The 56,557-nt window shown below is 63.2% G+C and carries 55 protein-coding genes and 2 pseudogenes (2 of these 57 cut by a window edge); 25 read left to right on the top strand and 32 right to left on the bottom strand.

The genetic code is table 11. The annotated features are described in order from the left end of the window. A protein-coding gene (locus RX328_RS14530; protein ID WP_213252255.1) for a DUF2339 domain-containing protein crosses the window boundary here: on the top strand, positions 1–1,074 show its 3' portion. The gene continues 1,626 nt to the left of window position 1, outside the view; the window shows 1,074 of its 2,700 coding nt (coding positions 1,627–2,700); the start codon falls outside the window, past its left edge; the stop codon is at positions 1,072–1,074. A gap of 8 nt (positions 1,075–1,082) precedes the next feature. Here the strand turns inward: RX328_RS14530 and RX328_RS14525 are convergent, their stop codons facing one another. The 7 genes from RX328_RS14525 to RX328_RS14495 form a co-directional block, all read right to left on the bottom strand. Beyond that, positions 1,083–1,316, bottom strand: a complete 234-nt coding sequence (locus RX328_RS14525; RefSeq protein WP_213252254.1) for a DUF6894 family protein — start codon at positions 1,314–1,316, stop codon at positions 1,083–1,085. A gap of 206 nt (positions 1,317–1,522) precedes the next feature. After that, entirely contained in the window at positions 1,523–2,137 is a 615-nt protein-coding gene (locus RX328_RS14520; RefSeq protein WP_213252253.1) for a hypothetical protein, read from the bottom strand. A 107-nt stretch (positions 2,138–2,244) separates the two neighbouring features. Beyond that, positions 2,245–3,231 carry an MDR family oxidoreductase gene (locus RX328_RS14515; RefSeq protein ID WP_213252252.1) on the bottom strand — a complete coding sequence of 329 codons (987 nt, stop codon included), beginning with the start codon at positions 3,229–3,231 and terminating at the stop codon, positions 2,245–2,247. Positions 3,232–3,274: 43 nt separating this feature from the next. Continuing rightward, entirely contained in the window at positions 3,275–4,522 is a 1,248-nt protein-coding gene (locus tag RX328_RS14510; protein ID WP_213252251.1) for an MFS transporter, read from the bottom strand. A gap of 321 nt (positions 4,523–4,843) precedes the next feature. After that, positions 4,844–6,268, bottom strand: coding sequence for a cell wall hydrolase (locus RX328_RS14505; protein WP_213252250.1), 1,425 nt, complete (start codon positions 6,266–6,268; stop codon positions 4,844–4,846). 490 nt (positions 6,269–6,758) lie between these two features. Continuing rightward, positions 6,759–9,629 (bottom strand): pyruvate, phosphate dikinase, encoded by a 2,871-nt coding sequence (ppdK, locus tag RX328_RS14500; protein ID WP_213252249.1) that lies wholly within the window; start codon positions 9,627–9,629, stop codon positions 6,759–6,761. Between the two features lie 90 nt (positions 9,630–9,719). Further along, positions 9,720–9,875: a DUF3096 domain-containing protein gene (locus RX328_RS14495; RefSeq protein WP_213252248.1), complete on the bottom strand. Its 156-nt coding sequence runs from the start codon at positions 9,873–9,875 to the stop codon at positions 9,720–9,722. Between the two features lie 242 nt (positions 9,876–10,117). Between RX328_RS14495 and RX328_RS14490 the strand changes: the two genes are divergently transcribed. Further along, on the top strand, positions 10,118–10,480 hold the full coding sequence (locus tag RX328_RS14490) for a DUF1236 domain-containing protein (protein ID WP_213252247.1): 363 nt from the start codon (positions 10,118–10,120) through the stop codon (positions 10,478–10,480). A gap of 283 nt (positions 10,481–10,763) precedes the next feature. Here the strand turns inward: RX328_RS14490 and RX328_RS14485 are convergent, their stop codons facing one another. The 7 genes from RX328_RS14485 to RX328_RS14455 form a co-directional block, all read right to left on the bottom strand. Beyond that, on the bottom strand, positions 10,764–11,366 hold the full coding sequence (locus RX328_RS14485) for a class I SAM-dependent methyltransferase (protein WP_213252246.1): 603 nt from the start codon (positions 11,364–11,366) through the stop codon (positions 10,764–10,766). A gap of 3 nt (positions 11,367–11,369) precedes the next feature. Then, a complete protein-coding gene (gene glyS / locus RX328_RS14480) occupies positions 11,370–13,565 on the bottom strand; it encodes a glycine--tRNA ligase subunit beta (protein ID WP_213252245.1) in 2,196 nt (731 codons plus the stop codon). Continuing rightward, on the bottom strand, positions 13,565–14,500 hold the full coding sequence (locus tag RX328_RS14475) for a glycine--tRNA ligase subunit alpha (RefSeq protein ID WP_213252244.1): 936 nt from the start codon (positions 14,498–14,500) through the stop codon (positions 13,565–13,567). The genes glyS and RX328_RS14475 overlap by 1 nt, the downstream gene beginning before the upstream one ends. Before the next feature lie 200 nt (positions 14,501–14,700). Beyond that, complete coding sequence (locus RX328_RS14470) at positions 14,701–14,892, bottom strand: hypothetical protein (protein ID WP_213252243.1); 192 nt, start codon at positions 14,890–14,892, stop codon at positions 14,701–14,703. A gap of 120 nt (positions 14,893–15,012) precedes the next feature. Then, complete coding sequence (locus tag RX328_RS14465) at positions 15,013–15,918, bottom strand: S49 family peptidase (protein ID WP_213252242.1); 906 nt, start codon at positions 15,916–15,918, stop codon at positions 15,013–15,015. Positions 15,919–16,167: 249 nt separating this feature from the next. Further along, positions 16,168–16,935 (bottom strand): tRNA1(Val) (adenine(37)-N6)-methyltransferase, encoded by a 768-nt coding sequence (locus RX328_RS14460; protein WP_213252241.1) that lies wholly within the window; start codon positions 16,933–16,935, stop codon positions 16,168–16,170. Then, entirely contained in the window at positions 16,928–17,155 is a 228-nt protein-coding gene (locus RX328_RS14455) for a DUF2007 domain-containing protein (protein WP_212420243.1), read from the bottom strand. Before RX328_RS14455 ends, RX328_RS14460 begins: the two co-directional genes overlap by 8 nt. Before the next feature lie 135 nt (positions 17,156–17,290). On the opposite strand from RX328_RS14455, the gene RX328_RS14450 reads away from it, so the two are divergent. Then, on the top strand, positions 17,291–18,301 hold the full coding sequence (locus tag RX328_RS14450) for a polyprenyl synthetase family protein (protein ID WP_213252240.1): 1,011 nt from the start codon (positions 17,291–17,293) through the stop codon (positions 18,299–18,301). 215 nt (positions 18,302–18,516) lie between these two features. Beyond that, positions 18,517–19,123 (top strand): annotated as a pseudogene (locus RX328_RS14445) (LysE family translocator). Here RX328_RS14445 and RX328_RS14440 read toward each other — a convergent pair. From RX328_RS14440 to RX328_RS14430, 3 genes are all read right to left on the bottom strand, one after another. Further along, complete coding sequence (locus tag RX328_RS14440; protein ID WP_213252239.1) at positions 19,120–20,004, bottom strand: 4-(cytidine 5'-diphospho)-2-C-methyl-D-erythritol kinase; 885 nt, start codon at positions 20,002–20,004, stop codon at positions 19,120–19,122. The pseudogene RX328_RS14445 and the gene RX328_RS14440 overlap by 4 nt on opposite strands. Positions 20,005–20,031: 27 nt before the next feature. Beyond that, the gene (locus RX328_RS14435; RefSeq protein ID WP_213252238.1) at positions 20,032–21,813 is read right to left on the bottom strand and encodes a tetratricopeptide repeat protein; all 1,782 of its coding nucleotides are present in this window, start codon (positions 21,811–21,813) and stop codon (positions 20,032–20,034) included. Between the two features lie 265 nt (positions 21,814–22,078). After that, positions 22,079–23,737, bottom strand: coding sequence for an electron transfer flavoprotein-ubiquinone oxidoreductase (locus RX328_RS14430; RefSeq protein ID WP_213252237.1), 1,659 nt, complete (start codon positions 23,735–23,737; stop codon positions 22,079–22,081). Positions 23,738–23,870: 133 nt separating this feature from the next. Here RX328_RS14430 and RX328_RS14425 point away from each other — a divergent pair, with 133 nt between their 5' ends. Beyond that, positions 23,871–24,695: a uracil-DNA glycosylase gene (locus RX328_RS14425; RefSeq protein WP_213252287.1), complete on the top strand. Its 825-nt coding sequence runs from the start codon at positions 23,871–23,873 to the stop codon at positions 24,693–24,695. A 137-nt stretch (positions 24,696–24,832) separates the two neighbouring features. Here RX328_RS14425 and RX328_RS14420 read toward each other — a convergent pair whose 3' ends face one another. From RX328_RS14420 to RX328_RS14405, 4 genes are all read right to left on the bottom strand, one after another. After that, positions 24,833–26,338: a glycosyltransferase family 39 protein gene (locus RX328_RS14420; RefSeq protein WP_213252236.1), complete on the bottom strand. Its 1,506-nt coding sequence runs from the start codon at positions 26,336–26,338 to the stop codon at positions 24,833–24,835. Between the two features lie 80 nt (positions 26,339–26,418). Beyond that, positions 26,419–27,210 carry a ribonuclease HII gene (locus RX328_RS14415; RefSeq protein ID WP_213252235.1) on the bottom strand — a complete coding sequence of 264 codons (792 nt, stop codon included), beginning with the start codon at positions 27,208–27,210 and terminating at the stop codon, positions 26,419–26,421. 82 nt (positions 27,211–27,292) lie between these two features. Next, complete coding sequence (locus RX328_RS14410) at positions 27,293–27,742, bottom strand: VOC family protein (protein ID WP_213252234.1); 450 nt, start codon at positions 27,740–27,742, stop codon at positions 27,293–27,295. A gap of 98 nt (positions 27,743–27,840) precedes the next feature. Beyond that, positions 27,841–29,001 carry a PA0069 family radical SAM protein gene (locus RX328_RS14405; RefSeq protein WP_213252233.1) on the bottom strand — a complete coding sequence of 387 codons (1,161 nt, stop codon included), beginning with the start codon at positions 28,999–29,001 and terminating at the stop codon, positions 27,841–27,843. 118 nt (positions 29,002–29,119) lie between these two features. Between RX328_RS14405 and RX328_RS43590 the strand changes: the two genes are divergently transcribed. The 3 genes from RX328_RS43590 to RX328_RS14395 all read left to right on the top strand — a co-directional run bounded on the left by RX328_RS43590 (position 29,120) and on the right by RX328_RS14395 (position 31,484). Next, a complete protein-coding gene (locus RX328_RS43590; protein ID WP_213252232.1) occupies positions 29,120–29,383 on the top strand; it encodes a DUF3551 domain-containing protein in 264 nt (87 codons plus the stop codon). A gap of 382 nt (positions 29,384–29,765) precedes the next feature. Continuing rightward, complete coding sequence (locus tag RX328_RS14400) at positions 29,766–30,338, top strand: glycosyl transferase (RefSeq protein ID WP_213252231.1); 573 nt, start codon at positions 29,766–29,768, stop codon at positions 30,336–30,338. A 222-nt stretch (positions 30,339–30,560) separates the two neighbouring features. Beyond that, positions 30,561–31,484 carry a helix-turn-helix domain-containing GNAT family N-acetyltransferase gene (locus RX328_RS14395; protein WP_213252230.1) on the top strand — a complete coding sequence of 308 codons (924 nt, stop codon included), beginning with the start codon at positions 30,561–30,563 and terminating at the stop codon, positions 31,482–31,484. Positions 31,485–31,601: 117 nt separating this feature from the next. Here the strand turns inward: RX328_RS14395 and moaB are convergent, their stop codons facing one another. Together moaB and RX328_RS14385 are read right to left on the bottom strand one after the other, a co-directional pair. Then, a complete protein-coding gene (gene moaB, locus RX328_RS14390) occupies positions 31,602–32,165 on the bottom strand; it encodes a molybdenum cofactor biosynthesis protein B (protein ID WP_213252229.1) in 564 nt (187 codons plus the stop codon). A 168-nt stretch (positions 32,166–32,333) separates the two neighbouring features. Next, positions 32,334–33,266, bottom strand: a complete 933-nt coding sequence (locus tag RX328_RS14385) for a neutral zinc metallopeptidase (RefSeq protein ID WP_213252228.1) — start codon at positions 33,264–33,266, stop codon at positions 32,334–32,336. Between the two features lie 275 nt (positions 33,267–33,541). On the opposite strand from RX328_RS14385, the gene RX328_RS14380 reads away from it, so the two are divergent. Next, a complete protein-coding gene (locus tag RX328_RS14380; RefSeq protein ID WP_213252227.1) occupies positions 33,542–34,675 on the top strand; it encodes a site-specific DNA-methyltransferase in 1,134 nt (377 codons plus the stop codon). Positions 34,676–34,690: 15 nt separating this feature from the next. Here RX328_RS14380 and RX328_RS14375 read toward each other — a convergent pair whose 3' ends face one another. Next, positions 34,691–36,397: an EF-hand domain-containing protein gene (locus RX328_RS14375; protein WP_317258736.1), complete on the bottom strand. Its 1,707-nt coding sequence runs from the start codon at positions 36,395–36,397 to the stop codon at positions 34,691–34,693. A gap of 449 nt (positions 36,398–36,846) precedes the next feature. On the opposite strand from RX328_RS14375, the gene RX328_RS14370 reads away from it, so the two are divergent. Together RX328_RS14370 and RX328_RS14365 are read left to right on the top strand one after the other, a co-directional pair. Then, positions 36,847–37,173, top strand: a complete 327-nt coding sequence (locus RX328_RS14370) for a hypothetical protein (protein WP_213252225.1) — start codon at positions 36,847–36,849, stop codon at positions 37,171–37,173. 145 nt (positions 37,174–37,318) lie between these two features. Then, positions 37,319–38,005 (top strand): glutathione S-transferase family protein, encoded by a 687-nt coding sequence (locus tag RX328_RS14365; protein WP_213252224.1) that lies wholly within the window; start codon positions 37,319–37,321, stop codon positions 38,003–38,005. Between the two features lie 54 nt (positions 38,006–38,059). Here RX328_RS14365 and RX328_RS43585 read toward each other — a convergent pair whose 3' ends face one another. Beyond that, on the bottom strand, positions 38,060–38,191 hold the full coding sequence (locus tag RX328_RS43585; RefSeq protein WP_213252223.1) for a DUF1127 domain-containing protein: 132 nt from the start codon (positions 38,189–38,191) through the stop codon (positions 38,060–38,062). A 97-nt stretch (positions 38,192–38,288) separates the two neighbouring features. After that, a complete protein-coding gene (locus tag RX328_RS14360) occupies positions 38,289–38,720 on the bottom strand; it encodes a nuclear transport factor 2 family protein (protein ID WP_213252222.1) in 432 nt (143 codons plus the stop codon). An 89-nt stretch (positions 38,721–38,809) separates the two neighbouring features. On the opposite strand from RX328_RS14360, the gene RX328_RS14355 reads away from it, so the two are divergent. Together RX328_RS14355 and RX328_RS14350 are read left to right on the top strand one after the other, a co-directional pair. Further along, a complete protein-coding gene (locus RX328_RS14355; protein WP_213252221.1) occupies positions 38,810–39,742 on the top strand; it encodes a LysR family transcriptional regulator in 933 nt (310 codons plus the stop codon). Positions 39,743–39,754: 12 nt separating this feature from the next. Next, entirely contained in the window at positions 39,755–40,129 is a 375-nt protein-coding gene (locus RX328_RS14350) for an immunity 8 family protein (RefSeq protein WP_213252220.1), read from the top strand. A 110-nt stretch (positions 40,130–40,239) separates the two neighbouring features. Here the strand turns inward: RX328_RS14350 and RX328_RS14345 are convergent, their stop codons facing one another. The 3 genes from RX328_RS14345 to RX328_RS14335 form a co-directional block, all read right to left on the bottom strand. After that, the gene (locus RX328_RS14345; RefSeq protein ID WP_213252219.1) at positions 40,240–40,857 is read right to left on the bottom strand and encodes a glutathione S-transferase family protein; all 618 of its coding nucleotides are present in this window, start codon (positions 40,855–40,857) and stop codon (positions 40,240–40,242) included. 84 nt (positions 40,858–40,941) lie between these two features. Further along, complete coding sequence (locus RX328_RS14340) at positions 40,942–41,418, bottom strand: nuclear transport factor 2 family protein (protein WP_213252218.1); 477 nt, start codon at positions 41,416–41,418, stop codon at positions 40,942–40,944. Further along, the gene (locus RX328_RS14335) at positions 41,399–42,259 is read right to left on the bottom strand and encodes a helix-turn-helix domain-containing protein (protein ID WP_213252217.1); all 861 of its coding nucleotides are present in this window, start codon (positions 42,257–42,259) and stop codon (positions 41,399–41,401) included. Before RX328_RS14335 ends, RX328_RS14340 begins: the two co-directional genes overlap by 20 nt. Positions 42,260–42,375: 116 nt before the next feature. Here RX328_RS14335 and RX328_RS14330 point away from each other — a divergent pair, with 116 nt between their 5' ends. Together RX328_RS14330 and RX328_RS14325 are read left to right on the top strand one after the other, a co-directional pair. Then, positions 42,376–42,750, top strand: coding sequence for a nuclear transport factor 2 family protein (locus tag RX328_RS14330; protein ID WP_213252216.1), 375 nt, complete (start codon positions 42,376–42,378; stop codon positions 42,748–42,750). Positions 42,751–42,838: 88 nt separating this feature from the next. Beyond that, the gene (locus RX328_RS14325; RefSeq protein WP_213252215.1) at positions 42,839–44,125 is read left to right on the top strand and encodes a flavin-dependent oxidoreductase; all 1,287 of its coding nucleotides are present in this window, start codon (positions 42,839–42,841) and stop codon (positions 44,123–44,125) included. On the opposite strand, the gene RX328_RS14320 is transcribed toward RX328_RS14325, so the two are convergent. Together RX328_RS14320 and mutY are read right to left on the bottom strand one after the other, a co-directional pair. Further along, positions 44,094–44,546, bottom strand: coding sequence for a PaaI family thioesterase (locus RX328_RS14320; RefSeq protein ID WP_213252214.1), 453 nt, complete (start codon positions 44,544–44,546; stop codon positions 44,094–44,096). The two genes, RX328_RS14325 and RX328_RS14320, sit on opposite strands and share 32 nt — an antisense overlap. Positions 44,547–44,621: 75 nt before the next feature. Next, positions 44,622–45,716, bottom strand: coding sequence for an A/G-specific adenine glycosylase (gene mutY / locus RX328_RS14315; protein WP_213252213.1), 1,095 nt, complete (start codon positions 45,714–45,716; stop codon positions 44,622–44,624). A gap of 72 nt (positions 45,717–45,788) precedes the next feature. Here mutY and RX328_RS14310 point away from each other — a divergent pair. The 10 genes and pseudogenes from RX328_RS14310 (at position 45,789) to RX328_RS14265 (ending at position 56,320) form a co-directional block, all read left to right on the top strand. Next, positions 45,789–46,074 (top strand): annotated as a pseudogene (locus RX328_RS14310) (type II toxin-antitoxin system RelE/ParE family toxin). Beyond that, complete coding sequence (locus RX328_RS14305; RefSeq protein ID WP_065751481.1) at positions 46,046–46,366, top strand: HigA family addiction module antitoxin; 321 nt, start codon at positions 46,046–46,048, stop codon at positions 46,364–46,366. The pseudogene RX328_RS14310 and the gene RX328_RS14305 overlap by 29 nt, the downstream one beginning before the upstream one ends. Before the next feature lie 31 nt (positions 46,367–46,397). Next, complete coding sequence (locus RX328_RS14300; protein ID WP_213252212.1) at positions 46,398–46,877, top strand: DUF721 domain-containing protein; 480 nt, start codon at positions 46,398–46,400, stop codon at positions 46,875–46,877. Between the two features lie 117 nt (positions 46,878–46,994). Next, a complete protein-coding gene (locus tag RX328_RS14295) occupies positions 46,995–47,651 on the top strand; it encodes a DsbA family protein (protein WP_213252211.1) in 657 nt (218 codons plus the stop codon). A 226-nt stretch (positions 47,652–47,877) separates the two neighbouring features. Beyond that, positions 47,878–51,342 carry a chromosome segregation protein SMC gene (smc, locus tag RX328_RS14290; protein ID WP_213252210.1) on the top strand — a complete coding sequence of 1,155 codons (3,465 nt, stop codon included), beginning with the start codon at positions 47,878–47,880 and terminating at the stop codon, positions 51,340–51,342. 133 nt (positions 51,343–51,475) lie between these two features. Continuing rightward, complete coding sequence (locus tag RX328_RS14285; protein WP_213252209.1) at positions 51,476–52,456, top strand: small ribosomal subunit Rsm22 family protein; 981 nt, start codon at positions 51,476–51,478, stop codon at positions 52,454–52,456. A gap of 288 nt (positions 52,457–52,744) precedes the next feature. After that, a complete protein-coding gene (locus tag RX328_RS14280; RefSeq protein WP_213252208.1) occupies positions 52,745–53,305 on the top strand; it encodes a LemA family protein in 561 nt (186 codons plus the stop codon). A gap of 179 nt (positions 53,306–53,484) precedes the next feature. Further along, positions 53,485–54,675: a M48 family metallopeptidase gene (locus tag RX328_RS14275; RefSeq protein WP_213252207.1), complete on the top strand. Its 1,191-nt coding sequence runs from the start codon at positions 53,485–53,487 to the stop codon at positions 54,673–54,675. A gap of 167 nt (positions 54,676–54,842) precedes the next feature. After that, positions 54,843–55,592, top strand: coding sequence for a hypothetical protein (locus tag RX328_RS14270; protein ID WP_213252206.1), 750 nt, complete (start codon positions 54,843–54,845; stop codon positions 55,590–55,592). 59 nt (positions 55,593–55,651) lie between these two features. Beyond that, the gene (locus RX328_RS14265) at positions 55,652–56,320 is read left to right on the top strand and encodes a hypothetical protein (RefSeq protein ID WP_213252205.1); all 669 of its coding nucleotides are present in this window, start codon (positions 55,652–55,654) and stop codon (positions 56,318–56,320) included. A 98-nt stretch (positions 56,321–56,418) separates the two neighbouring features. Here RX328_RS14265 and RX328_RS14260 read toward each other — a convergent pair whose 3' ends face one another. Then, positions 56,419–56,557: the 3' end of an adenine phosphoribosyltransferase gene (locus RX328_RS14260; RefSeq protein WP_057841738.1), read on the bottom strand. It continues 401 nt past the right edge of the window; 139 of the gene's 540 nt are visible here — the last part of the coding sequence; its start codon lies beyond the right edge, outside the window; its stop codon occupies positions 56,419–56,421.

The following is a 56,557-nucleotide window of genomic DNA, read 5'->3' as shown; positions in this document are numbered from 1 at the left end:
GCGCTGGCGCTGACCTTTGCGCTGGAAAAAGGCTGGCTGACGATCGCCCTGGCGCTGATGTCGGCAGGCACTGCCTGGATCTCAACGCAGCGGCCGATTCCGTTCCTGCGCACGCTCGCGGCCGTCCTCGCGGGCATCGTGGTGCTGCGCATCGGCTACGAGCCACGCATCGTCGGCCAGGCCGTCGGCACCACGCCGATCTTCAACTGGCTATTGTGGGGCTATGGCATTCCGGCGGCATCGTTCTGGGCAGGCAGCATCTTGCTTCGTCGCGGCGGCGATGACGGGCCACTGCGCACGGTGGAAGCGGCGGCGATCCTGTTCACGGTGCTGCTGGCGTTCATGGAAATCCGCCACGCCGTCAATAATGGCGATGTGTACCGGCAGAGCGCCGGTCTCACCGAAGTGGCATTGCAGGTCTGCGTCGCGCTCGCCTTGGCGATCGGGCTGGAGCGGCTACGCGTCCGCACCGGCAGCGTCATTCACAATGCCGGCGCGATCCTGCTGACGGCCTTTGCCGGCCTCGCGACATTGTTCGGGCTGTTGCTGCTCGAAAACCCGATGCTCCAATGGATCGATGTCGGCGGCATCGTCATCAACTTGCTGCTGCTCGGTTACGCCCTGCCCGCGGTGCTCGCGCTGCTATTGTCCTATGCCGTCGCGGGCCGCCGTCCGGTCGCCTACGCCAACACGATCGCAGGGGCAGCGCTCGTTCTGGCACTGGCCTATGTAACGTTCGAGATCAGGCGCATCTATCACGGCCCGGTGATTGCGGCCGGCCCGACCACCGGCGCCGAACAGTACACCTACTCGATTGCGTATCTCGCGTTCGGCGTCGTGCTGCTCGGCATCGGCATTCTCTTCAACTCGCAGCGCGCGCGGCTGGCGTCCGCGGTGGTGATCGGACTGACGATCCTGAAAGCGTTCCTGATCGACATGTCGGCACTGACCGGCGTCTATCGCGCGCTGTCCTTCATGTGCCTCGGCCTGGTGCTGGTGGCGATCGGGTGGCTTTACCAGCGGATCCTGTTCCGCAGGCAAGCGGCAGTCCCGGCCGCGCCCACGGGAAGCTAAATTGTGAGCTAACCGACGGATTCGGCGACGAGGCGAATCCTGAACACGGGCTTTTTGGCTTCGTCCAAAAGCTCCATCTGCCATTCGGCGTTCTGTTTCAGGGTACGCGAAAGGCTGCCGAGAAGATTGCCGCAGACCTTGGTCATCTCGGCCCAGGCGGCTTCGCGGCTTTCGAACTCGGATCCCTGATCGGATGCGCCTGCGTAGCGACCGTGGCTGATCCGAAAAAAATACAGCGGCATGACTGATCTCATGTGTTGGGGCCGCCTCCCGGCCTTCTCTGCCGGTCACCAGTTGGAACGAGATTCGCTACCAGGACATGAATGCGCCAGCCCGTATGACTACGGGTCGCGTTCGCCAACACGGTGGAATGGCAGGTGATCCACAGGTTGCGCGATGGTCTCCGAGGCGGCTTGTTTGCCGCCGGCCGCAGGTGCCATTGCCGCGATCAATCGGTCGAGCGGCGCAGCTCCGGGGCGCTCTCGGCCTTCGCGGGTTCGGGCTTTGCCTGCTCCGCCTTCTCGGATTTCACCGGCTCGAGTTTGGCGCTCTCGACCGCAGGCGTCTCGGCCCGCGCCGTTACTTCGGCGCGTGCATCGGTCGTCGCACGCGACGGCTCCTCCCGACGATGTAGCGAGCGCGGTCGCGCCACGGAGCGCGCCATCAGCATCTGAGAGGCGCCCTGATGGCGGAAATCGCAATAGGCAAAGCCCATACCGGAGACGGAGCCGCGGAATGAGCGATCGTCACGCTTGTCGAGATTGAAGCACGGCTCGAACGGCAGCCCTTTGATCGAAGCGCAAACGGCCTGGCCGCGAATCTGCAGCGTGTTGCCGGGCAGACGGACATGGCGGATCGGGCCCGAGCCGCTGAACTGGATGGAACCGGCTGCACCGAGATCGTCGAGAATGCGACCCGCCCCGCGGGTACCGTCAAAACAGGTGAAAGCGAAAACCTTGCCGCTCACGAACCTGCGCGCCTCGTCGGCATTCATCATCCCGGCCAGCGCAGGAACGATCATCGCACTGGCCGTGACGGCCCCCAGAACCAAACGCGCAAGCATGCAGCTACTCCAACTTAACAAGAGCGCGGGCGCCCGCCTTTACCCGCTGCTTACCATACCAACCGTGGCAACATTGGAGCAGGTTGGTTGGTAAAGTCTGAACACCGTTAGAGAATTTTTACCACGATTCGACCGCGGACCTTCCCTGCGAGGATTTCGGCGCCCGCGCCGATCACCTGGTCCAAACCTATTTCGTGAGTAATATCAGCTAGTTTTGCCTTGTCCAAATCGCTGGCGAGGCGGTTCCAGGCAAGTTTGCGCTGCTCGATCGGACACATCACCGAGTCGATGCCGAGAAGGCACACTCCGCGCAAAATAAACGGCGCGACCGAGGACGGCAGATCCATACCGGCGGCAAGGCCGCATGCGGCAATGGCTCCGCCATATTTGGTCATCGACAGCAGGTTGGCGAGCGTGGTCGATCCGACGCTGTCGACGCCGCCCGCCCAGCGTTCCTTCGCCAGGGGCTTGGCGGGACCGGCGAGTTCGGCGCGATCGATCACTTCGGCGGCGCCGAGGCCCTTGAGATAGTCGGCCTCCGACATCCGCCCGGTGGAGGCGATGACGTGGTAGCCGAGTTTCGAAAGCACGGCGGACGCGACCGAGCCGACGCCGCCGGCGGCGCCGGTCACCACGATGGGACCGCTCTTGGGCGTCAGTCCGTGTTTCTCCAGCGCCAGCACCGACAGCATCGCGGTGTAGCCGGCAGTACCGACCGCCATTGCGTCGCGTGTCGACATGCCATCGGGCAACCGCACCAGCCAGTCGCCCTTGACGCGCGCTTTTTTCGCATAGGCGCCAAGATGGGTCTCGCCCATGCCCCAGCCGTTGCAGACGACTTTGTCGCCGGTCTTCCACGCTGGATGTGAAGATTGTTCGACGGTGCCTGCGAAGTCGATGCCCGCGATCATCGGGAAACGCCGCACCACGGGAGCCTTGCCGGTGACGGCAAGACCATCCTTGTAGTTCAGCGTCGACCACTCGACCGCGACTGTGACGTCGCCTTCCATCAACTCTGCTTCGTCGAACTGCGTCAGCGCGGCGGTGGTGCCTTTGTCCGCCTTGTCGATCCTGATGGCCTTGAACGTTCCCACGGCAACCTCCCCGGACTTTTCTCTGTCGGGAGTGTTTACCGCATCAGGCGGGTTGTGCAACCGGGCGCGCGACCGGCTTCTCGACGATCGGCAGGTTGATCAGCGCCGACAATACGCCGAACAGGATCGAGAGCCACCAGATCGGCGTGTAGGAGCCGAACTGCTCGAACACGATGCCGCCGAGCCAGACGCCGAGGAAACCGCCGACCTGATGGCTGACGAAGGCAAAGCCGTACAGCGTTGCGAACCATTTTGTGCCGAACATCAGCGCCACCAGCGCCGAGGTCGGTGGCACCGTCGAGAGCCAGGTCAGGCCCGAGACCGCGCCGAACATGATCGCCGAGAACGTCGTGATCGGAAACGAGATGAACGCGACGATCGCCAGGGCACGGGTAAAATAGATCAGCGAGAGGATGTAACGTTTCGGATACTTGTTCTGCAGCCAGCCGACGCTGAGTGAGCCGATGATGTTGAACAGGCCGATCGCCGCGACGACCCACCCGCCGGTCTGCGACGAGACTCCGCGATCGGCGAGATAGGCCGGCAGATGCACGGTGATGAAGGCGAGCTGGAAGCCGCAGGTGAAGAAGCCGAGCACCAGGAGAACATAGGAGCGGTGGCCGAACGCCTCCGCCAGCGCGGTCTTGAACGATTGCTCGTCCCCGACAGGTTCCTTCGTCGACGTCGAGGGCGGCGTCGCGATCGCCAGCGACAGCGGCACGATCAGCAGCATCAGGAGCGCGAATACCGTCAGCGCCGCCTGCCAGCCGAAATTGTCGATCATCGCGACGCCGAACGGCGCGAACAGGAACTGGCCGAAGGACCCGGCCGCGGTGCCGGCGCCGAGCGCAATGCCGCGCTTCTCGACCGGCAACAGCTTGCTGAACGCCGACAGCACGAGATTGAACGAACAGCCTGAAAGACCGAAGCCGATCAGGACGCCGGCGCCGATATCGAGCGACAGCGGCGCCGTGGAATAACGCATCAGAAGCAGGCCGGCGGCATACAGCAAGGCGCCGACAATCATCACCCGCAGGATGCCGAAGCGATCGGCGATGGCACCCGCAATCGGCTGACCCAGTCCCCACAGCAGGTTCTGCAGTGCCAGCGCGAGGCCAAAAACGTCACGGCCCCAGGCGAATTCGCGGCTCATCGGCTGCACGAAGAAACCGAGGCTGGAGCGCGGGCCGAAGCTCAACAGCGCGATCGCGCAGCCGCAGATGATGATGACGAGCGGCGTGCGCCAGGTGCCGAGGCCGGAGGATGGACGAAGGTCGGTCGTTACAGCCATTTGCTTCCCCCTGGACCAGTCGGCGCCCGGGACGGCCGGACGAAACATTACGGTGAGTTAATGCAGTTGCATGAAAACCCCAAGAGGGCGGAAGAGAAAAATTTTCCGCTGCAGGGCAGCTCTGCAAAATTGTCGAGGGCAATGAGTGCAATTTCGAAGCGCGCTCGCCCACGATGGTGGAGCCGTAGCCCGGATGGAGCCAACGGGTCGCGCGAATGCGCGCCCGATGACAGGCTCCGCGCAATCCGGGGGCGATGCCACACGCGGATCATCCGGTCCCGGATTTCGCTTCGCTCCATCCAGGCTACAGGATCGACGTTGTTACCGCTTCGCGCTTGTCTGCTCGGCCGAGCTTTGCGCGGCTTCCGCGAGCTTGGCGGAGATCGCCGCGGTCTCGGCGGGAGTGCCCCAACTCGGCGCGTCGCTGCCATTGCCCCAGGCGCGTGGCCGGTAGAAGGTATGCACGCCGAACTTGTGCATCTTCTTCATTTCATTGACCCAAGACGGCCGCACCCAATAGGCGTGGTAGTGTGTCGACTTGTCGACTTCCGGCAGCCAGAGCTGGCCGTCGAGCATCGCCTTTGCGATTTTTTTTGCCCGCTCCCACATGTCGAGCTCGCGGATGACGTCCTTGTTGTTATCGCAGGCGAAGGTGAACTGGCATGCCAGATGGCGATGCTTGTTCTGGTAGACCACGCCGCACACGGTTTCGGGATATTTGCCGGAGAAGGCGCGGTTCAAAACCACCTGCGCCACGGCGATCTGGCCTCGCACTGCTTCGCCGCGGGCCTCAAAGTAGATCGCTTCAGCCAGGCACTTTTCCGACTTGACGCGCGACTTCTCGTCGAACAGGCCGAGGCGTTCGGCCGGCGTCTTGGCGCGCTGGTTGTCGGCGTTGACCTCGCCCTTCGGCGCGACGCTCTCGCCCATCTCGCCGGCGCGCACCGGGCCATCGGCATCGACGGGCAGCGAGGCCATCACCTTCATTTCGGGATCCGCATGCGCTGGTGGCATGACGATGACGGGCTCTTCGCCGGGCTGCCAGCGTTCGATGCTCTCGGGCGAGCCGAGCGAGGAGCCAAAGAAAAGATTCGAGGTCTGGAAGGAGAAGCCATCGCGCGGCGGCGTAGCGGCTTGCGGCGCGACCTTGAGATCCTCCTGCGGTTTGCTCTCCAGCGACAGCGACATATCCAGTGGCGGCGCGTTCAGCGCGGCCTGCAGCTCGGGATCGAGCGGTGCGCGCTCGGCCGACGGCGGCGTCTCAGCGGTCTTGGCGCCCTTGACCGATGCATTGGAATTTGCAGGATCCTCGATCGCCGGCGCTCGATCGGCTGGGCGCGCCGTCTCCGCTGCCGGCGGCGCGATGATAAGGCGGTCGCCCTTCAATGTGCGGTCAACCTTGGGGAAATCGGCGGCGTGATAGCGCGGCGGTGGAGCGACCACGGGATTGCGCGTCACTGAACCCGTGATGTCGATGCCCTGAGTGTCGAGGCTTGCGAGACGGTAAGTCGCGGTTTGCGGCGACGAGGTTCCGATCGGGCGGCCGAAGGAGAACGTCGCGACCTGGATGGTGCCGGCGGAAGAAAATACGCGCTTTTGCCAGCGCTCGGCGACGCCCGGCTGGCGGGCCAGCAGCGAGGCGATGTCCTGATATCCGATCTCGGTCGGCATCAATGCGAAGATGCAGAGACCGAGACCGAAGGACGCGAACCGCGCGCCCTTCGGCTGGTTACGCAACACAAACATTGTACGCTCACGCAACGCTTACACGATCGAACGTCAGTACATCCGTGCAATTCGACCTTTTTTGTTGGTATCGAATTTAGGTTGCCGGGGAGTTAATCGACGTGGCGTGCGTGCTACACGCAAGAGATCGCGCGGATTCGCCGATTGCATGAGAAGTGTTGGTAAACGGCCGCTCGCTGAAAGTGGTAAATATCCCGTCAACGAAGATGATGAAGAAAAATCGTGCCCTGCGAATATGGGAACTCGTGTACGCGGAGGGCGGGCCACTTTGGCGACTTCAAGGCAAATTCCCTCGGCGTCATTGCGAGCGAAGCGAAGCAATCCATAGCGCGGCATAAGGGATAGATGGATTGCTTCGTCCGCTTCGCTCCTCGCAATGACGGCCGAAACAGTTCTCCCGATGAATGATCACTTCCACGTACACAGAAACACAAATGCCCGGGACAAGCCCGGGCATCGGAGATCTTGATCGATGGGTAGAAGGCGAGGCCTACGCCTGGCTTGCAACCGTCTTGCCGAGCGCGGCCTGCGCGGCGGCAAGCCGTGCGATCGGCACGCGGTACGGCGAGCAGGAGACGTAGTCGAGCCCGATCTCGTGGCAGAACGCCACCGAAGCGGGATCGCCGCCGTGCTCGCCGCAAATGCCGACCTTCAGGCCGGGCCGTGTCTTGCGACCACGAGTGACGCCGATCTTCACCAGTTCGCCCACACCATCGCGATCGACCGAGATGAACGGATCGATCTCGAGAATTCCCTTGCTGACATAGGTGCCGAGGAAACTCGCGGCGTCGTCACGGCTGATGCCGTAGGTCGTCTGGGTCAGGTCGTTGGTGCCGAACGAGAAGAACTCCGCGGTCTGGGCGACATCGCCGGCCAGCAGGCACGCACGCGGCAACTCGATCATCGTACCAACTTGATAAGCGAGCTTCTTGCCGGTCTCCTTCATCACCGACTGCGCGGTGGCGTCGATCCGGGCCTTGACCAGGTCGAACTCGGCCTTGGTCGCGATCAGCGGCACCATCACCTCGAGGCCGACGGCTTCGTCAGTGCGCTTCTCGGCTTCTACCGCCGCTTCAAAGATCGCGCGCGCCTGCATTTCGGCGATCTCGGGATAGGCGATCGCAAGACGGCAGCCGCGGAAGCCCAGCATCGGGTTGAACTCGGCGAGATCGCGGGCGCGATCGGCGAGCTTGCGCGGATCGGTGTTCATCGCGCGTGCGACTTCCTCGATCTCGGCCTGGGTGTGCGGCAGGAATTCATGCAGCGGCGGATCGAGCAGGCGGATCGTGACGGGCAGGCCCTTCATGATCTCGAACAGCTCGACGAAATCGGCGCGCTGCATCGGCAACAGTTTTGACAGCGCCGCACGTCGCGACTGTTCGTCTTCGGAAAGGATCATCTCGCGCACCGTGCGGATACGGGTTTCCTCGAAGAACATGTGCTCGGTGCGGCACAGCCCGATGCCTTCGGCGCCGAACTTCACGGCCGTGCGCGCATCGTCCGGCGTGTCGCCGTTGACGCGAACGCCGAGCTTGCGGACGGCATCGGCCCAGCCCATCAGCGTGCCGAATTCACCGGACAGCTTCGGCTCAATCATCGGCATCTTGCCGGCCAGCACCTGGCCGAGCGAGCCGTCGATAGTGATGACGTCGCCGGTCTTGAAGGTGCGGGAGCCCACACTCATCGTGCCGCGGCCATAGTCGACGCGAATGGCGCCGCAGCCGGAGACGCAGGGCTTGCCCATGCCGCGCGCGACCACCGCGGCGTGCGAAGTCATGCCGCCACGGGTGGTCAAAATACCTTCGGCGGCGTGCATGCCGTGAATGTCTTCCGGACTGGTCTCGACGCGCACCAGAATGACGCTGCGGCCATCGGCCTGAAGTTTTGCGGCTTCATCTGATGAGAACACAATCTCGCCGGATGCGGCGCCCGGCGAGGCCGGCAGGCCGGTCGCGATCACGTCGCGCTTGGCCTGGGGATCGATGGTCGGATGCAGCAATTGATCCAGCGAAGCCGGATCGATCCGCATCACCGCGTCCTTCTTCGAGATCAGGCCTTCATTGGCGAGCTCGACCGCGATGCGCAGCGCAGCCTTCGCGGTGCGCTTGCCGCTGCGGGTCTGCAGCATCCACAACTTACCCTGCTCGACCGTGAACTCCATGTCCTGCATGTCGCGATAATGCTTTTCGAGCAGCGTGTAGAACCGCGTCAGTTCCTTAAAGGCGTCCGGCATCGCGCTTTCCATTGACGGCTTGTCGGAACCGGATTCCTGGCGGGCTTCCTCGGTGATGTCCTGCGGCGTGCGGATGCCCGCCACAACGTCCTCCCCCTGCGCGTTGATCAGGAATTCGCCGTACAGCTTGCTCTCGCCGGTAGAGGGATTGCGCGTGAACGCAACACCGGTCGCAGACGTTTCGCCCATATTGCCGAACACCATGGCCTGCACGTTGACCGCGGTGCCCCAGGATTCCGGAATGTCGTGCAGACGGCGATAGGTCACCGCGCGCGCGTTCATCCAGGATGAGAACACCGCGCCGATCGCGCCCCACAATTGCTCGTGCGGGTCCTGCGGGAAATCCTTGCCGGTCTCGCGCGCCACCGCTTCCTTGTACTTGCCGACCAGTTCGACCCAGTCGTCGCCGGTGAGATCGGTGTCGAGCGTGTAGCCCTGGCTGTCCTTGAAGGTGTCGAGAATGTCCTCGAAGTGATGATGCTCAAAGCCAAGCACCACGTCCGAATACATCGTGATGAAGCGGCGATAGCTGTCATAGGCAAAGCGGCGATCGCCGGAGAGCTCGGCGAGCGCTTCGACCGTTTTGTCGTTGAGGCCGAGATTGAGCACGGTGTCCATCATGCCTGGCATCGAGGCGCGACCGCCGGAGCGGACCGACACCAGCAGCGGATTTTTCGAGTCGCCGAATGCCTTGCCGGTCAGCTTGCCGACATACTCGAGCGCCTTCTCGACTTGCCCCTGAAGTGCGGGCGGATAGGTTTTGTCATGCGCGTAGAAATAGGTGCAGACCGAGGTCGGAATGGTGAAGCCCGGGGGCACCGGCAGGCCGAGATTGGCCATCTCGGCGAGGTTGGCGCCCTTGCCGCCGAGCAGATCGCGCAGGCCCGCTTTGCCCTCCGCCTTGCCGTCCCCGAAGGTATAGACCCACTTGCCGGACTTTACCGCCTCGGCGGCAGGCTTGCGGACGGCAGCCTTCTTGGCCGCGACCTTGGCGACCGGCTTGGCCGGTGCCTTCTTCAGCGCTTTGCGGGCCGAAGCCTGCGGCGCGGCCTTGGGCCGGGCAGATGGCTTTGATTTCGCTACAGATTTCACTGCAGCCTTCTTGGACTTCGCGACGGCTTTGGCCATGGATTCCAACTATCCGAAAAAGGGAAGAAGATTGCGCGCCTTACACCATTTTGAGGGGTTCCGCGCAAGCCGCGAAACCCGCTTCCAGCGCTAGAACTTGAACATCTTGAACACGCCGAGGCCGGCCAGACCGACCACGATCAAGTAGATAGCAACGATGAAATTCAGGAACCGCGGCATAATCAGAATCAAGATTCCCGCGATCAGAGCGACGATCGGGGAAATGTGCGCAGCGGTGATGGTCATTGAAATCTCCGGGGGTGACGAGATGCGGGGAATCGAATCGAGGCTGGCAACCTAACCGCTGGCGCGGTTTGGGAATAGCAAGACGCCTAACCACTTCAAAGGGTTCCAGCCTCCGCAACAATTCCCCAGAAATGCCGCGGATGAGGCCGCGCTTTTTCCGGAACAATGCCGCGTGCGATGAATTGGCCCCGCATTGTGCGTGCTGGCGGATGCCGGCGCCTCTTCTCGCGAAGGAGTTGACCATGCGGAACAGACTAATTGCCATTGCGGCGATCGCGGGCGCGATCGCCGTCCCGATCGCGGCTCAGGCGCAGACCTCGATCACCACCGGCACAGCCGGCGGCAGCACCGTCGTCATCGGTGAACATGAGGGCATCGCGGCTGACGTGCGTCCGGCCTTCCGCGAATACATCGTGCGTGAACGCGTGCCCAACTATACGATCTCCGAGCGTGTAACGGTTGGCACCGTGCTGCCGGAAACCGGCGTGACCTACTACGACGTGCCGCAATCGTTCGGGGTGACGCCCTATCGTTACACCGTGGTGAACGGCCAGACGATCTTGGTCGAACCGCGTTCGCGTCGCATCGTTCAGGTGGTCGATTGACCTTCAGTAGCCTGAACGAGTGGTCCGGGCGCCGCGCAAGCGGATGTGCGCGAGATACGACCGGACAAAAGCCCCGCCCGGCGTCCCCTCCGGGCGGGGTCTTTTGCGCAGGTGGCTGACGTGTGCAGTCCGACTGCGTAGAACCCCTCACTCATGGTGAGGAGGCGCTTTAGCGCCGTCTCGAACTACGAGGCCGCGCTGGTGCCATTCATTCTTCGAGACGCGCGAAGACGCGCTCCTCAGGATGAGGTCCGGCAGGAGTGGGCATCGCAGATGCCGACCATTATTCCCTGATTTCCAATCCAGGCTTCTTCACCACCAGCCGGTGAATCTTCTTTCCCGATGAGGCGCTGACGATCTCTTCGTCGAGCAATACAGTCGCGGCCTTCAGCTCCGCCTGCACGACGGCCGGATCGAACGCGGCGTAAAGCCGTCCCTGCGCGTCGCGCTGATCGGCGCCCTCGGTGACGCGCCAGCTCAGATAGAGAATGCCGCTGGGCTTGACGATATCGAGCAGACGGCGGACCGACGCCGCGATCTCCTTGCGGTCGAGATGCATGATCACGGTTTCGCACAGCACGTTATCGAACGTGCCGATGCCGCGCAGATCGGGCAATTCGGCATGTGCGAACTTACACGATGGATAGCGCCGGCGCGCTTCGTTGAGCAGGCCCTCCGAGGCATCGAAGCCCACCGCCGAAAAGCCGTGGGTGTGAAGCCAGGCGACCTCGCGGCCGCAGCCGCAGCCGATATCGGCCGAATTGCCGCCGCGCACAAAAAATCGTTCGACGACTTCCTGCAGGTCGACGGGCGCCGGCTGACCGAGCCAGTCCTTCGCGAACGCCGCCGCATCCTGGTCATAGGCGGCGAGCGTCTGACGATCCATGGTCTAGCCTTCGATCCTGGAAAAATCCGCCACCGCGCGGGTCGCCGCACGGATTTCGTTCAAGAGTTTTAGTCGATTCTCGCGCACCTTGGGTTCATCGTCATTGACCTTGACCTTGTCGAAGAACGCATCGACGGCCGGGCGCAGCTTCGCCATCGCGCTCATCGCGGCTGCGAAGTCTTCCTTCTGCACTGCGGCTCCGGCCTCGCTCTTGACCTGGTCGATCGCCTTGGCGAGGGCCTTTTCTTCTGCAAGCGCGTAGAGCCCGGCATCCGGCGCACCATCGAACGTGCGCTTGTCCCTTTTCTCCTCGATCGAGAGGATGTTACTCGCGCGTTTGGTCCCTGCAAGCAGGTTCTTGCCGTCGTCGGTGTCGAGGAACTTGCCGAGCGCCTCGACGCGGCGGACGACCAGCAGAAGGTCGTCCTGCCCACCGAGCGAGAACACGGCGTCGACGAGATCGTGACGCGCGCCCTGGTCGCGAAGCTGGACTTTCAGGCGGTCGGCGAAGAAGGAGATCAGATCACCGATCAGCGCTGGTAATTGGTCGCCGGATGACGTCGTCCCACGTTTTCGCAGGAAGTCCGATCCCCGGGTCGGATCGCGCATCGCCTCAACAATATTTTCAAACCGGGCTTCCGAGCCGCGCATGATGTGCAGCGCGATTGACCACTCCAGAATCGTCGTGAGGGATAGTCGCCTGCCCTGCTCCAGCAAGATCCGTATCACGCCCAAGGCCGCCCGCCGCAACGCGTACGGATCCTTCGATCCTGTCGGCTTCTCCTCGATCGTCCAGAAGCCGACAAGCGTGTCGATCTTGTCGGCCAGCGCGACCGCCACGCTCACCGGATCGGTGGGAACGCGATCGGCGGGGCCTTGCGGCTTGTAATGCTCCTCGCTCGCCGCGGCGACGGATGTGTCTTGGCCTTGCGCCTGCGCATAGTACTTCCCCATCAGGCCCTGCAGTTCGGGGAATTCGCCGACGACTTCGGTCAACAGGTCGGCTTTTGCCAGATGCGCCGCTCGCTTCGCCTTCGCGACGTCGGCGCCGACCAGCGGCGCGATCTCCGCGGCTAGTCGCTCGATGCGCTTGATCCGCTCCGCCTGGGTGCCGAGCTTCTCGTGGAAGACGATCTGGTCGAACTTCTTCAGGCGGTCTTCCAGCTTCGTCTTCAGGTCGGTCTCGTAGAAGAATTTTGCGTCCGATAGCCGCGCGCGGATCACGCGCTCGTTGCCGGCAACGATCACCTTGCCGCCGTCGGTGGCCTCGATATTGGCGGTCAGGATGAACTTGTTGGCGAGCTTCCCGGTCTTGGGATCGCGCACCACAAAGCATTTCTGGTTGTTGCGGATGGTGGCGCGGATCACCTCGTCCGGGATTGAGAGGAATTCCTTGTCGAACGATCCCATCAGCGCCACCGGCCACTCCACGAGGCCGGCGACCTCGTCCGCCAGCACCTGATCCTCGACCAACTCAAATCCTTGTGCGAATGCCAGCTCCTTCGCATCGGCGAGGATGATGTCCTTGCGCGCCTGCGGGTCGAGAACGACTTTCGCCGCCTTCAGCTTGGCTTCGTAATCCGCGAAGCGGCGCACCGAGATCGCCGACGGCGCCATGAAGCGGTGGCCGAACGTGGTCTGCCCGGCCTCGATGCCTTCGACGGAAAACTTCACCACGTCGGGCTCTTCGGTCTCAAGCCCAAAGGTCGCGACGATCGAATGCAGCGGCCGCACCCAAGAGAGCGAGCCCGATTTGGTCGAACGCGCGCCCCAGCGCATCGATTTCGGCCACGGGAAGGTTCGGATGATGACCGGCAGAATTTCGGCGAGCACGTCGATCGTGGCGCGGCCCGGCTTTTCGATCAGGGCGATGTAGAAGTCGCCCTTCTTCGGGTCGGTCTGGATCTTGGCATCCTCGATGCGGGCAAGGCTGGTGGCCTTCAGGAATCCCTGAATCGCTGCATCGGGGCCGCCGACGCGTGGGCCGCGGCGCTCCTCCTTCAAATCGGATTGCCGCACCGGAATGCCGTGTACGGTTAACGCCAGTCGCCGCGGCGTCGCGAACGCCTTCGCGCCCTCGTAAACCAAGCCCTCGGCGACCAGTCTGTCGGTCACCATGCGGCGCAGATCGTCCGCCGCCTTCGCCTGCATGCGCGCGGGGATTTCTTCGGAAAATAGTTCCAACAGAAGATCAGGCATCAGACCGCCCTGCCCGCTTCGGTGTGAACCCAGGCTTCGCCGCAGGCCTTTGCCAGCTCGCGCACGCGCATGATGTAGCTCTGCCGCTCCGTCACCGAGATCACGCCGCGAGCATCGAGCAGGTTGAAGACATGGCTCGCCTTGATGCACTGGTCATAGGCCGGCAGCGCCATCAGATGCTCTTTCTGATTACCGCCCTCCTTCCACCCGGCCGCGAGATACTTCTTGCAAGCGTCTTCGGCCATCTTGAACTGCTCGAACAGCATCGCCGTATCAGCATGCTCGAAATTGTGCCGGGAATATTCCTGCTCGGCCTGCAGGAAGACATCGCCATAGGTGACCTTGTCGGGGCCGTCGCGGCCGTTGAAGTTGAGATCGTAGACGCGGTCGACGCCCTGCACATACATCGCAAGTCGCTCGAGCCCGTAGGTGAGCTCGCCGGAAACGGGCGCGCATTCGACGCCCGCGACCTGCTGGAAATAGGTGAACTGGCTGACTTCCATGCCGTCGCACCAGCACTCCCAGCCCAGCCCCCAGGCGCCGAGCGTCGGGCTCTCCCAATCGTCCTCGACGAAGCGGATGTCATGGACGCTGGAGTCGATACCGATCGCGGCCAGCGACTTCAGGTACAGGTCCTGAAGGTTCGGCGGCGACGGCTTCATAATCACCTGAAACTGGTAATAGTGCTGCATCCGGTTGGGGTTCTCGCCGTAGCGGCCGTCCTTCGGCCGGCGCGAGGGCTGCACATAGGCCGCGTTCCAGCGCTTCGGCCCCAGCGCGCGCAGCGTCGTCGCCGGATGGAAGGTGCCTGCGCCCATTTCCATGTCATAGGGCTGCAGGATCACGCAGCCCTGCTCCGCCCAGAACCGCTGGAGAGCAAGGATGAAGCCCTGGAACGAACGTTCCGGGCGCATATGGGCAGGGAGTGCGTCCATCGGCAGAATCGGTCTCGCGAGGGGGATTAAGAGCGCGGGACCGTATCGACGCGAAGGCAGGGAATCAAGGCGATCGGGCCTTGTAGTCCTCGTGGTGAGGAGCGCGGCAGCGCCGCGCGTCCCGAACCATAAGGCCCCGATTGTGCGGCCATCCTTCGAGACGCGGGCTTACGTCCGCTCCTCGGATGAAGGCCGGAGGCTTACCCCGGCCGATAAGCGCCGGTGACGGGGTCGCGGCGCAGCGTTGGAATATCAGCCGTCTGGGTGGCCTCGGCGACGCGTGCCAAACGCGCCTCTTCCAGTTCCCTGTTGATGCGGACGGCGGTCTTGTAGGCCCATCGGACCACGGCAAGCCCACCCAGGGCACCCGCGAATGCGACTAGCGGCGGCATCGGTCGATCCTTGTCGTTCACCTGTCAGCCCCCAATGGGTGCATTGTCGCCCAAGCCGGGCTGCACCGCAATTCCGCTTTTGGGACTAAATGGCGCGGCTCGTTGACCTCCAGTTGATTTCTAGAACCCGAATTTGGCCCAAATTGCCCGGGTCTCCAGCGCCGAAATCAGCTCGTCCGGCAATCCGACGATACCGTCAGCCAGCGAGCCCGCGCCCGGCGATCTCCGGCCCAAGAGACCGGCCAGCATCCCGCTTGCCGGCGCGATGACGGGTGTCAGCACTTTGTCGCCATAGCGCTCGCGCAGCGTCGAGCGGAGATCGCCGATCTTGTCCGCAAGGCCGAGCGACACCGACCTCTCGCCCGCCCAGTACTCGCCGGTGAACAGGACATCGTCGGCCTCCTTGAGGCGCGCACCGCGGCTGCCCTTGACCAGCGCGATGAAGATGGCGTGGATCTCGCGCTGAAGCGCCTTCAGGCGAGCGACGTCATCTGGATCTTCGGGCAGGAAGGGATCCAGCATCGCCTTGTGCTCGCCTGCCGTGTAAAGCCGCCGCTCGACGCCAATCCTCTTGATCAAGTCCTGAAAGCCGAAACTGCCGCCGACCACGCCGATCGAGCCGAGGATCGAGGACGGATCGCAAAAGATCTCGTCGCCCGCGCAGGCTATCATGTAGCCGCCGGATGCCGCGACATCCTCAACGAACACCAGTACCGGCAGCTTCTTTTCCGCGGCGAGCTGCCTGATCCGCAAATAGATCTGCCGCGATTGCACGGGCGAGCCGCCGGGCGAATTGATCACCAGCGCCACCGCTTTGGCGTGTCGGATCGCGAACGCCCGTTCGAGCGTTTTGGCGATGCCGGCCAGCGTCAGGCCCGGCCGCAATGGCGTCACCGCACCGATCACGCCCGACAGGCGCACCACCGGAACGACCGCAGCGTCGCGCCGGAATTTTGCCGGAATGAATCGTTTCATCCTGTCAATGAGGCCCGGCAATCCCGTGCGATCACTAAATTGTTCACTCATGCCGTTACCTCGAATTAACCATTTTTTATCACGCCAATGTCATTGGAAAGGCCGGAACGCCTTTTGGCAGCAACGCCTTTTGCATTGCAGACGAGAGACTGCAATGGCGCAGCGGAGACTGACATGAAAATCTACCTGCTGATAATGCTCATCGGCAGCCTTCTGACCGCGATCCACTTTACGTCGGCGCCCAAACAACAGTCAGAGACGCTTCCGCAATAGCGAGTAGTTGGGAGTTGCGGGCCGACTTTACAGGTTCGCGAGCGGTAAGGTTCCCTTCCCGGCCAAAATCTCCTGCACCCTTTTCTGGGGCTGACCTTGCTCATCATTGAGCATCAGGGCGGGATGGATTTGCGTCGGCGCCCGCCCGCTCTTGGTGGCGCGAACCAGGATGCGATTGGCAGGCCCACGTGCGTCACCGTGAACCGGCAGCACCTGCAGGCTCCCAAAGCCGTGATCGAGCGCCGAGAGCACCTCGGCGATTCCGTCGGCACGCCAGATCAGCGTCAGCGCTCCCTTCGATTTGAGAATGCGCCGCCCCGCGTGAATCCATTTCGAGAGCGTCGTCGCGGTCGCCATATGCGCGGTCCCGCGTGCCGCGTCCGGCGAGACGCGATGCCGCGCCGGGTCGTTGAAGGGCGGATTCATCAGCACCGCATCGACGCTGTCAGGAAGGAGTCCGGCAGCGGCAAAGGCTGTGGCATCGGCCTCGACGTCAAGCACGATCACGTCGGCTTGAATCGCATTCGCCTCCGCATTGGCGCGCGCAAGGCCCGCCAGCACAGTATCGATCTCCACCAGAACCAGATCGACACCGGCCACGCGCCTGGCAACCGAAAGCCCCGCGACGCCGACGCCGGCGCCGAGATCGACCAAGCGGTCGCCCGGACGGGCCGCGGTCGCTGCCGCCAGTAACACCGCATCGTGACCGGCGCGATGTCCCGATTTCAGTTGCTTCAAACGCAATTGCCCGCCGAGAAACGCATCCTCGGTGAGTTCGAGAACGTGGTCAGTCATCGGGGCGCAATTCGTGAGCCAGACCCGCCTCGGCCAGCAACTGGCGGGCTGCGCGATTGTCGTCCTCATGAACCAGGATGCGGCGTGGCAGGATGCCGAGCGATCCCTCAATGACGCTCATATTCTGGTCCAGCACCAGATGATGGATATTGGCGCCGTCGAGCAGCGCGCCGACTGCCGATACCAGCACGATGTCGTTGGTCCTGACCAATTCCCGCAAGTGGTGTTCTCCTTTTCGACCCGATGCGACGACGGCACGGGGGGTCTGTCAACCGCTACGTGCCCTTGCCGCGATTGCCGGCACTTTCTATTGTAGAATAAGGATAGTGCGAATTGGCCAAAATTGGAGACCCGTGTGGCGGTTATTGTACCCTTCGAAAGCCCGTCGAACGCTTCGATAGATGCGCTGGTCGGGCTGGTCGCCGCCGACATGGAGCGGGTCAACGCCACGATCCTGTCGCGGACGGGGTCGGAAGTCACCATGATTCCGGAAGTCGCCAATCACCTGATCTCATCCGGCGGCAAACGTCTGCGCCCGATGCTGACGCTGGCGATGGCGGGCCTCGCCGGCTATTCCGGCGATGGTCACATCAAGCTCGCGGCGTCCGTCGAATTCATGCACACCGCGACGCTGCTGCATGACGACGTGGTCGACGAGAGCGAGCTGCGCCGCGGCAAGCTGTCGGCGCGGATGCTGTGGGGCAATGAGGCCAGCGTGCTGGTCGGCGACTTCTTGCTCGGTCAGGCCTTTCGCATGATGGTCGAGGTCGGCTCGCTGCGTGCGCTCGACATTCTCTCCTCGGCCGCGGCCACCATCGCCGAAGGCGAAGTGATGCAGCTTGCGGCGGCCAAGAACACCGCGACGACCGAGGACGAATACCTCGCCGTGATCAGGGGCAAGACCGCCGAATTGTTCGCCGCCGCCTGCGAAGTCGGGCCCGTGATCGCCAACCGGCCGAAGGCCGAGCAGACCGCGTGCCGCTCGGTCGGCATGAATCTCGGCATCGCATTCCAGCTCGTCGACGACGTGCTGGATTATGGCGGCAAGGCCGCGAAACTCGGCAAGAACATCGGCGACGATTTCCGCGAAGGCAAGATCACCCTGCCGGTGGTGCTGGCATTCCGCCGCGGCAATGACAGCGAGCGCAAGTTCTGGATCAAGGCGTTGGAGCGCGGCGAGATCGGCGACAGCGATCTCGATCACGCCATCGGCCTGATGACGAAGCACCGCGCGCTGGAGGACACGATCAGCCGAGCCCAGCACTACAGCGCAATGGCCGTCGACGCGCTGGCGCTATTCCCGGCCTCGCCGATGAAGAGCGCGCTGGAGCAGGTGGTGGCGTTCTGTCTGGCGCGATCGCATTGACCTCGGTCGTCATACCCCGCGGAAGCGGGGTATCCAGTACGTCGTGGCTTCTCGATGAATTACGAACGTCTCTGGAATACTGGGTCACCCGCCTTCGCGGGTGACGACAAGAATGTGTAGGATGGGTGGAGCGAAGCGATACCCTTCACTTCACGCTGTTCGCGCCGGCTGATGGGGTATCGCTTCGCTCCACCCATCCTACGACAGACATCGCATTGAACAGCACCAATTTCACATTGTTCCTCTTGGCCGCCCTTGTTATCGCCGCCGTCCCCGGCCCCGGCATCTTCTACGTCGCGGCACGAACACTGTCCGGCGGCAAGAGCGCCGGTATCGCCTCGACATTTGGAACGGCGCTTGGCGGGCTTGTGCATGTAATTGCGGGCGGGCTTGGCGTCTCGGCGCTCATCCTGGCCAGCGCCGAGCTGCGCAATCTATCTCGTGTGGCTCGGCTTCAAGACGTTTTGCGAGGCGCGCGACCTGCTGCCGCAACGGGTCATCGCCGTCGGTACACAACGGGCGTTCCGGGAAGGCGTGCTGGTCGAGGCGCTCAATCCAAAAACTGCGGCCTTTTTCCTGGCCTTCATTCCGCAATTCCTCGAGCCGGCCGGCAGCTATCCGGCGCTCCAGTTCATGGCGCTGGGCCTGATCTCGGTCGCGCTGAACACGCTTGTCGATATCATCGTGGTGATGATGGCCGCGACGGCGCGCGCCGGTCTCACGCAAAGGCCGAACCTGCTTCAGCGATTGCGGCAGGGCTCGGGACTATTCATCGCCGGCCTTGGTGTTTCGCTGGCGCTGGCGCGGCGACCCGCGAGCTAACCTAGCGTTCCCGCATGCACCCACCATCCCGGGTGATCGCGTCGGATCTGCTCCGCCGCGCGTCCGGCTTCGACGGTGTTTTCGTAGATCGCAAAGCAGGTGGCACCCGATCCGGACATCCGTGCCAGCCAGGCGCCGTTGGTCGCGTTGAGCGCTGCGATGACCTCGCCGATCACGGGCTGGACTCGCATGGCGGGTGCTTCCAGATCGTTGGAACTGGCAGCGAGCGCTTCGACCCAATCTTCCAGCGATGCCTTCTCGTCCGGCCAGCGGTCCCGCAGTAGCACGTCGGTGACGCCGACCAGCAATTCGCCGTTACGCAGGCCGAGCGCGTTGAAAACGTCGCGGGTCGCGACGGCAACGCCGGGGTTGACCATCACGCACGGCATTTTCGGCAGACTGAGCGGCTGCAGCGTTTCGCCGACGCCGGTCATGACGCAGCCGCGCGAGTTGACGCAGACCGGCACGTCGGCGCCGGTCAGTTGCGCGACCTCGACGATGCGGGGATCGTCGAGCGCGAGCCCGTTCAGCTGCGCAAGCAACCGCAGCGCCGCCGCGGCATCGGCCGAACCGCCGCCGATTCCGGCCGCCACCGGCAAGACCTTGTCGAGCGTAAAGCTGCCGGCTTTCATGTCCGGTACGCGCTCGGCCAAGAGGCGCGCGGCCTTGAGCACCAGATTGTCCGAGGTCTCGCCGCAGGCCTGCGCCAACGGTCCCGACATCTTCAAATCCAGATCCGAACCCGGCGTCAGCGTCAGCCGGTCGGCGCAATCGGCGAACGCCACCACGCTTTCGAGGTCATGGTAGCCGTCGGCACGGCGGCCATTCACCCGCAAGGTCAGATTGACCTTGGCACACGCCTTGTCATTCAACAGCGGCATTGGCGAACAGCCCCCAAAGTCCTTGCCTCAGCCACCCTTGCCGTCTTCTTTCTTCTTGTCGGCGGAAGCCGCAGAGGAAGTGTCTTCGGGCAGGCCGTTGGCAATCTTGGCTTCGATCTTCGGCAATTCCTCCGCCTCGGGTTTGAGGTCACGTGCATGGGCCCACTGGAATTTGGCTTCGAGCGTCCGCCCGACGCGCCAATAGGCATCGCCGAGATGGTCGTTGATGGTCGGATCCTCGGGCTTGAGGTCGATCGCGCGCTCGAGATGCTTTACCGCGTCTTCAAAATTGCCGATCCGGTAAAATGCCCAGCCCAGCGAATCCACGATGTAGCCGTCATCGGGGCGCTGGTCGACGGCGCGCCGGATCATCTTCATGCCTTCGTCGAGGTTGATGCCCTGGTCGATCCAGGAATAGCCGAGATAGTTCAGGACATGCGGCTGCTCGGGCTGCAGCTCCAACGCCTTGCGCATGTCGGCCTCAGCCTTGCTCCACTGCTTGGAACGCTCCAGGCAGATGCCGCGGTAATAATAGGTGACCCAGGTGTTTTTGTCGGTCACCCCGGGCATCGCGTCGATCGCCAGCGAATAGGTATTGGCGCAATCGTTGAACTTCTTGCGGCCGCGCTCGATGTTGCCGAGCGCCATGACGGCTTCGATGTCCTTTGGCGCCTCCGCGATGACGCCCTTGAGGATCTTGATCGCCTCTTCGCTGCGGTCGGCCGCGTCGAGATTGGTGGCGAGCTGGATCTGGGCGTTGCGCTTGAGCGGCGAACTGGCCGGCATGCGCTCGTAGACCTTGATCGCCATCTTCGGCTTCTTCACGGACTCGTAGAGATCGGCGAGCGACAACAGCGCCAGCGGATGATTGGGCTGCAGGTAGAGCGCGAGCTGCAGATAGACCAGCGCCAGATCCTCGCCGCCGCGGCGGGTCAGCGTGGCGCCGATGCCGTACAGCGCCTCGGCCGCGCCGGCCTGCGCCGAATCGACCAGCGCCGACATCTTTTTGCCGGCCCGGGTCTCGCGCAGGCCTTCCTGCACCAGCGGATGCCGCGGCAACTTCTTGTCGAACGCTTCGTAAATGCCGGCCGCCGCCGCGCCATCCTTGTTGCGCGACAGCCAGCGCGCATAGGCATCCGATACGCGCAGCATCGAATCGTCGAGTTTGTAGGCGCGCTCGAACCGCGCACCGGCGTCCTTGTCCTTGCCCGAGATCTCCAGGATCATACCGGTATGGAGATCCTTGAAGATCGGATACCATTCCGGTCCGGTCAGCTTGTCGATATTGGCAACCGCCGCCTTGGCATCGCCTGCACCGTAGCTCGCCCATCCCGACAGCAGCGTCGCCACGAGGTCGGTGATCGGTCCGCGGATCGACTGGTTGATGTTGAGCTGAGCGGCCGCGTATTTCTTCTGCTTGAGGTCGCGAACGCCGACCACCAGACGCGCGACGCGGTTCGCCTTATCCATCGTCAGGATGCGATCAGCGAGCTTGACCGCTTCATCGATGTCGCCATCGGCAAGCGAAGAGATGAAAGCGCGGTCCAGCAGTTCGTTGTTCTTCGGATCGGTGCGCAGAGCGGAGCGATAGAATGCCGCAGCCGAGGCCGCATCGCGCTCGACGCTGGCGTGGCGTGCGGCGAGATAGCTGCCTGCCGTCGTCAGCGACTTCAGATCGGATTTGGTGGGGAATTGCGCGGCGTTGTCGGCCGTATGTTCGGGCGTCTGGGCCCAGGCCACGCCGGGGGCGGCCAGGCTGGCAACAGTTATTGCGGCGATGGTCCAACGATTCATACGAGTGGAAAGCATCACGTTCGCCTAGCTCCAGGATGTATGGCGGGATCGTTACGATCGGTCTCGAATGCAAACCCAAGCGGCGGCATCTCGGGCAGCGACAATGCCGCTTTTGGCCCTCAACCGCAAGGATACGGGTTGGCGAATCGATCGGCAGATTAGGCCCTTAGGGCTCCGATTTAGCCAGCCCAACCGGGAAACGCTTTTACTGTGGCAGTATCGTGGCCTGAGGCGGTATCACCCTCCTCCAGCTCACGCAATCGTGGTCTATACGGCCTCTCTACATGCCCTGGTAATTCGGCCCGCCGCCGCCTTCCGGCGGAACCCAGGTGATATTGCCGTTGGGGTCCTTCACATCGCAGGTTTTGCAGTGGACGCAGTTCTGGGCGTTGATCTGGAAGCGCGGATCTGAGGCCTCCTCGACCCATTCATAGACCCCGGCCGGGCAATAGCGGTTCGACGGACCGGCATAGACATCGTGCTCGGACGTCTTCTGCAGGTTCATGTCGGCGACCTTGAGATGAACCGGCTGATCCTCCTCATGGTTTGTGTTGGAGAGGAACACCGAGGACAGCTTGTCGAAGGTAAGCTTGCCGTCCGGCTTGGGATAGGCGATCGGCGCATGCGCCTTGGCCGGATCCAGCGTCTTGCGGTCGGGCTTGGCGTGCGACTGGGTACCGAACAGCGAAAAGCCCAGCGTGTTGCACCACATGTCGAAGCCGCCGAGCGCCACGCCGATGATGGTGCCGAATTTCGACCACAGCGGCTTGACGTTGCGGACCTTGTGCAGGTCTCGGCCGACCGAGGAATCCCGCCAGGCGTTTTCGTATTCCACCAGTTCGTCATTGGCGCGGCCGGCGCCAAGCGCCGCCGCAACGTATTCCGCAGCGAGCATGCCGCTGCCCATCGCGTTGTGCACGCCCTTGATGCGCGGCACATTGACAAAACCCGCCGCGCAGCCGATCAGCGCGCCGCCCGGGAAGCTCAGCCGCGGCACCGACTGATAGCCGCCCTCGGTGATGGCGCGCGCACCATAGGAAATGCGCTTGCCGCCGTCGAACACGGTTCGAATGGCGGGATGGGTCTTGAAGCGCTGGAATTCGTCGAACGGCGAGAGATACGGATCGTTGTAGTTGAGATGCACGACGAACCCGACCGCCACCTTGTTGTCGTCGTAATGATAGAGGAACGAGCCGCCGCCGGTCTTATTGTTGAGCGGCCAGCCGAACGAATGCTGGATCAGGCCCTTCTGGTGCTTGGCGGGATCGATCTCCCAGACTTCCTTCAGCCCGATGCCGAATTTCGACGGCTCGCATTTGGCATCGAGCGAGTATTTCGCGATCAGTTCCTTGCTCAGACTGCCGCGCGCACCTTCGGCGAACAGCGTGTATTTCCCGAGCAGCTCCATGCCGCGGGTATAGGAGTCCTTGTGGCTGCCGTCCCTGGCGATGCCCATGTCGCCGGTCGCGACGCCACGCACTGCGCCATTATCGTCGTACAGCACCTCGACGGCGGCAAACCCCGGATAGATTTCGACGCCGAGCGCCTCGGCCTTCGGCGCCAGCCAGCGGCAGACGTTACCGAGCGAGCCGATATAGCAGTGATGATTGTTCATCAGCGGCGGCATGGCGAAGTTCGGCAGCCGGATCGCGCTGGTTGCGGTGGTCCAGTAGAAGCGATCGTCCTTGACCTCTGTCTTCAGCGGGCAATCGGCGTCCTCACGCCAATCCGGAATGAGCTTATCGAGCGACACCGGATCGATCACCGCGCCCGACAGGATGTGGGCGCCGACCTCGGAACCCTTCTCCACCACGACGATGCTGAGATCGGCATTGAGCTGCTTCAGCCGGATCGCCGCAGCCAGCCCTGACGGCCCGGCGCCGACGATCACGACGTCGAATTCCATGGATTCGCGAGGAGGAAGTTCTTCTGCACTCATGATCTGATCTCAGCCCAATTGAGAACGGCTCTAAAGGCTCGTTGTTTCCGATTTTTGCGGGGAGGACAACCATGGAAATGCAACGCGAGGCGTTTCACGCCGGCTCGATCCATATTAGATTGGCATCATGGATTTGATCCCCGAACCCGCGCCTAATATCAGGCAATTGCTGGCTTTTTATCTGGAGGCCGGAGTCGATTGCGCGTTGATGGAGGAACCAGTCGATCGGCTGACCGAGCCCGACGCTCCTGTCGCCCCCGTCGCTGTCCGCGAGACCGCCCCACCCCGCCCCGTCAGGGAAATGCCCGCCACCATGCAGGCAGTTCCGCGCAGCGAAATAGCGCCCGCGCCGGAGGCGGCCATCGCTCTCGCGCGCGAGGCGGCGCGAACGGCGCCGACGCTGGACGCGCTGCGTACGCTCCTGGAAACTTTCGAGGGCTGCGCGCTCCGAAACACCGCGACGCGGCTGGTGTTTGCCGACGGCAATCCCAAGGCGCGCATCATGTTCGTCGGCGAAGCCCCCGGACGCGACGAAGACATCGAGGGCCTGCCCTTCGTCGGACGTTCCGGCAAGTTGCTGGACCGGATGATCGCCACAATCGGACTAGATCGCAGCAAGGCCTACATCGCCAACGTGATCCCCTGGCGGCCGCCCGGCAACCGGACGCCAACGCCGCAGGAGACGCAAGTCTGCCTGCCATTCATCCAGCGGCAGATCGAACTCGTGAACCCCGACATACTGGTGACGCTCGGCAACCCATCGACGCAAACGCTGCTGTCGACCCGCGATGGCATCATGAAGACCCGCGGCAGATGGTTCGACTACGACACCGGCACCCGCACGATCCGCGCCATGGCGACGTTCCACCCGGCCTATTTGTTGCGCTCGCCGTCCTACAAGCGGATGTCCTGGCAGGACCTGCGCGCGATTGCGAAGGCGCTGGAGCAACTAAGTTAGCTCGTGTCCCGGACGCGGTGCAGCGCCTCTCGGCGCCGCACCGCAGAGCCGGGACCTATAGCAGCGCAAGACAATGGCCCCGGATCAGCAGCGCATCACTTTCGTGCTGCGCAGCATCCGGGGCACGGAATTCGCAGCTAAGGCGCCTTCGGCCGCACGATCGCCCAGCCGACCCGCAGCAATGGCAACCGGCCGTTCACCATCCATTCGAACGCGCGCGGCACTTCCGGCACCAGGCCCGGAAAGCGTTGCGCGATGTCGGGCGGCGGCGTCCCTGAAGTGTCGGAGGCGCGCCAGACCACGACACCGCCGGTCTCGCTGAATTTCGCGACCGACAGCCATGGGGTTCGCTCCGGCGTGGAATCGAGCAACAGATGCGGACGCCCGCTGCTCATCGCGATCAAGCTCGCCAGTTGCGGATCGCCGGCGACGGCGCGCAGGCGCTGGTTGGTCCGGCGCTCAAAGCTGTCGCCGAAGAAATGCGCAATGGCTGTTGCCGGCAGCGAGGTCGGCACCTCGTTCGCGGTCCACGGCAAAAACAGCGTCGCCGCAATCGTCGCCAAGGCAGGCGCGGCAACCGCGCCCGCCCATACCGTCCGCAACAGCCGCTGGCGCCGCAGATGGATCAGATCGCCGCTCGCGACGATTACGGCAAGCCCCGACAACAGCAAGGCGACGCCCGCCCCGCCGACGACATGATCGAGGTTGAAGATGCCCGCGATCAAACTTCCGAGCAGCGCCGGCGCAAGCGCAAAGAAATAGACGAACTGGCGCGCCAGCGGATCGACCGGCGGCCGGTAGATGATCGGCGCCTCCCCTGCATTGCGGGCGAACCAGCCGGAGTTGAGGATCGCCAGCAGCACGATGGCGGACATTGCGAGCACGAGGCCAACGAGCAGCCAGCCCCACTGCAGGACGCGCGCGCCGAGATCGGAAATCGCCGGCCACGGCGGCATCGCGAGCGCGTCGGCGCGAAGCACCCAGATCAGATAGGGTAACACCAGGACGGCGATCACGAGCAGCGCATAGAGCGGATCGAGCGACATCAGCACGCGCCGCCCCCGCGCGGTGGCAACGGCAAATCCGGCGAGCAGCAGCAGCAATCCGAGGGCGGCCGGCGTCGTCAGCAGCAAAAGCCCGGCTTCGATCGACCAGGCGAACCAGGCGTTGTGCCGGTTCTGGCCGATCAACTGCCAGGAATGCAGCAAAAGCAGCGCCCATAGCGGGCGCGCCAGCACCAGCGGGCCGAACTCGACGCCGGGCGAGCTGAAGGCCACCACCGTCATCGACAGCAAGACCGCGAGCACCGCCTGTTGCCCGCCGACAATCGCGCGGGCCAGCTGATAGTAACTCCAGAAGGTGACGACGGCGCAGATCTGCGCCAACAGATAGACGCCGAACATATGGTTGCCCGCTGCGCGAAACGCGATGTCGGCGAGCCAGAACGCCAGCGGCGGACCGAGCCAGGTTCCGACCTGGTATTCCCGGCCAAAGGCCAGCACGGTCGCAAGGTCGCCGGGCGGGCTGCGGTACAGCAGCATCGGCAGGATCAGCCAAAGTGCGGCCTGGACCAACACCACGAGCCAGACTACCAGCCGCGGCCGGGCGCGGATCAGTTCGACAACGAGCGAGGTGAAGCGCATGAAACGTCCGAATGCCGGGCCGGGCAGCCCTGTCCTGGGGGACGTTTGATAGAGTGGACGAGGCGCCGAGGCAACCGGCGTCAGATCGTGGCGGAGATATCGGAAGTGACCTCCCCGTCCACGCTGAAGAGATCAGGTTCGACTGTCTCTTCGACCGTCTCGGGATAATGTTTCAACCGCGCGGCAATGACGGGTGCGAAAAAGCGGCGATGGTGGATGCTTGGGCCTAACCGGTCCAACGCCTCGCGATGTTCCGGCACGGCGTAGCCCTTGTGGCTTTCGAAGCCGTAGCCCGGGCAATCCAGCGCCAAGGCGCTCATCAAGCGGTCGCGCGTCACTTTGGCGATGATCGAGGCGGCTGCGATCGACATGACAATGCCGTCGCCGCCGATCACCGCCTCGCAGTCGCAGGGCGCATCGATCTTGTCGCGGCCATCGACGAACACGTGCTTCGGCATTTCGGGCAGCGCGTGCACGGAACGCGCCAGCGCCCAGAGCGAAGCGCGCAAGATATTGTCGCGGTCGATCCGCGCGGGTGAGGCAAAGGCGACCGCAAACGACGAGGTCGCGCAGATCTCCTCGAACAATTCCTCGCGGCGTTCGGGCGTCAGCCGCTTGGAATCGTCGATGCCTTTGGGGATTCGCTTGGGATCGAGGACGACCGCGGCCGCTACCACCGGACCTGCCAGCGGACCGCGCCCGGCCTCGTCGCAGCCGGCGACAGGCCAGACGCCGCGCTTGATCAGCGCCCGCTCGCGGCGAAAGCTCGGCGGGGCGACTGCGATCACGCCCTTCGGCAGCTCGGCCTGTTCCTTGCCGGCTTTCTTGTCCGATTTCCCGTCGGGTTTTTTGGTGGATTTGTCCCGAATCATGGCCGGGATTCGTGCGCCAGCGCGCGGCGGCGCGCAACCGGGAACCCGGCACAATTCCCGTTATTCAACCCTATACTTGTGCCTAATCCGGCAGATGCACCCGCCGGTCCTCGCCGACCTCGATGCCGGGCGCGACCACGACTTCCCAAATGTGGTTGTCGGGATCGCCGAAATAGCCGCAGTAGCCGCCGTAGTCGGTCTTGTGCGCGGGCTTCAACAGTGACCCGCCGCAGGAGATTGCGAAATCGAGTGCCGTGTCGACCTCCTCGACCGAGCTGCAATTCCAGGCGAGCGTGGTGCCGCGAAAGGTTTTCGGCCGCGGCTGATCGGGCAGCGTGGCGTCGCGGGCGAGCTGGTCCCACGGGTAGAGCGCGATCACGGTGCCGCCGGTATCGAAGAATGCCACCGCCTCGCCGGTTGCGCGCATTTTTCGGGCAAAGCCGAGCGCATCATAAAAGGCGATGCTGGCGCGCATGTCGCTAACACCAAGCGTGATGACCGTGAAGCGGGGGACTGGCTTACCAGTACTCATGCATTCTCCGTCCGTCATTGCGAGAGCGATGACGCAATCCAGGCCTCTCTGCGGAGGATGGAGTGATGTGTCGCTTCGATCGCAATGATGACAACCACCTAGAATAGACTAAGTTGCTGTCCGTTCCGCTTCGGCTTGACGAAATGATTTGTCGTCAGTTTCGAACGCCGCTTGTTGAGGCCGAGCTTCTCGCAGGCGATTTCGAACCGCCGCCCGATCATCCAGGCCATCGGGCCGGTACCCTTCATCCGCGTACCCCATTGCGAGTCGTAGTCGCGCCCGCCGCGCATGTCGCGGATCAAGGTGAAGACGTGACGATAGCGGTCGGGATAGTTTGCCATCAGCCACTCGCGAAAGAGGTCGCGCACTTCGAGCGGCAGCCGCAGCAGCACGTAACTCGCTTCCTTGACGCCGGCGTGAGCCGCGGCATCGAGAATGCGTTCGATCTCGGAATCGTTCAACGCTGGAATAACGGGTGCGACCATCACGGTCGCGGGGATGCCGGCCTGCGACAATTGCCGCAGCGCCTCCAGCCGCTTCGGCGGCGTCGAGGCGCGCGGCTCCATCGTGCGGGCGAGCTTAGGGTCGAGCGTGGTCACGGAAATCGCGACCTTTGCCAAATTGCGCTTCGCCATTCGCTGTAGAATATCGATGTCGCGTGTCACCAGCGCCGATTTGGTCACGATGCCGACGGGATGACCGGCTCGATCGAGCACTTCGAGAATGCCGCGCATGATTTTGTGTTCGCGCTCGATCGGCTGATAGGGATCAGTGTTGGTGCCGATCGCGATCATGCGCGGCTCATAACCGGGCGCCGCCAGTTCTTTCTCCAGCAGTTCCGGCGCGTCCGGCTTGGCGAGCAATTTGGATTCGAAATCGAGTCCGGGCGACAGGCCGAGGAAGGCGTGGGTCGGCCGCGCGAAGCAGTAGACGCAGCCATGCTCGCATCCGCGATAGGGATTGATCGAACGATCGAAACCGATGTCGGGCGAGTCGTTGCGGGTGATGACCTTGCGCGAGGTATCCAGCGAGACCGTGGTCTTGAACGGCGGCAGGTCGTCCAGACTCTGCCAGCCATCGTCAAAGGCGACCCGCGCCTCGGCTTCGAACCGGCCGCTGTCGTTGGACTGCGCGCCGCGGCCGCGTCGCCGCTGCCGTTCGATGGCGACCGCGAGCTCGGGAAAAGGTGTCGCACCCGCCGGCTCGGAGGGCGCCGTGACCGGCGGGTGCTTGAGGGCATGAGAGGATGCTCGGCTCATGAAGCGAACATAGCACACATTGAGAACAAATCAAGAACGTACATTTTTGCGTGTGCCGGGGGTAACGGCAGCAGACCGCCCTCGTAACTCGAAGAGTACAAACCCAGGGAGGGTGCAGATGCGTCTGCTCACTTTGGCTGCCGCGACCATGTCGCTTGCAGCATCATTCACCTTCGCGGGCACGCTGCCAAGCCATGCTGATGCCAATTGGCCAGTTTGCTCCCGGACTTATGGGACGAATGACGGGCTGCGTTGCGATTTCCAGAATTTCCAACAGTGCCGCGCCCATGTCAGCGGCATGACGGGAAGCTGCCTCGAGAATCCTCGAGCGAGCCAGAGTTCTGGAGCATCGCGTTCAAGGCGAAAACCGCTATCCAACTAAAGTCACGGGGCGGAGGCGCCGTTTCGCCCCTGCAGCGCCGCTAACTGGCGCATTAGTCGCGGCCGGCATCGTGCCGGGCAGCGCCGGCGCCAGCGCGGCCGTTTGCGCTCAAACACCTATGGCAAAAGCGAGGGACTTGCCTGCAATTGTGCCACTTACGAGGAGGGCCGCCGGGCCGTCAGCGCTTCGCCAGCAGTTGCATCGACAACGCCAACCTTCGGGTGGTCTGAAGCTGAGGCCGCGCAGAAAAGCGGGGAGGACGCTGGCAGGGGCCGTCTGCGATGGGCTTGCCGCAAAAAACTGCAGCAGGATGGCTGATTTGAATGTGACAAGGTGGTAACAAGCGGCGTTTTTCACCGTTTGAGCCAGCGAAGTCTCATCCATGTTGAGCGTTATCATCCCGACCGAGGGAATAGAACAACCCGCCGTTGCCACGCTGGCAGCGCTGGTGCCGGGAGCCGCAGCCGGCGTCATCCGCGAAGTGCTGTTGGTAGACGGAACCGGTAACGGCGTGATCGAACGGGTGGCCGACGTGGCCGGCTGTCGCTTTCTCAGGTTTGAGGGAACACGCGCCGCGGCATTGGCCGCCGGCGCGCGGGCGGCGCGCTCGCCATGGCTGATGTTCCTGCACGCCGGCGCGGTGCTCGACAGCGGCTGGATCGACGAGACCACGCAGTTCATCCAAAACGTATCGAGCAGCGGCCGGCCGCGCGCCGGAGTGTTTCGCTATGCCCGCTCGCCCTATGCTGACACGCGACTGCGCGACGGCTTCAAATTCGTCGCCCGCATGATCGCCGGGCCATCGGCGGAACAGGGGCTCCTGATCGCCCGCGATCATTATGAGCGGCTTGGCGGCTACCGGCCGGATGCCCGCCGCTCAGAGACGCGATTGCTGCGCCAACTCGGTCGCTCGGCGCGCACCCAGTTGCGCAGCCGGATTATCGTCGTCGCATAGCTTCGGCAGTACGGCGGTAGATCGCAGCGCCCACAGCCAAAATCGCGAAAACAACCCCATGCAAAGTAGCATCGATCGCGACGCGCGCGGCTTGTGTCGGGGCACAAGAAGAATGTCCCGCCGTCACGGCCCCTTACCCCACTCGCAACCGTCTTTCGCAGCACAAAATATACTTGCCATAGTCAAATAATTATTTGACTATGGCAATTATAGAGGTGTGCGATGTCTCAATCCGGCGATCAGGTCCAGGCGGTTCGCGCCTTCAACCGCTTCTACACCCGCAAGCTCGGCCTGATCGAGCCGAAGCTCTTGCACAGCCCCTTCACGCTGCAGGAAGCGCGTATCATCTACGAGATCGCGCATCGCCCGACCTGCACCGCCACCGACCTCACCCGCGACCTCGGCCTCGATCCCGGCTTCCTGAGCCGGACCTTGCAGGCGCTGCAGCGCCGCCAGATCGTGACGCGAAAGCCGTCAAAGAATGACGGCCGCGTCAACGAACTCTCGCTGACCGCCAAAGGCCGCGCCGCCTCTGCCGAGCTCGAGCGCCGCTCGCGTGAGGAGGTCGGAAGCCTGCTCGCTTCGCTCGAAGACGGTCAGCGCGCCGCTGTCGTGCAGGCGATGAAGACGATCGAGCGGGCACTGGAAGGGCCCACGGAGAAGCCAGCCGCTTTTCTCTTGCGCAGCCATCGGCCCGGCGACATCGGCTGGGTGATCTCGAGCCAGGCAAAGGCCTATGCCGAGGAGTATGGCTGGGACATCAGCTACGAGGCACTGGTCGCCGAGATCTGCGCGCAGTTCATCAAGAACTATGACGCTTCGCGCGAGCATTGCTGGATTGCGGAAACAGGCGGCGAACCGGTCGGCTCGATCTTTCTGGTGAAGGGCAGTGATGACGTCGCAAAGCTGCGGCTGTTGCTAGTGGAGAAAAAAGCGCGCGGGCTCGGCGTCGGCCGCGCACTCGTCGAGCAATGCGTCCGCTCGGCCCGCGAGAAGGGCTACAAGAAAATGACGCTGTGGACCCAAAGCATCCTTGTCGCCGCGCGCGGCATCTATCAGGCCGCAGGCTTCCGTCGCGTCAAGGAAGAGCCGCACCACAGCTTTGGCGTCGATCTCGTCGGCGAAACCTGGGAATTGGAGTTATAACAAAGGTCGTCATCCCGGGGCGGCTCGAAGAGCCGAACTACGGTGCGCAATTGTGCACCTGAGTACTCGAGATTCCGGGTTTCGATGCTTCGCATCGCCCCGGAATGAGGGTGCATTTTACGCCGAGGCGCCTTTGGCTTTAGGCCGCCGCAGGTGCTCATCCAGCCGCGGCATGATCTCGACGAAATTGCAGGGGCGCGTGCGGTAATCGAGCTGGGCGGCGAGGATGCCGTCCCATGCATCGCGGCAGGCGCCCGGCGATCCCGGCAGGCAGAAGATGAAGGTCGCCCCCGCAACGCCGGCAGTGGCGCGGCTCTGCACTGTCGAGGTGCCGATCTTGGCATGGCTCAGCATATGGAAGGCGATGGAAAAACCATCCATCCGCTTCTCGAATAGCGGCTCGATCGCCTCCGGCGTCACGTCACGGCCGGTGAAACCGGTGCCGCCAGTGGTGATAATCGCATCGACATTGGGATCGGCGATCCAGCGCTTGATGATGATGCGGATCGCATCGACGTCGTCGACGATGATCTCGCGCGCGGCGAGATGATGGCCCGCCGCTGTCAGCCGGTCCGCCAGCGTCGCGCCGGATTTGTCGTCGGCCAGCGAGCGGGTGTCCGAGACCGTCAGCACGGCGATGTTGAGCGGCACGAATTGTTTTGTTTCGTCGATGGAGGACATTTCACTGGATCCCTCGTGTCCCGGACGCGGTGCAGCGCTCCGCAGAGCCGGGACCTATACTCAAAGAAGCGTCGCGCAACATGGCCCCCGGATCAGCAGCGCATCACCATAGCGCGTCTAAGACGCGTGAACGCGCTTATGCTGCGCAGCATCCGGGGCACGACCCGGTCACAACGCCCCCGCCGCAAACGTGTTGCAGGCCTGCACCGTGCCCTGCTGATAGCCGGTCATGAACCATTGCTTGCGCTGCGCAGCCGATCCGTGGGTGAAGCTGTCGGGCACCACCCTGCCCGTTGACTGCCGCTGTAGCGTGTCGTCGCCGATCGCGGTTGCCGTCCTCAACGCCGCGTCGATATCGCCGGGTTCGATGAAGCCTGGACGCTTCTTCTCCTCCCGGTTGACCCAGACGCCGGAAAGACAATCCGCCTGCAGCTCGACCTTCACCTGTAGTGCATTGGCTTCCGCCTTACTGCCGGCCTGCTGCTGCAGCCGCTGCACGCGCGGCAGGATGCCGAGCAGGTTCTGGATGTGATGTCCCGCCTCATGCGCGATGATGTAGGCGGCCGTGAATTTGCAGGCGCTGCCCGAACAGCCGCGGAAACGGGTTTCGACTTCGCGGAAGAAACTGGTGTCGAGGAAGATCTGTTTGTCCGGCGGGCAGTAGAATGGTCCCATAGCCGACTGCGCCATGCCGCAGCGGCCGCCATTGGTGGCGTTGCGAAACAGCACGATGCGCGGCCCGGTATAATTCTGGCCGCTGGCCTGGAAGATCTCGCTCCAGCGGTCGTCGATCTCGCCGAGAATGCCGGCGATCATGCTGCCGACTTCGTCCTTCGGCGCGCCGGTCTTGGCCGGACCCGACCTGCGATCGGTCTGGTAGGTCGGCGCCTGCCCGCCACCTGTAAGGATTTCGGCGCCGCCGATCAGAATGCGCGGATCGATGCCGAAGGCATAGCCGACAAGGCCGAGCACGATGATGGTGCCGATGCCGAGCCCGCCGCCGCCCATCGGCAGGCCAAAGCCGCCGCCGCCACCCGTTCCGCCGCCACCGTCGCGACGGTCCTCGATCTCGTCGCTGCGGCGGAAATCATCGTAACGCATGGCGCTATTTCCTCATCCCCGGCTGTTGGCGCGAATATCCAACGCGGCAATCACGTAAAATTTCCATTCCATTAATCAATAACCCGCCCGGCAAAAATTGCCTAGTGCGCAAGCCGCCGCAATCTCTGATGGCATCTCGCCGATGATCTCTTCGCATTCTGCGTCGATAACTTTCCTGGTTAAGTCGATTTTTACTTTGCCCGGTCAATGTATCGCCAGTCGGTTGTTTAGTCCCGCGTCGCCGACAGCGTCGCCTGAGTCAGAGTAATTGAGTCATGGTTGTGTCGCGTCGCGGGGCGTCTGCAAGGGCGCCCCGCACTAAATTTGAGTCTGATTCAAGCGTTCGCATCGTCGTCGGCGATTGCGTCGCCGAGATGTCAAAGCTTCCGGCAGGTTCGGTCGATCTGGTGTTCGCAGATCCCCCGTACAACCTGCAGCTCAAGGGCGATCTCAAGCGTCCCGACGAATCCCATGTCGATGCTGTTAACGACGACTGGGACAAGTTTTCGTCATTCGCCGCTTACGATGATTTCACCCGCGCCTGGCTGCTCGCCTGCCGCCGCGTCATGAAACCATCGGCAACGCTGTGGGTGATCGGCTCCTACCACAATATTTTTCGCGTCGGCGCGATCATGCAGGACCTCGGCTTCTGGGTTCTCAACGACATCGTCTGGCGCAAGACCAACCCGATGCCGAATTTTCGCGGCCGCCGCTTCACCAATGCGCACGAGACCATGATCTGGGCCGCGCGTGACGAGAAGGCCAAGGGCTATACGTTCAATTACGAAGCGCTGAAGGCCGCCAATGAGGACGTGCAGGCGCGTTCCGACTGGCTGATTCCGCTTTGCACCGGCGAAGAACGCCTGAAAGGCGCCGACGGCAAGAAAGTGCACCCGACCCAGAAGCCGGAAGGGCTGCTGGCGCGCGTGCTGCTGTCGTCCTCGAAGCCCGGCGATCTCGTGATCGACCCCTTCAACGGCACCGGCACGACAGGCGCCGTGGCAAAACGTCTCGGCCGCCGCTACATCGGCTTCGAACGCGATAAGACCTATGCGGCTGCGGCCGAAGAACGCATCGCCGCCGTCGAACCGCTGCCCGGGGCAACGCTGGCGCCGTTCATGACCGCGCGCGACGCGCCGCGCGTCGCATTCTCGGAACTGATCGAGCGCGGCATGATTCCGCCCGGCACCAGGCTGGTCGATTCCAAGAAGCGTCACGGCGCGCTGGTTCGGGCGGACGGCGCCATCATGCTCGGCGACAAGGTCGGCTCCATTCACCGCATCGGCGCGGTGGCGCAGGGCTCCGGCGCCTGCAACGGCTGGACGTTCTGGCATGTCGAAACCAAGAACGGCCTGAAGCTGATCGACGAGTTGCGCGCCGAAATCCGCTCCGGGATGGCGGCGGGGTAGTCGCTGTTGAGGCAGCTATCGACTTCGGCAGGCCGCTCCCTTGCGTTCGCCTGTCTCTTCCATGATTACACATGAGTGCGCCGGATCGCCGTCGGGATATGGCGTTCCCTTCATGATGAGGAACGTCACCGAATGCGCGCCGGCAAGCCCTGGCGGAAACCGGATCTTCTGCCGAACAATGTATTCTTCCATGCGGTTCTGGGTCACCGCACCTGTAGAAAGCAGTTGAACAAGCCCGGCTTGTGAGGGAAGTACTTCATAGGCCGCGGGCGGCACGCTGGCGACGACTGTTTTCGGATCGATATCGATCACTCCACCCGGGAAAAACCGATACATTTCATCACGCGCCCGGCTTGGTCCGGCCTGAACGATCACGTCGCTGCTATTGCCAACGATTTTGAGCGTTCCCTGACTTTTCTCGATGACGAGCGGCTGCCCCTGTGCCCGCACCGTCTCGATTTTTCCGGATGGCACGGCAAAGCTGCTGACGGAATACTTCGAGGCCACGACCTCCGGCTCTTTGCCTGTTGCGTTACGGACTGTAGCAACCGTCTGGATCGACGAACTCGAAGGGCTTTCATAAAAATAGCCCAGGCAATCGGATCGGGAGAAGAAGACGACCCGTTCCGGCGCGATGCCGGTCGCGCCGACCAGCGATAGCCGTTGCGCGTTCGCTCCCTTGGGACCGGTCCGCGAGCTACTCAACACTATTCGCTCGATTCTTTCAGTCGCCCCGCTGATTTGCCAAATCGTTGCGCTGTAGGTCGAGATGACGATGTAAAGCGGCTCAGGTCCGGGCTCGACGACGACGCGCCCGGCGTGGACGACGACATCCTGCGATCCCAGCGTCACGCTCGACAGCGCCTCGGTTTGATAGCCGCTGAACAGAACGACCCTCGCCTTGTCGGAGGCCTTCGGCATGGCGCACGCCGACCGCTCGGCCTCAACAGCTTCCTGCTTTTTTCGCGCGATTTCGGCTTGCTCGGCGAGGCGATTTTTCGCGGCCTCCGCTGCGGCGTCGCGCACCGCAGCGTCAGGCGGTTCCGGCTTGCGACGATAACCGGTCAGTTCCTGCTGCGAAATCTTGAAGTCATTGTCGGAGTCGATCTTGCGAAATAGCGCCTCGCCTGCCGCCTGATAATCGACAAGTGTGAGTTCGTACGGAGGCTGAGTGGCCAGCGTCATGGCTTGACGAACGAGAGCAGAAAGGCCGCCTTGTCCGGCTGCGCGCCGCCTGCTGGGCTCGCCGTACATGCCGGCTTCCGAAAAGCTTACCTTCCCGTCTTTGTCGGTATCCAGCGCCATGACCGATCGTATGTAGTTTTCGATCTGCTCCTCCGCGTCGGCTGCCTGCTTTTTTCCTGCTGAGTTCGACGCGGCGAGAGCAACTTGCCCCCTCCGGTCGTACCTCGTCGTCCGACGGATTTCGTCTTCGGTCACCGCGCCGTCACCATCGAGATCCAGACGCATGATGGAGTTCAACGCTATTGTCCGGGCCTGGATCGCTTCCATCAATGTATGAAGATCGATGTCACGCTGCGTCAGCTTGCCGTCGGTATCGGCGTCGAGGTGGAAGAAATGGGCGCGCAGTTCGTAGAGATAGGGGCCAAACTCCGACCCGCTCGGCAGGCGCGAGAGCAGTAACTGCTCTCCGGGCGGCACAATGTATTGCTGCGGCGCGGATTGCTGTGACAGGACCGCATTGGAGCCGCCCAGCAACATTAGAAACGCAACAACGCCTGCACGACAGGCAAGCGACACGGAGCATTCGAAGAAGGGCATATCGCCTCCAGGTTGCATACCCTTATAGACCCCAGGAGGGATTGAAAAAAGATTACTTCCTTGCCCCCCGATTATGACAACCTGAATAGAAGTTTGGCCGGGATCGAAATATCGAATGGCGGCGCAGGGAAGCCGAAATCCGCTCCGGGATGGCGGCGGGACAACTCTTTCCCCGCCGCGACGAGCCTGATAACGCACTCCGGCGTGCACATGGCCACCGATGCTGCCACGGCGGCCATGCCGCGAAATGCACTTCCGCCCGCCCCCTGTGCAGCTTCCGTGATCCGGCGGCATGGCAGCCGTGCCATGTACGCCGGTGGCAACGCACCTTTTCGCTCCTATTTGACCGGTAAGTGCTAATGTTCATTTGACCACAAGAGATTGCTCCCATGCGCACGCGAGGCTCCGAGTCGTTCATCGTGCTGCCACTTCTGCCGATCTTCCTGATCGGCTTGTTTCCAATACTGCTGTTGAGTTTGCTAGGCCCCGCCGGACTGATCATCCTCGGCATCCTGGTCGCCAGCGCTGGCTTGACCGACATTCTTGACGCCAGCGGCACCTTCAGTGAGCAAATCATCGTGCACGGCTATGCGCGAGGATCGGAGCGCACAGGGCAACGAACGGCGCTGCGTTCGGAAATTCGCTTTGCGTTGGTGATGATTGCTTCCGGTGCCGCCCTTGCGGTCGCCGGCATAGGCGGCCTGATCGTATCGTAAGGCCCGGTTTTTCGTGAGGCTGCCTCTCACGAATTCGTCGCTTGCGCACCCCGCAAAAATTGAGCATGGACGTGCCGCCCGGCAGCGATGCCGCCGCGTGCCGCAATAAATTGTCCTGGCAAGAAGCAATGGAGGAAAATTTTAAATGCTCAAATTCTACTTCAACGGATCGCCCAACCCGACCAAGGTCGCCCTCTTCCTGGAGGAAGCCGGCCTCGCCTACCAGCCGATCGCCGTCGACACCCGCAAGGGCGACCAGTTCAAGCCGGAATATCTCGCCATCAATCCGAACGCCAAGGTGCCCGCGATCGACGACGACGGCGTCAAGGTGTTCGACAGCAACGCCATCCTGCTTTATCTGGCGGAAAAGACCGGCAAGTTTCTCCCCGCGAATACGCCGGCCAACCGTGGCGAATTGCTGTCATGGCTGATGTTCGTCGCCACGGGCGTCGGCCCGTATTCCGGCCAAGCCGTCCACTTCAAGCACTTTGCGCCGGAGAAGATCGACTACGCCCATAACCGGTACCAGTTCGAGGCGCAGCGGCACTTCGGCATTCTCAACGATCATCTGGCCAACCGCCGCTACATGGTCGGCGACACCTATACCATCGTCGACATGGACGTCTGGGGCTGGGCCCGCATGATGCCCTTCGTGATGGGCGAGGATGCGGTCGCAAAGTATCCCAACGTCAAGCGGCTGGTCGACGAGATCATCGCCCGGCCTGCGGCGGCCAAGGCGATCGCGCTGAAGGATAACTTCAAGTTCAAGGCCGAGATGGACGACGAGGCCCGCAGCAACATGTTCAAGCACATGGCGGTCAAGGCCGCCTGATCAGACTCATCCGGCAAAACGGCGCCCACAAGGGCGCCGTTTTCGTTTCGGTCTTCATCTTTGCCAGAACGGCTTGGCCACCTCATTGGCAACTTCCGCCCAGCACGTGCCGATATCCTGCAACTCGCGCCCGCTCATCGCGGCCAATTGATGCCGTGTGCGGCTGCGCTTCCGCCAGGTGCGCACAAGCGCGAGCGCGCTTGCCGCGACGGCAAAGGCTCCGGACTTTGGCGGGCCAGGTCGTCGATGCGGCCTGCTCTCCGCGCAAACACTGCTCAATCGCTTAAACCACTGCGGCGAGTTTTCGTTCTGCCGGAAACGGCCCGAGCACACGCTCGACCAGCGCGGAGTCGCAGTATTCCTTGATCTCCTTGATCTTGCCGTCCTCGATGCGCCAGACCATGCAGTATTGATTGTCGTATCGAACCCCGTCCTTGGTGACGTTATCGCCGCGTGCTTCGACCACGACGTAATCACCTTCCGCGATGAAGTTGAACGCCACCGTGCGCGGGCGTACCGCGAAGAACGAGCGGAAATGGCCCATCAGTCCGCTATTGATCGCCTCACGCCCCTTGAACTCGTGTGACCACGAATATTGCCCGGTGACGATCCAGGTCGCGTCCTCGGCAAGGTTATCGAGAAATGTCGTCCCGCTCCGGTTGGCGGAATCCGTATAGACCTGCTGCACTAGTTTCTTGTTCGCTGCTGCGCTCATCGCGGCTTCTCCTTTGATCCGATGTCGGGATCATCGCGCGCCGCGCAGCATTCTTCCAATCAATAGAGAATATGATATATATTCATTCTATGAATTTGAATTCGCTTGACCTCAATCTGCTGGTGGCGCTCGACGCGCTCTTGAGCGAAGCCAGCGTCAGCCGCGCCGCGATGCGGATCGGGCTGTCGCAACCGGCGGCGAGCCACGCGCTGCAGCGGCTGCGCGACCTGATCGGCGATCCGCTGCTGGTTCGAACCGGCAGCCGCATGGAGCTGACGCCGCGCGCGCAAGCCTTACGCGCGCCTCTCGCGCAGGCGCTCGACCAGGTGCGCTCGCTGTTCGTCGCCGATGAGTTCGATGCCGCGAGGAGCGAGCGCCAGTTTCGCCTGATGATGCCCGATCTCGCCGTCGAGCTTCTGATGCCGCCGCTGATGGAAAAAATAACGAAAGTCGCGCCGAACGTCCGGATCGACGTGGTGCCATGGCGGGGTCCTGCGATCTTCACCGCGGAGTTCGCCCGCACTATCGATCTCGTGATCTCGATCGGAAACGCCTTCACCGGCTTCCACCGGCAACGGCTCTATACCGACAGCGATGCTCTAGCGGTTCGGCGCGGTCATCCCGCCGGCGCGCGGCTGAAGCGGATCGAGGCCTTTCTCGACGCGCGCCATGTCGCGGTCGTGATCCGCGGCCAAAGCGAGGACCTGATCGACATGTGGTTGCGCCCCAAGGGCATCGAACGGCGGATCGCGCTGGTCGTGCCCGGCTATCTCGAGGCGCTTCATGTCGCCGCGCGCTCCGATCTCGTCGCCTTCGTGCCGCGCCGCCTGATCGGCGCGCTGTCCAGGCAATTGTCGCTAGCAACCGTCGCGCCACCGCTCGATCCCGGGATCGACGAGCAGTTCATGTTCTACCCAACCCGGGTCCAGATGGACCCCGGCTCGATCTGGCTGCGCAATATCATGCTCGGCATCGGGCGCGAGATGCAGCGCGGCAATCGGTCTACACCGCGATCAGCGTAGTGGAAAAACAAGATGCGAGCTGAATTGAAATCCCTGTTCAGTCCCGATGCAGATCCCTTGAAGGATTTCGCGCCGACCGGACAATTCGGGATCTTAGTTATGGCAATGATCGGACCTGCTGGCCAACAAGGTCACGAGTCATTCGATTTCATGCTCTGCACACCCGAATGGTTTGCTTCCAACATCCGCGAAGACTTCAAAATGGGACGGCATTACCTGTTCGTTCGAGACTTCGATTACACGCAGTTGGAAAGATTCATTCGGGAATATTGTGAAAGCTGCGGTGAAGCCCCGACCTGGAGTGCTTTGGCAGAAAAGTTGGCTCGTCTCGGAAAATGGGAATTTGAAGACTACGGTCCCTACCGGGCGCCACCACCCGCGTGGTAGCGTAGCGTGGGCAAAGCGAAGCGTGCCCACCATCCTCATTGATGATTTGGGGATACATGGTGGGCACGGCGCAAACGCGCCTTGCCCACCCTACGAGCTGACATATGATCTCAAGTCTTCTCCTCGGCCAGCACCGTTGCTACCGCCGGCCGCTCTTCCATCCGCTTGCGATGCGCGACGACCTTCGGAAGCTTGGATAGATCGACGCTGTCGCCCTCCAGCCAGCCCGAGATGGTGTAGAGATAGGGATCGCAGATCGTGTATTGCTCGCCCATCACCCAGGGTCCCCTGAGCATGTCGCGCTCGATCAGGGTAAAGCATGCCGTCATCGTCTCCGGTACCTTGCGCTTCATGTCGGCGAACGAGGTCTCCTCGGTCGCCCAGCGCGCCCCGCGCATCTTGTGGGCGTGTGCGACATGCACAGTGGAACAGAGATAGCTGTTGATCGACTGCACCTGCGCGAAAGCAAACGGATCCTGCGGCACTAGGTTCGCGTTCGGAAAGCTCTGCGCAATGAACGCAAGGATCGCCGGCGTCTCGGTCAGCACCCCACTTTCCGTCACCAGGGCGGGCACCCGGCCCTTGGGGTTGATCTTGAGGTAATCCGGACTGTTCTGCTGGTTGTTCTTGAAATTCAGCCGTTCGGCGGTGTAGGGCGCGCCGACCTCTTCCAGCGCGATATGCGATGCGAGTGCGCAGGTGCCGGGGGCGTAGTAGAGCTTGAACATGGCGGTCCTCACGGAGAAAGCCGGAACGTTAACTGCATGCCCTTGCGCCGTCCACCCCAGTAGGTGGAGACCCCCTTTTGGCGCTTAGCTCACCCGCGGCTGCAGCTTACCCTCGATATAAACGCTGACGATCGTGTCGTCAGCGGGATAATGCTCGGGCGCCACCGCCGTGAGCTGGGCCTGAATGCATTTCCACGCGCCGTTCTCGAACAGATATGTGTCGCTATAGGTGGTCATCCCCGTCACTTCATTGCCATCGCGGCGGCGGGTGTGCTTGTTGGTGGAACGCACAAGCGCCACGTCTCCCACGACCGTGATGAGTTCATCCCGGACGTCCCAATAGACGATGACCTTAGGGTCAAAGGCCGTCGCCCAATATTTGAGATAGGTCGCACGATCCCATCGCTGGCCTGTCGGCCAGATATTGATGAAGCAGGGATGCAGAATGGCGTCGTGCGAAGGCACGTCGCAGGTGACGAAATTATGGATGAAGCGGGCGTTCAATGCGCGCAGTTCCTCCATTGTCGCGACCGATTGATGATCACGCAGGGCATATTGCATTTCTATCTCCTGGAACTTGAAGGGCCATCTGGCGCGCCTTCTCGGCGGTCGCATTGTCAGCCGGAAAGAAGCATTCGATCTTGATCTGCTGCAGCGCCGCGTCCGTCGGCATGGCCAGCGTCGTGAAGGTCGAAAAGAAAGCCAGGCGATAGTCGCCCTTGGCGAGTTGCATCGTCATGACCGGTGAAGCCGCCTGCGGATGACGCGGCAGCCGCCATTCGGCGGACAGCCCGGGATAGGCCATGATTTCATCAAGCAGTTGCGCCGCGGGCCGGCTGCCTTGCGCGACGTCGCGATGCAGGATCTGGATCAACTGCCGCGCGAACTCGTCCCAGTTCAGCATGAACTGCCGCAGGCCCTTGGGATGAAAAACGACGTGCATGGCATTGTCCGCAAGGGAGTTTTCCATTTCGTACGAATCGCGAAACGGCTTGAGCAGGCGCGCTGAGGCCTGATTGCGGATGCGAACGTCCCAGTGCCCGTCGATCACGATCCCCGGATAGGGCTCCTGCTGTCGCAGAATGAAATCCAGCGCCTGCCGCACCGGCTGCAGATTTTCGGCCGCCAGACCCTTGTCGCCATAGGGCGGCACAAAGCCCGCCGCGACATGCAGGGCATTCCGCTCCTCGAGCGGCAGGTCGAGCGCGCTGCCGAGCAACTGCACCATCTCGCGGCTCGGCTGCGAGCGGCCGGTCTCCAGAAAGCACAGATGCCGGGCGGACACGTTGGCGTCGGCCGCCAGTTCGATCTGGGTCAGCCGGCGAACGCTTCGCCAGTGCTTCAACAGGCGGCTGAAATGTCCAGCCGGGATTTCGTGCGAGTTCGTGCCTGGAGCGCCCATGCCGGACAATCTAGACCATCGCCTCAGAACGGCAATTACCTCGGATGTAAGTGACCAGCCCGGCAAATTGCTTGCAGAGTAAGACCCCTAGAGACCGAAGTTCGTGGGGAGCATCGATGGACAAGAACGCAATCGAGAAGGTCCTGACGCAGTATATGGCGGCGTGGAACGAGCCGGACGATACGGCCAGACACGCCTTGCTCGAGCAATGCTGGAGCGACGGTGGCGTCTATCTCGATCCGAACGTCTCCCTGGCCGGACGTGACACGTTGGCGACGAAGATCGGTGAGGTGCTGGCCAGCCGGCCCGGCGCGCGGCTGGAGTTCATGAGCGGCATCGATATCCATCACGACATGGTTCGCTTCCTCTGGCGCCTGGTGCGCGCGGACGGAACCTATGGCGATATTTCAATCGACTTCGGCGAGATCGGTCGCGACGGTCGGCTGGTCAAGATCGTCGGGTTCTTCGGCCCGGCCCCTCCTCTCCCGTAAGCTACCGGGACTGCGTCTGCCGGGACCTTCGCAGTTGCCCCCTGCAGCCCCTCATGCCATGACGCCCGGGAAGCAACAGGGGCGTACCATGACTGTTCTCATCGCAGGCGGCGGCATCGGCGGGCTGACGCTGGCGCTCAGCCTGCACCAGATCGGCGTCGCGGCCAAAGTATTTGAAAGCGTGCCCGAACTGCGGCCGCTCGGCGTCGGCATCAATGTGCTGCCACATGCGGTGCGCGAGCTGATCGAACTCGGCCTGCATGATGTGCTTGATGCCGCCGCTGTCCGCACCAAGGAACTCGCGTATTTCTCCAAGCACGGCAAGCCGATCTGGAGTGAGCCGCGCGGCATCGAGGCCGGTTACAAATGGCCGCAATTCTCGATTCACCGCGGCACGCTGCAGCAGATTTTGCTCGACGCCGCGATCGAGCGGCTGGGAAGAGCGAACATCCTGACCAGCCACCACCTCTCCGGCTGGACCGAAACGGAGAATGGCGTTCGCGCCGAATTCATCGACAAGGCGACCGGCAAATCGAAAGGCGCTCACGACGGCGCGCTATTGATCGCGGCCGACGGCATCCATTCGGCGGTCCGGGAAAAGCTCTATCCCAACGAAGGCCCGCCGATCTGGAATGGACGCATCCTGTGGCGCGGCATCACCGACAGCGACGCCTTCCTGTCGGGCCGCACCATGATTATGGCCGGCCACGAGATCCTGAAATTCGTCTGCTATCCGATTTCGAAGCAGGCCGACAGCGCCGGCAAATTCAGGATCAACTGGGTGGCCGAGCGGCACATGCCGCCGACCTATCAGTGGCGGCGTGAGGACTATAACCGCACCGCAAAACTCGAAGAATTTCTGCCCTGGTTCAAGGACTGGAAGTTCGACTGGCTCGACGTACCCGGCCTGATCGAGAACTGCCCGCACGCCTACGAATATCCGCTGGTCGATCGCGATCCGATCCCGCAATGGACGTTCGGCCGGGTCACGCTGATGGGCGACGCCGCGCACCCGATGTACCCGATCGGTTCCAACGGTGCCTCGCAGGCAATTCTGGACGCGCGCGTCATCACCCGCGAAATCCTTGCGCACGGCCCGACCAATGCTGCGCTCGTGGCTTATGAAGCGGAACGCCGCCCGGCAACGACCGACCTCGTGATGCTCAACCGCCGCAACGGCCCCGAGCAGGTGATGCAGATGGTCGAGGAACGCGCGCCGAACGGCTATAACGTCGTAACCGATGTGCTCTCACTGCAAGAGCTGGAAGACATCGCCGCCAACTACAAGCGCGTTGCCGGCTTCCAGGTCGAGGGGCTCAACGCCAAACCGCCGATCGTTCAGGTTATGCGGGAATCGCCGCGGGCTGCGATCTAGCCGAGGCAATCGCCTTCGCCGTCTCGACGAGCCGCGCGCTGGTTGTGGCCGTCGCCAGCACGGTGCCATCCTCGGCCATCAGCCGTCCCTCCACGAATGCGACGGTCTTGCCGAGCTGCGTGACTTTGGCCTCGCCGACAATCGTCCCTGGCCTAGCCGGCGCCAGAAAGTTTACGGTCATGGTGATGGTTGCCGTGTAGAGTCTTCCCTCGGTCATGGCGAACACCGCAGGCCCCATCGTGTCGTCGAGCATCGCCGAGAGAATGCCGCCCTGCACGAAACCGGCCGGGTTACAGAAATCCCGCTTGCCGTCGAAACCGATGCGGATCCAGCCGTCGTTCGGACGTGCGTCGAGCAGGCGCCAGCCGAGCAGTTTGGAAGACGGCGGTAGGTTAAGATTATCGAGAGCAGTCGCGATCATTGGAACCTCCGTGAGGCTCCTTCCTAACGCAGCCCTACTGCCAGCATGGTGTCAGCAGCGGGAAGCCTCGCATCTTCAAATGTCCAGCCCGTGCGCGATGACCTTGCGCATCACGTTGGGCAACGCCTCGTCGGCGAGCGTTGCAATCGGCACCCAGCGCATGCCCGCCGGCGCCCGCGTGCGCGCGGCTACATCAGCGGTATAGATCACAAGCTCCAGCGGAAAATGCGTGAACACGTGGGTGACCACGCCGGCCTTGCGGTGCCAGCGCGTCACGCTCTTGAGTTCGGGCGCCTGGTTGAGCGCCGCCCCATCGTCCTGCCCGGCGAGCCAGTCCGAAACAGGTACTTCGGTCATGCCGCCGAGCAGACCCTTTTCCGCCCGAGTGCGAACGAGGAGTTCATCGCCGCGCGTGACGATGAAGGCGGCCCCGCGGCGCAGCGTTCCCGCCTTCTTCGGCGCCTTGCGCGGAAACGTCTCCTGATCGCCGCGCAGGCGAGCGGCGCAATCATCATTCAAGGGGCACAGCGCGCAGGCCGGCTTCTTCGGCGTGCAGATCGAGGCGCCGAGGTCCATCAAGGCTTGCGCGCTGTCGCCGGCACGCGAGGGACCCAGCAGCGTCAACGCCAGTTCCTGAATGCGCGGCTTGGCCTGCTGTAATGGCTCCTCGACCGCGTAAAGCCGCGACACGACCCGCTCGATATTGCCGTCGACCGGCATGGTTCTGATATCGAAGGCGATCGCCGCGATCGCCTTTGCCGTGTAAGGCCCGATCCCCGGCAATCGGCGCAGGCCTTCCTCGGTATCTGGAAACACCCCGCCATGGTCGCGCAGTACGGCGACCGCACAGGCATGCAGATTGCGCGCCCGCGAGTAATAGCCGAGCCCCGCCCACATCCGCAGCACGTCATCCAGCGAGGCGCTGCCGAGCGCAGCGACATCGGGCCAGCGCGCCAGAAATTTCTCGAAATACGGCCCGACCGTTTTGACACCGGTCTGCTGCAGCATGATTTCCGACAGCCAGACCCGGTATGGATCGGCCCGCTCGCCCGCTGCCGCCCGCCACGGCAAGCGACGGCGATGACGGTCGTACCAGTCGAGCAGCAGCGCGGGGCGAGAGGCGCTGTGTTCTGTGGCAGTCTGTTGCTTGCGGGCGGCGAGTGCGGGCACACCCCACCTTAAGATCGGATTCGGGCCATGACCAGAGTTTACAAGCTATAACGCAGAGCGTTATAGCCGGACATGATTCAAAGCTTCGCCGATCCGGAAGCAGGAGTTGATCTGGTCCGGCCGGCGGAGCCGAAGACTTCCGGCCGATATTCAGAATGTCGCGCTGAGGAAGCTTCGTCTTTTGAACCAGGCTCGGGTACTCACCGATTTGCGTGTTCCCCCTGGCAATAGGCTTGAAGCTTTGAAGACAAACCGGCACGGCCAGCATTCGATCCGGATCAATGACCAGTGGCGGATATGCTTTGTCTGGCATGAAGGAGGACCGACGCATGTCGAAATCGTCGACTACCACGACTAGGAGCGGGTTGCTTCAAAACCCGCATCCTGGCGAGATCCTACTGGAAGAGTTCCTCAAGCCGATGGGGCTCAGTCAGAACGGACTGGCGCGCGCAGTTCACGTCGCGCCGCGTCGAATCAACGAGATCGTATTGGGCAAGCGGGATATTACTGCCGACACCGACCTGCGGCTGGCGCGCTATTTCGGTTTGTCGGAAGGATTTTTCCTCGGCTTACAGATGGACTACGACCTGATGCAGCGGCGGCGTGAAATCGACCGCGATCTGAAGGCGATTCGTCCGCGCGCGGCGTGACCGCGGCAGTTACCTCGGATAGAGTCGCCGCATGTCCAAACCCGGCCCGATCTCGGCGAAACCGCTTTCCGTCCTGCTCAGCGACGTCTTTTCGGACGCCTATGCCAGGCAGGGTTTTGCCGCCCGCGAGCTGGTGACGCGCTGGGCCGAGATCGCCGGGCCCGAGATCGCCGCCCATTCCGAGCCGCTCAAGATGCAATGGCCGCGGCCGGTGGAAGGGCAGCCGCAGGAACCGGCAACCCTGGTGCTGCGGGTGGAAGGCCCGATGGCGCTGGAGATCCAGCATTCGTCCGACGTGATCCTGCAACGGGTCAACCGCTTTTTCGGGTGGAGCGCGGTCGGCCGGCTGGCGCTGCGGCAGGCGCCGCTGTCGCGCCGAAACCGCCCTGCGCCGCCCCGCGCGCCGGACCCGAAGTCTGTCGCGAAAGTGGCCGAAACCCTGTCCGCCGTAGAGGATGAGGAACTGCGCGCCGCGCTGGCGCGGCTCGGCGCCTCGATCAAGCGAAATTGAGCCCGCAGCGCGGCGCGACCGCCACAACCCGCCATTGCCACAACTGGCGTTTCAAGCTAGCGAAGGCTTCTTTTTCGCAGTTCTTTCGGGCGTGAACGCGCCATTCGGGAGCAGACGTTGATGATCACGCGCCGCGCCTTCACCGCCGCCCTATCGCTGACCGGGCTGACTGCCCTCGCCGGCTTCTCGCCGCTGCGGCTGATCACGGATGCGATGGCGCAGGGCCCTGCCGACGTCGCCAAGCCGCAGTCGCTGCCCGACATGGCGCTTGGCCCGGCCAACGCTACGGTCACCATTACGGAATACGCGTCGATGACCTGCCCGCACTGCGCGGCCTTTGCCGAAAAGGTATTCCCGAAGATCAAGTCTGAATTCATCGACAGCGGCAAGATCCGTTACGTGTTCCGCGAATTTCCGCTCGACATCAAGGCGGCCGCAGGCTCGATGCTGGCCCGCTGCATCGCCAAGGACGACGCCCCGAAATACTTCGCCGTGATCGACTTGCTGTTCAAGCAGCAGAACGACTGGGTGATGAAGAACACCACGGAGACTCTGAGCCGGATCGGCAGGCAGGCCGGCCTTACACAGACCCAGGTCGAGGATTGCCTGAAGGATCAGGCGCTGCTCGACAAGATCGCCGCCGACCAGAAATATGCCGCCGAGGTGCTGAAGGTGCAGTCGACGCCGACCTTCTTCATCAACGGCGAGATGATCAAGGGCGAACAGAGCTTCGAGGAGTTCTCGAAGCGCATCAACGCGATGCTGAAAAGCTGATTCGCGCGGCCGGATTCATTCGCGCTCATAAGTCCAGCAAAAGGCGCCCCACAAGCGCCTCAAATCCCTTGGGAAAAGCCCCGCGGGGGCGTTGCCCTCCGGCCTCGGCCTCGCCATTGTCGCGGCTCATAAGCGCCGCAACGGGCGGCTCATCCACACTGACATTGCCTTCCATGGTACTGTCACGGCAGGGAGATTCGCGCCCGGCCAACAGAGATTTGTGTTCATGAAACTTACGCGCCTCCGCCTCCACGGTTTCAAGTCGTTCGTCGAACCCACTGACTTCATGATCGAACCCGGCCTCACCGGCGTGGTCGGACCGAACGGCTGCGGCAAATCGAATTTGGTAGAAGCCTTGCGCTGGGCGATGGGCGAAACCTCGCACAAATCGCTGCGCGCCGCCGACATGGATGCGGTGATCTTCGCCGGCTCCGGCAACCGTCCGGCGCGCAACCACGCCGAAGTTACCATGACGATCGACAATGCCGATCGCACGGCGCCGGCCGCGGTCAATGACAGCCAGGTGCTGGAAATCTCCCGCCGCATCGAGCGCGAGGCCGGCTCGGTCTATCGCATCAACGGCCGCGACGTGCGCGCCCGCGACGTGCAGATCCTGTTTGCCGACGCCGCCACCGGCGCGCGGTCGCCGGCGCTGGTTCACCAGGGCAAGATCGGCGAGATCATTCAGGCCAAGCCCGAGCAGCGCCGCCGCGTGCTGGAAGACGCCGCCGGCGTCGCTGGCCTTCATGCCCGCCGCCACGAGGCCGAGTTGCGGCTGAGGGCGGCCGAAACCAACCTCACCCGCGTCGAGGACGTCATCGGGCAACTCTCCGGCCAGATCGACGGGCTGAAGAAGCAGGCGCGGCAGGCGATCCGGTTCCGCGAAGTTGCGGCCAAGGTGCGCAAGGCTGAGGCCACGCTGTTCCACCTCCGCTGGCTCGAGGCCAATGCCGACGTCGCGGAGGCCGCGCATACGCACGACATCAATGTGCGCGAGATGGCCGAGCGCACCCGCGAGCAGGCCGAGGCCGCCCGCATCCAGGCGATCCGCGCCTCCGAACTGCCAGCGTTGCGCGAAGGCGAAGCCCGCGCCGCGGCGGGACTGCAGCGCCTCACCAACGCCCGCGAACAGCTCGATCGCGAGGAAGAGCGCGCCAAGGAGCGTGTCGCCGAGCTCGACCGGCGGCTGAATCAGTTTGCCGCCGACATCGCGCGCGAACAGCAGCAGACATCGGACGCCGAGGTCGCACTGCAGCGCCTCGACACCGAGGACGCCGAGCTGAAGGAAGAGATCAAGTCACGCGTCGAAAAGCGCTCCGGTGTCGACGAGCGCGTGTCGGAAGCGGAAGCGACACTGGCTGCCGCCGAGCGCATGTTCGGCGAACTGACCACGGCGCTCGCCGACCTCACCGCCAAGCGCAACCAGCTAGAGGCCGGCGTGCGCACCCATCGCGACCGGCTGGCCCGGCTCGACCAGGAAATCGCCACCGTCCAGGCCGACGAGGAAAAGCTCGCGCAGGAGACCGGCAATCTCGGCGACCTCGACGCGCTCACCGCCGCCATGGAGACCGCGCAGGAAACCCTGGCCGTATCCGAAGCGGCAGCGCAAGCTAGCGAAACCGGCCACATCGCCGCGCGGCAGACGCTCGAGGCTTCCCGCGCCCCGCTCACCGAGGCCGAAAAGCGCGTGCAGCGGCTCGAGACCGAAGCGCGCACGATTTCAAAACTGGTCAATGTCGAGACCAAGAATCTGTGGCCGCCGATCATCGACGGCGTCACCGTCGCCAAGGGCTATGAGAAGGCGCTCGGCGCCGTCCTCGGCGACGACCTTGACGCGCCCGTCGATCCCTCCGCGCCGATGCGCTGGACCAATGCCGGTGCAAGCTTCGACGATCCGGCCCTGCCGGACGGTGTGGAGGCGTTGGCTGCGCATGTCGAGGCGCCCGCCGAACTGGCGCGCCGTCTCGCGCAAATCGGAGTCGTGCCGAAGGAGCGTGGCGCGGAGTTCGTTTCGCAATTGAAGACCGGCCAGCGGCTGGTCTCGCTGGAAGGCGACGTCTGGCGCTGGGACGGCTTTGTCGCCGCCGCGCATGCGCCGACCGGCGCCGCTCGGCGTCTCGCCGAACGCGCCCGCCTGGTCGATATCGAACATGAGCTGGAACAGGCCCGCACTGATGCCGCCGCCAAGCGGCAGGCGCTGGAAGGCGCCGAGGCGGAACTGAAGATGGCATCCGCCGCCGAAACCGCCGCCCGCGAGGCCTGGCGGGCCGCGCAGCGCGAGGCCGATGCGGCGCGCGAACGCCATGCCGCGACCGAGCGCGAGATCAATCGCCACGCCGCGCGCAAATCCGCGCTGACCGAAGCCCATACCCGCCTTGCCGCCGATCGCAGCGAGGCCGAGGCCGCGCATGAGAGCGCCACTGCCGCGCTGACCGAACTGCCGCCGACGGATGAGACGGAAGCGAAACTTAGCGCCGTTCGCACCGAGATCGACGGACACCGCCGCTTTGCCGCGCAGGTGCGGGCCGAAGCCCAGGCGCTGGCGCGCGAAGCAGAGCTGGCCGACAAGCGCGTGCAGGCGATCACGGCCGAACGCACCGAATGGCAGAACCGCAAGCAGAGCTCGGCCTCGCAGGTCGCCACCGTCGAGGCGCGCATCACCGAAGTGACCGCCGAGCGCGCCGAGCTTGAGAATGCGCCGGCTCTGTTTGCCGAAAAGCGCCGCGCGCTGATCAACGAAATCGAATCGGCCGAAGGCGCCCGCCGCGTCGCCGCGGACGCACTGGCCGCCGCTGAAAGCCTGATGGCGGAAACCGACCGCGAAGCCAAAGCCTCGCTCGAAGCGCTCTCCTCTGCCCGCGAAGCCTGCGGCCGCGCCGAGGAACGCATGGAAGGCACCAAGCGCCGGCTTGCCGACATCGAGCGCGAAATCCACGACATGCTCGAAGTCGAGCCGCATGCGGTAGCAGGGCTCGCCGAGATCGAGCCCGGCGCGGAACTACCGCCGCTTGGCGAGATCGAGGAAAGCCTCGAAAAGCTGCGCCGCGACCGCGAGCGCCTTGGCGCCGTCAATCTGCGCGCCGAGGAAGAGCTGCGCGAAGTCGAGACCCAGCACACGGCGCTGACTACCGAGCGCGACGATCTGGTCGAAGCCATCAAGCGGCTGCGACAGGGCATCCAGAGTCTTAACAAGGAAGCCCGCGAGCGGCTGTTGACCTCATTCGAGACCGTCAACGAGCACTTCAAGCGGCTGTTCGTCGAATTGTTCGGCGGCGGCGAAGCGGCGCTTCATCTGATCGAGAGCGACGATCCGCTGGAAGCCGGCCTCGAAATCATCGCCAAACCGCCCGGCAAGAAGCCGCAGACGCTGTCGCTGCTTTCGGGTGGCGAGCAGGCGCTGACGGCGCTGGCGCTGATCTTCGCGGTGTTCCTCACCAACCCGTCGCCGATCTGCGTGCTGGACGAAGTCGACGCGCCGCTCGACGACCACAATGTGGAGCGGTTCTGCAACCTGCTGCACGAAATGACCTCGTCGACGGAAACCCGCTTCATCATCATCACGCACAACCCGATCACGATGGCGCGGATGAACCGGCTGTTCGGCGTTACCATGGCCGAACGCGGCGTCTCGCAACTGGTCTCGGTCGGCCTCGACGACGCCGTGAAGATTTTGGATCAGGACGTGGCGTGAGGGGCGCTGCCTCACCCTGTTGACGTCATCATCCGCGAAGGCGGATGATCCAGGTACGCCGTGCTGTCTGTGGAACCTTCAACCGTCTCGGCGTACTGGATGCCCCGCCTTCGCGGGGCATGACGGCAGATAGATGACTTCACCCGACCTACCCGCCGAACTGAAGGCGGCCCTCGACGGCAAGTTGCGCGGCTTCTCGCGCAACGAGGCCGCCGGCCGCGCCGCATCGATCTCTCAGGTCTACCGCAGCGGCGGCGGCTCCACCACCATCCGCTCAGAGACCGACGCGCTCGCCTATGCGCTGGCGCGGATGCCCGCAACCTATGCCGCGGTCATCGCAAGCCTGAACGCGCTCATTGAGATCAGGCCGGACTTCACACCTAGCAGCTTGCTCGATATCGGCGCCGGGCCGGGCACGGCTACATGGGGCGCGGCCGAAGCATTTCCGTCACTCAAGGATTTCACGCTGCTGGACGCCAACGACGCGCTGCGCACGCTGGCGCTGGACCTTGCCCGCGACAGCACCCGGCTGCGCGGCATCGCTTACGAACGTGGCGAAGCCCGCGCCGCGCTTGCCAAAGCGGATACGGCAGACCTTGTTGTGGCGAGCTACATGATCGGCGAGCTCGGCGAAGCCGAGCAACGCGCGCTCGCCGAACTGTTGTGGCAGAAGACCCACGACACGCTGCTCGTGGTCGAACCCGGCACGCCCGCCGGTTATGCCCGGATGATTGCGCTGCGCGCGCACCTGATCGCGCTGGGCGGACATGTCGCCGCCCCCTGCCCGCACGACGACAAATGCCCGCTACAAGCACCGGACTGGTGCCATTTCACCCAGCGTCTGCAGCGGTCGCGCGCGCACAAGCAGGTCAAGGGCGCGGAGCTGCCGTACGAGGACGAGAAATTCGCCTATGTGGCGCTGACGCGCGCGCCGGTTGACGATCGGCGATTTTCCCGCGTGCTGGCGCAACCGATCATCAGCAAGATCGAAATAACCGCCAAGCTCTGCACGCCGGAAGGTCTCTCCTTTACGAAAGTGCCTCGCCGCGCCAAGGCGGATTATGCCCGTGCGCGCCGCTGGCGGTGGGGCGATCCGGTGAGAGAAGAAAGCTGATCTGGATATCGGTCTCGTGCCCCGGATGCTGCGCAGCGCGCCGCACTTGCGGCGTGGTGCGCTGCTGATCCGGGGCCCATCTCTACCGGCGCGGTGGGTCCCGGCTCTGCGATGCACCGTCAAAGAGACGCTGCACCGCGTCCGGGCCACGCAAACCGACACAAATCCGGCCTTGAACTTATCCCGCCCCACTTCCGACTAAAGCCATGCCCACTTCGCAGGCGGGCTGCCGCGCGCCCGGTTTTTCGTCTAGTTTCCCCGTCTTTTCGTCCCACAGGAGTTGTCTGCATGTCGACCGGCTGGATCGTTCTCGGCGTCATCGTCATCATCGTGCTGTTTGCGTTCGCTGCGTATAACCGCCTGGTCGCGCTCAGCCAGCGCGTCGGCCAGGCCTTTGCCGACATCGACGTGCAGCTCAAGCAGCGCCACGACCTGATCCCGAACCTGGTCGAGACCGTGAAGGGCTACGCTTCGCACGAGCGCGGCACGCTCGACGACGTTATCAAGGCGCGCAATTCCGCGATGTCGGCGCAGGGGCCGGCGCAAGTCTCCGCGGCAGAGAACCAGTTGAGCGGCGCGCTCGGTCGCCTGATCGCGTTGTCGGAGGCCTATCCGGACCTCAAGGCCAACGCCAACTTCCAGCAACTCGCCAGCGAGCTCTCTGACCTCGAAAACAAGATCGCGGCCAGCCGCCGCTTCTTCAACAACGCGGTCCAGGAATACAACACCGGCATCCAGCAGCTTCCCGCCGCGTTGTTCGCCGGCATGTTCGGCTTCACCCGCAAGGAATTCTTCGACCTCGGCGCCAGCCGCACCGAAGTCGAGACGGTGCCGAGCGTGAAGTTCTAGCGAGAATGGCACCTCGCCTTCCCCGTCATTCCGGGGCGATGCAAAGCATCGAACTACGATGTGCAATTGCACATCGGAGAAGCTCCTCTCCCCAAGGAATCTCGAGATTCCACAATGTGCAATTGCACATTGGGGTTCACGCCGTTGGCGTGCCCCGGAATGACGAGGGATAGCCCATCATGGTCGCGTATGGTCTCTACACGCATATCGCATCGAACAAGTTTCGTTCGATGCTGATGCTCGCCGGCCTGTTTCTATTGATCTACGTGCTGGTCTTTGCCGGCGCGCTGGTTGCGGAAGTGGTGCTCAACGGCGGTGCTTCACTCAACCATTATCTGACGCATGCCTCACGCGACCTGATCGCAGCCTTCCCCTACGCCACGATTATCGCCGCGCTGTGGATCGTGATCGCCTATTTTTTCCACCAGAACATGATCGACGCCGTGACCGGCGGCGCGAGCGTGACGCGGCAGCAACAGCCGCGGCTCTATAATCTGCTGGAAAACCTTTGCATCTCGCGCGGGATCCCGATGCCGAAACTGAAGGTAATGGACAGCCCGGCGCTGAACGCCTTCGCCACCGGCCTCAACCGGCGGCAATATTCCATTACGGTGACGTCGGGCCTTCTGCAGGCGCTCAACGACCAGGAGATCGAGGCCGTGCTCGGCCACGAGCTCACGCATATCCGCAATGGCGACGTGCAGTTGATGGTAGTCGCCGTCATCATCGCCGGCGTGGTCGGCTTTTTCGGCGAATTGTTCTTTCGCATGTTCACCAACCTGTCGTGGAATTCGAGCGGCAGGGACTGGTCGTCATCGTCTTCGTCATCATCGTCCTCTTCATCGTCGTCCGATCGCGGCAAGGGGGGCGGCGGCGCGATCATCGCCATCATCATTGCGGTGGTGCTGATCCTGCTGGCCTGGCTGTTGTCGCAGGTCGTCAAGCTGGCGCTATCGCGGTCGCGCGAACTGTTGGCCGACGCCGGCTCGGTCGAACTGACCAAGAACCCCGACGCCATGATCACGGCGCTGCGCAAGATCGAAAATCGCGGCGAACTGCCCGGCGCGACGTCTGCAGTCATGGAGCTCTGTGTCGACAATCCGCGCGAAGGCTTTGCCGATCTGTTCGCGACCCATCCGTCGGTGGATGCGCGCATCAAGGCGCTGGTGCAGTTTGCCGGCGGCCGTGATCCCGGCCCGCTCGCCCTCCCGACGGATCCGGCGGATGAAAGCGATGAGCCGGAGGAATCGCCCGCGGAGCAACTCCAACCGCCGGTTCCCCGCGGCGCGTGGAGCGACGCCGGCGAGCCCGCCGGCGTTCCGGGCGCGCGCCCCGGCTGCCTGGACGGCCCTTCGGGCCCGCACCGCTAAACGGCTGTCCCGCCGACGCGCCGGATTAACGAATTCCGTGCGGAATAATGGCGACGGCCGTCTAATGAATTGAATTCTCCCTTGTTTCTGCCATGTTCGCGCCCAAAGCAGGGAATGGGGCATGCCGGCCGCTCCCGCGGTCGGAACTGCTGTTTCAAGGGAATTCCATGGCAAAGCCAGTCGTGATTGTGGTGGGCGCCGATAAGGGCGGGGTCGGGAAGACGACCGTGTCGCGGACGCTCCTGGACTATTTCAGCGCCAACAACGTGCCGACCCGGGCATTCGACACCGAATCGCCGCGCGGCACCCTGAAGCGCTTCCACCCTGACATCACCGAGATCGTCGACATGACGACGACATCGGATCAGATGAAGATCTTCGATACGCTGAGTGCCGGGCCTTCGGTGACCGTAATCGACGTCCGCGCCGGACTGCTGTCGCCGGCACTGGCTTCGCTCCGCGACATCGGCTTTCTCGATGCGGCGAAGGCGGGACAGATCACCTTCTCCGTGTTCCATATACTGGGCCCCTCGATCGCCTCGCTGGACGAAATCGCCGAGACCGCGAACTTCATGCAGGGCGCCAAATATTACCTGGTGAAGAACTTCATCAACGACACCCAGTTCTTCCAGTGGGACCAGTCGACCTACAATTCCTATTTCCACCGCATCAAGGACGCCACCGAACTCACGATCCCCAAGCTCAATGAAATGGCCTACGAGCAGGTCGAGGTCTCCTCGGTGCCGTTCCTCAAATTCGTCGCCAACAAGGGCAAGGACGACGAGGCCGCGAACTACTCGTTCGTGCTGCGCGGCTATGTCCGGCACTGGCTCGCCAACGTCTGGAGCGAGTTCGACCGCATCAAGCTGACCGATCTCGTCGGCGCCAAGCCTGGCGTGCGCGGCGGCGAAAAATAGTCGGATAGCCGCCGCGACGGGGCTGGATTAGGCGGAAAATTCCTTTGATATAGCGGGTGATGAGCTCCACGCCTGTCTACGTCATCTGCTCGCCCCGGCCGCTGGTCGGGAAGACGCTGCTCGCGCGTCTGTTGAGCGAGTTCCTGCTGCTGAAGGATGGGACGGTATCTTCCTTCGACATCAACTTGAAGGAACCATCGCTGCTCGAGTATCTGCCGCGCATCACCGAGACGGCCGACGTGATGGACACCTATGGCAAGATGCAGCTCATGGATCGCCTGATCGTCAACGACGGTATCGCCAAGGTGGTCGACCTCGGCTTTCATGCGTTCGACGAGTTCTTCAAGATGATTAACGAGATCGGTTTCCTCAAAGAGGCCACGCGGCGTGGCGTCGCGCCGATCATCCTGTTCGTGGCCGATACCGACCGCGTTTCCGCGCGCGCCTATTCGACGTTACGGGAGCAGATTCCGCTGAAGGCGCTGATTACGGTCGACAACGAGTACGTGGTGCGTGGCGAACTGCCCGAGGCGATGGGTTTGGGGCGGGTGCTGCGCATATCGGCGCTGCCCTCGTTCCTGAAGACCTATATCGACCGCCTGACCTTTTCCTTTACCGACTATTTGCGCAACGAGCGGGATACGTCAACCGAGCTGCATCAGTGGATCCGCAGGAACTACACCGGTTTTCGCGAGCTCGAGTTCAGCCTGCTCCCGCAGCGGCAGTGAGGTCCGCGGCACGACCGGAATTTTCACCCGGGTAATACTGACGCACGCCGCAAAGCGGCGCGCTGCGCAGCATCCGGGGAACGGCCACCTGTCGGATATCAATGCCCCTCGAACGCCATCAGCGTACGCACGGGCACTTCCATCGCGCGCAGCTTGGCGGCGCCGCCGAGATCGGGCAGATCGATGATGAAGCAGGCCGCGACCACGTTGGCGCCGATCTGGCGCAGCAATTTCACC

This window comes from Bradyrhizobium sp. sBnM-33 (assembly GCF_032917945.1).
Lineage (GTDB): Bacteria > Pseudomonadota > Alphaproteobacteria > Rhizobiales > Xanthobacteraceae > Bradyrhizobium.
The sequence above is the reverse complement of the archived record's forward strand: the minus strand, read 5'-3'. Positions and strand labels throughout refer to the sequence as shown.

Coding starts and splice junctions, on each gene's coding strand:
- RX328_RS14300 (WP_213252212.1), top strand. CDS start 46,398: ATGTCCAAACCCGGCCCGATCTCGGCGAAACCGCTTTCCGTCCTGCTC.
- RX328_RS14365 (WP_213252224.1), top strand. CDS start 37,319: ATGCTCAAATTCTACTTCAACGGATCGCCCAACCCGACCAAGGTCGCC.
- RX328_RS14405 (WP_213252233.1), bottom strand. CDS start 29,001: ATGAGCCGAGCATCCTCTCATGCCCTCAAGCACCCGCCGGTCACGGCG.
- RX328_RS14345 (WP_213252219.1), bottom strand. CDS start 40,857: ATGTTCAAGCTCTACTACGCCCCCGGCACCTGCGCACTCGCATCGCAT.
- RX328_RS14490 (WP_213252247.1), top strand. CDS start 10,118: ATGCGGAACAGACTAATTGCCATTGCGGCGATCGCGGGCGCGATCGCC.
- RX328_RS14485 (WP_213252246.1), bottom strand. CDS start 11,366: ATGGATCGTCAGACGCTCGCCGCCTATGACCAGGATGCGGCGGCGTTC.
- RX328_RS14510 (WP_213252251.1), bottom strand. CDS start 4,522: ATGGCTGTAACGACCGACCTTCGTCCATCCTCCGGCCTCGGCACCTGG.
- RX328_RS14280 (WP_213252208.1), top strand. CDS start 52,745: ATGTCGACCGGCTGGATCGTTCTCGGCGTCATCGTCATCATCGTGCTG.
- RX328_RS14335 (WP_213252217.1), bottom strand. CDS start 42,259: ATGGGCGCTCCAGGCACGAACTCGCACGAAATCCCGGCTGGACATTTC.
- RX328_RS14270 (WP_213252206.1), top strand. CDS start 54,843: ATGGCAAAGCCAGTCGTGATTGTGGTGGGCGCCGATAAGGGCGGGGTC.
- RX328_RS14465 (WP_213252242.1), bottom strand. CDS start 15,918: ATGAGTGAACAATTTAGTGATCGCACGGGATTGCCGGGCCTCATTGAC.
- RX328_RS14355 (WP_213252221.1), top strand. CDS start 38,810: ATGAATTTGAATTCGCTTGACCTCAATCTGCTGGTGGCGCTCGACGCG.
- RX328_RS14400 (WP_213252231.1), top strand. CDS start 29,766: ATGTTGAGCGTTATCATCCCGACCGAGGGAATAGAACAACCCGCCGTT.
- moaB (WP_213252229.1), bottom strand. CDS start 32,165: ATGTCCTCCATCGACGAAACAAAACAATTCGTGCCGCTCAACATCGCC.
- RX328_RS14370 (WP_213252225.1), top strand. CDS start 36,847: ATGCGCACGCGAGGCTCCGAGTCGTTCATCGTGCTGCCACTTCTGCCG.
- ppdK (WP_213252249.1), bottom strand. CDS start 9,629: ATGGCCAAAGCCGTCGCGAAGTCCAAGAAGGCTGCAGTGAAATCTGTA.
- RX328_RS14305 (WP_065751481.1), top strand. CDS start 46,046: ATGTCGAAATCGTCGACTACCACGACTAGGAGCGGGTTGCTTCAAAAC.
- RX328_RS14520 (WP_213252253.1), bottom strand. CDS start 2,137: ATGCTTGCGCGTTTGGTTCTGGGGGCCGTCACGGCCAGTGCGATGATC.
- RX328_RS14360 (WP_213252222.1), bottom strand. CDS start 38,720: ATGAGCGCAGCAGCGAACAAGAAACTAGTGCAGCAGGTCTATACGGAT.
- RX328_RS14440 (WP_213252239.1), bottom strand. CDS start 20,004: ATGCCGCTGTTGAATGACAAGGCGTGTGCCAAGGTCAATCTGACCTTG.
- RX328_RS14380 (WP_213252227.1), top strand. CDS start 33,542: ATGGTTGTGTCGCGTCGCGGGGCGTCTGCAAGGGCGCCCCGCACTAAA.
- RX328_RS14470 (WP_213252243.1), bottom strand. CDS start 14,892: ATGCCGCCGCTAGTCGCATTCGCGGGTGCCCTGGGTGGGCTTGCCGTG.
- RX328_RS14265 (WP_213252205.1), top strand. CDS start 55,652: ATGAGCTCCACGCCTGTCTACGTCATCTGCTCGCCCCGGCCGCTGGTC.
- RX328_RS14350 (WP_213252220.1), top strand. CDS start 39,755: ATGCGAGCTGAATTGAAATCCCTGTTCAGTCCCGATGCAGATCCCTTG.
- RX328_RS14415 (WP_213252235.1), bottom strand. CDS start 27,210: ATGATTCGGGACAAATCCACCAAAAAACCCGACGGGAAATCGGACAAG.
- RX328_RS43590 (WP_213252232.1), top strand. CDS start 29,120: ATGCGTCTGCTCACTTTGGCTGCCGCGACCATGTCGCTTGCAGCATCA.
- RX328_RS14330 (WP_213252216.1), top strand. CDS start 42,376: ATGGACAAGAACGCAATCGAGAAGGTCCTGACGCAGTATATGGCGGCG.
- RX328_RS14460 (WP_213252241.1), bottom strand. CDS start 16,935: ATGACTGACCACGTTCTCGAACTCACCGAGGATGCGTTTCTCGGCGGG.
- RX328_RS14285 (WP_213252209.1), top strand. CDS start 51,476: ATGACTTCACCCGACCTACCCGCCGAACTGAAGGCGGCCCTCGACGGC.
- RX328_RS14430 (WP_213252237.1), bottom strand. CDS start 23,737: ATGAGTGCAGAAGAACTTCCTCCTCGCGAATCCATGGAATTCGACGTC.
- RX328_RS14505 (WP_213252250.1), bottom strand. CDS start 6,268: ATGTTTGTGTTGCGTAACCAGCCGAAGGGCGCGCGGTTCGCGTCCTTC.
- RX328_RS14420 (WP_213252236.1), bottom strand. CDS start 26,338: ATGCGCTTCACCTCGCTCGTTGTCGAACTGATCCGCGCCCGGCCGCGG.
- glyS (WP_213252245.1), bottom strand. CDS start 13,565: ATGCCTGATCTTCTGTTGGAACTATTTTCCGAAGAAATCCCCGCGCGC.
- RX328_RS14475 (WP_213252244.1), bottom strand. CDS start 14,500: ATGGACGCACTCCCTGCCCATATGCGCCCGGAACGTTCGTTCCAGGGC.
- RX328_RS14325 (WP_213252215.1), top strand. CDS start 42,839: ATGACTGTTCTCATCGCAGGCGGCGGCATCGGCGGGCTGACGCTGGCG.
- RX328_RS14525 (WP_213252254.1), bottom strand. CDS start 1,316: ATGCCGCTGTATTTTTTTCGGATCAGCCACGGTCGCTACGCAGGCGCA.
- RX328_RS14320 (WP_213252214.1), bottom strand. CDS start 44,546: ATGATCGCGACTGCTCTCGATAATCTTAACCTACCGCCGTCTTCCAAA.
- smc (WP_213252210.1), top strand. CDS start 47,878: ATGAAACTTACGCGCCTCCGCCTCCACGGTTTCAAGTCGTTCGTCGAA.
- RX328_RS14495 (WP_213252248.1), bottom strand. CDS start 9,875: ATGACCATCACCGCTGCGCACATTTCCCCGATCGTCGCTCTGATCGCG.
- RX328_RS14395 (WP_213252230.1), top strand. CDS start 30,561: ATGTCTCAATCCGGCGATCAGGTCCAGGCGGTTCGCGCCTTCAACCGC.
- RX328_RS14385 (WP_213252228.1), bottom strand. CDS start 33,266: ATGCGTTACGATGATTTCCGCCGCAGCGACGAGATCGAGGACCGTCGC.
- RX328_RS14435 (WP_213252238.1), bottom strand. CDS start 21,813: ATGCTTTCCACTCGTATGAATCGTTGGACCATCGCCGCAATAACTGTT.
- RX328_RS14375 (WP_317258736.1), bottom strand. CDS start 36,397: ATGTTGCTGGGCGGCTCCAATGCGGTCCTGTCACAGCAATCCGCGCCG.
- RX328_RS14410 (WP_213252234.1), bottom strand. CDS start 27,742: ATGAGTACTGGTAAGCCAGTCCCCCGCTTCACGGTCATCACGCTTGGT.
- RX328_RS14275 (WP_213252207.1), top strand. CDS start 53,485: ATGGTCGCGTATGGTCTCTACACGCATATCGCATCGAACAAGTTTCGT.
- RX328_RS14340 (WP_213252218.1), bottom strand. CDS start 41,418: ATGCAATATGCCCTGCGTGATCATCAATCGGTCGCGACAATGGAGGAA.